The 57,671-nt window shown below is 49.6% G+C and carries 47 protein-coding genes (1 of these 47 running past the window's edge); 32 read left to right on the top strand and 15 right to left on the bottom strand.

What is annotated here, in order from left to right:
- From metG to panC, 4 genes are all read left to right on the top strand, one after another.
- A protein-coding gene (gene metG, locus QN379_RS14905; protein WP_323506983.1) for a methionine--tRNA ligase crosses the window boundary here: on the top strand, positions 1-1,041 show its 3' portion. The gene continues 1,071 nt to the left of window position 1, outside the view; 1,041 of the gene's 2,112 nt are visible here — the last part of the coding sequence; the start codon falls outside the window, past its left edge; the stop codon is at positions 1,039-1,041.
- 209 nt (positions 1,042-1,250) lie between these two features.
- Positions 1,251-1,460, top strand: coding sequence for a DUF3460 family protein (locus tag QN379_RS14900; protein ID WP_322236618.1), 210 nt, complete (start codon positions 1,251-1,253; stop codon positions 1,458-1,460).
- A gap of 60 nt (positions 1,461-1,520) precedes the next feature.
- Positions 1,521-2,372, top strand: coding sequence for a ScpA family protein (locus tag QN379_RS14895; RefSeq protein WP_322236616.1), 852 nt, complete (start codon positions 1,521-1,523; stop codon positions 2,370-2,372).
- Between the two features lie 155 nt (positions 2,373-2,527).
- Positions 2,528-3,367 (top strand): pantoate--beta-alanine ligase, encoded by an 840-nt coding sequence (gene panC / locus QN379_RS14890; protein ID WP_322236614.1) that lies wholly within the window; start codon positions 2,528-2,530, stop codon positions 3,365-3,367.
- Positions 3,368-3,546: 179 nt separating this feature from the next.
- Here the strand turns inward: panC and QN379_RS14885 are convergent, their stop codons facing one another.
- The gene (locus QN379_RS14885) at positions 3,547-4,725 is read right to left on the bottom strand and encodes an ABC transporter substrate-binding protein (protein ID WP_322236613.1); all 1,179 of its coding nucleotides are present in this window, start codon (positions 4,723-4,725) and stop codon (positions 3,547-3,549) included.
- A 370-nt stretch (positions 4,726-5,095) separates the two neighbouring features.
- Here QN379_RS14885 and QN379_RS14880 point away from each other — a divergent pair, with 370 nt between their 5' ends.
- A complete protein-coding gene (locus tag QN379_RS14880; RefSeq protein WP_323506982.1) occupies positions 5,096-7,342 on the top strand; it encodes a mechanosensitive ion channel family protein in 2,247 nt (748 codons plus the stop codon).
- Positions 7,343-7,372: 30 nt separating this feature from the next.
- Here the strand turns inward: QN379_RS14880 and QN379_RS14875 are convergent, their stop codons facing one another.
- Positions 7,373-8,029, bottom strand: coding sequence for a class I SAM-dependent methyltransferase (locus QN379_RS14875; protein WP_322236609.1), 657 nt, complete (start codon positions 8,027-8,029; stop codon positions 7,373-7,375).
- A complete protein-coding gene (locus tag QN379_RS14870) occupies positions 8,022-9,365 on the bottom strand; it encodes a chloride channel protein (protein WP_323506981.1) in 1,344 nt (447 codons plus the stop codon). The genes QN379_RS14875 and QN379_RS14870 overlap by 8 nt, the downstream gene beginning before the upstream one ends.
- Positions 9,366-9,655: 290 nt before the next feature.
- Here QN379_RS14870 and QN379_RS14865 point away from each other — a divergent pair, with 290 nt between their 5' ends.
- The 3 genes from QN379_RS14865 to QN379_RS14855 all read left to right on the top strand — a co-directional run bounded on the left by QN379_RS14865 (position 9,656) and on the right by QN379_RS14855 (position 12,150).
- Positions 9,656-11,251 carry an MFS transporter gene (locus tag QN379_RS14865; RefSeq protein ID WP_323506980.1) on the top strand — a complete coding sequence of 532 codons (1,596 nt, stop codon included), beginning with the start codon at positions 9,656-9,658 and terminating at the stop codon, positions 11,249-11,251.
- A 239-nt stretch (positions 11,252-11,490) separates the two neighbouring features.
- The gene (locus QN379_RS14860) at positions 11,491-11,613 is read left to right on the top strand and encodes a hypothetical protein (protein ID WP_323506979.1); all 123 of its coding nucleotides are present in this window, start codon (positions 11,491-11,493) and stop codon (positions 11,611-11,613) included.
- Positions 11,614-11,691: 78 nt separating this feature from the next.
- Positions 11,692-12,150, top strand: a complete 459-nt coding sequence (locus QN379_RS14855; RefSeq protein WP_323506978.1) for a hypothetical protein — start codon at positions 11,692-11,694, stop codon at positions 12,148-12,150.
- Between the two features lie 255 nt (positions 12,151-12,405).
- Here QN379_RS14855 and QN379_RS14850 read toward each other — a convergent pair whose 3' ends face one another.
- Positions 12,406-13,347 carry a CysB family HTH-type transcriptional regulator gene (locus QN379_RS14850; RefSeq protein WP_322236599.1) on the bottom strand — a complete coding sequence of 314 codons (942 nt, stop codon included), beginning with the start codon at positions 13,345-13,347 and terminating at the stop codon, positions 12,406-12,408.
- A gap of 278 nt (positions 13,348-13,625) precedes the next feature.
- On the opposite strand from QN379_RS14850, the gene QN379_RS14845 reads away from it, so the two are divergent.
- The 7 genes from QN379_RS14845 to cobA all read left to right on the top strand — a co-directional run bounded on the left by QN379_RS14845 (position 13,626) and on the right by cobA (position 20,609).
- Positions 13,626-14,399, top strand: a complete 774-nt coding sequence (locus QN379_RS14845) for a sulfite exporter TauE/SafE family protein (RefSeq protein ID WP_322236597.1) — start codon at positions 13,626-13,628, stop codon at positions 14,397-14,399.
- A 64-nt stretch (positions 14,400-14,463) separates the two neighbouring features.
- Positions 14,464-16,158, top strand: coding sequence for a nitrite/sulfite reductase (locus tag QN379_RS14840; protein WP_322236596.1), 1,695 nt, complete (start codon positions 14,464-14,466; stop codon positions 16,156-16,158).
- Positions 16,151-16,687 carry a DUF934 domain-containing protein gene (locus tag QN379_RS14835; RefSeq protein WP_322236594.1) on the top strand — a complete coding sequence of 179 codons (537 nt, stop codon included), beginning with the start codon at positions 16,151-16,153 and terminating at the stop codon, positions 16,685-16,687. The genes QN379_RS14840 and QN379_RS14835 overlap by 8 nt, the downstream gene beginning before the upstream one ends.
- Positions 16,688-16,692: 5 nt before the next feature.
- The gene (locus QN379_RS14830; protein ID WP_323506977.1) at positions 16,693-17,424 is read left to right on the top strand and encodes a phosphoadenylyl-sulfate reductase; all 732 of its coding nucleotides are present in this window, start codon (positions 16,693-16,695) and stop codon (positions 17,422-17,424) included.
- A gap of 85 nt (positions 17,425-17,509) precedes the next feature.
- Entirely contained in the window at positions 17,510-18,445 is a 936-nt protein-coding gene (gene cysD / locus QN379_RS14825; protein ID WP_322236590.1) for a sulfate adenylyltransferase subunit CysD, read from the top strand.
- Positions 18,445-19,776, top strand: coding sequence for a sulfate adenylyltransferase subunit 1 (locus tag QN379_RS14820; protein ID WP_323506976.1), 1,332 nt, complete (start codon positions 18,445-18,447; stop codon positions 19,774-19,776). The genes cysD and QN379_RS14820 overlap by 1 nt, the downstream gene beginning before the upstream one ends.
- Before the next feature lie 26 nt (positions 19,777-19,802).
- Positions 19,803-20,609 (top strand): uroporphyrinogen-III C-methyltransferase, encoded by an 807-nt coding sequence (gene cobA / locus QN379_RS14815; RefSeq protein ID WP_323506975.1) that lies wholly within the window; start codon positions 19,803-19,805, stop codon positions 20,607-20,609.
- 132 nt (positions 20,610-20,741) lie between these two features.
- Here the strand turns inward: cobA and QN379_RS14810 are convergent, their stop codons facing one another.
- The 3 genes from QN379_RS14810 to lptF form a co-directional block, all read right to left on the bottom strand.
- Complete coding sequence (locus QN379_RS14810; RefSeq protein WP_322236584.1) at positions 20,742-21,110, bottom strand: CbiX/SirB N-terminal domain-containing protein; 369 nt, start codon at positions 21,108-21,110, stop codon at positions 20,742-20,744.
- A gap of 141 nt (positions 21,111-21,251) precedes the next feature.
- Positions 21,252-22,391: an LPS export ABC transporter permease LptG gene (gene lptG, locus QN379_RS14805; protein ID WP_322236582.1), complete on the bottom strand. Its 1,140-nt coding sequence runs from the start codon at positions 22,389-22,391 to the stop codon at positions 21,252-21,254.
- A complete protein-coding gene (gene lptF / locus QN379_RS14800; protein ID WP_323506995.1) occupies positions 22,388-23,521 on the bottom strand; it encodes an LPS export ABC transporter permease LptF in 1,134 nt (377 codons plus the stop codon). Before lptF ends, lptG begins: the two co-directional genes overlap by 4 nt.
- A 37-nt stretch (positions 23,522-23,558) precedes the next feature.
- Between lptF and QN379_RS14795 the strand changes: the two genes are divergently transcribed.
- Complete coding sequence (locus QN379_RS14795; RefSeq protein ID WP_323506974.1) at positions 23,559-25,070, top strand: leucyl aminopeptidase; 1,512 nt, start codon at positions 23,559-23,561, stop codon at positions 25,068-25,070.
- 835 nt (positions 25,071-25,905) lie between these two features.
- Positions 25,906-34,752, top strand: a complete 8,847-nt coding sequence (locus tag QN379_RS14790) for a GH36-type glycosyl hydrolase domain-containing protein (RefSeq protein ID WP_416348552.1) — start codon at positions 25,906-25,908, stop codon at positions 34,750-34,752.
- A 117-nt stretch (positions 34,753-34,869) separates the two neighbouring features.
- On the opposite strand, the gene QN379_RS14785 is transcribed toward QN379_RS14790, so the two are convergent.
- Both QN379_RS14785 and QN379_RS14780 read right to left on the bottom strand, forming a co-directional pair.
- Positions 34,870-35,652, bottom strand: coding sequence for an SDR family oxidoreductase (locus QN379_RS14785; protein WP_323506972.1), 783 nt, complete (start codon positions 35,650-35,652; stop codon positions 34,870-34,872).
- Positions 35,653-35,873: 221 nt separating this feature from the next.
- A complete protein-coding gene (locus QN379_RS14780; protein ID WP_322236574.1) occupies positions 35,874-36,311 on the bottom strand; it encodes a carboxymuconolactone decarboxylase family protein in 438 nt (145 codons plus the stop codon).
- 241 nt (positions 36,312-36,552) lie between these two features.
- Here QN379_RS14780 and QN379_RS14775 point away from each other — a divergent pair, with 241 nt between their 5' ends.
- Positions 36,553-37,992: a PLP-dependent aminotransferase family protein gene (locus QN379_RS14775; protein ID WP_323506971.1), complete on the top strand. Its 1,440-nt coding sequence runs from the start codon at positions 36,553-36,555 to the stop codon at positions 37,990-37,992.
- Between the two features lie 107 nt (positions 37,993-38,099).
- On the opposite strand, the gene QN379_RS14770 is transcribed toward QN379_RS14775, so the two are convergent.
- The 3 genes from QN379_RS14770 to QN379_RS14760 form a co-directional block, all read right to left on the bottom strand.
- A complete protein-coding gene (locus QN379_RS14770; protein ID WP_323506994.1) occupies positions 38,100-38,729 on the bottom strand; it encodes an NAD(P)H-dependent oxidoreductase in 630 nt (209 codons plus the stop codon).
- A complete protein-coding gene (locus QN379_RS14765; RefSeq protein ID WP_323506970.1) occupies positions 38,729-39,181 on the bottom strand; it encodes a GNAT family N-acetyltransferase in 453 nt (150 codons plus the stop codon). The genes QN379_RS14770 and QN379_RS14765 overlap by 1 nt, the downstream gene beginning before the upstream one ends.
- Before the next feature lie 125 nt (positions 39,182-39,306).
- Positions 39,307-40,548, bottom strand: a complete 1,242-nt coding sequence (locus tag QN379_RS14760) for an MFS transporter (protein ID WP_323506969.1) — start codon at positions 40,546-40,548, stop codon at positions 39,307-39,309.
- 123 nt (positions 40,549-40,671) lie between these two features.
- Between QN379_RS14760 and QN379_RS14755 the strand changes: the two genes are divergently transcribed.
- The 13 genes from QN379_RS14755 (at position 40,672) to QN379_RS14695 (ending at position 53,473) form a co-directional block, all read left to right on the top strand.
- The gene (locus QN379_RS14755; protein WP_322236567.1) at positions 40,672-41,580 is read left to right on the top strand and encodes a LysR family transcriptional regulator; all 909 of its coding nucleotides are present in this window, start codon (positions 40,672-40,674) and stop codon (positions 41,578-41,580) included.
- A gap of 259 nt (positions 41,581-41,839) precedes the next feature.
- Positions 41,840-42,172 (top strand): metalloregulator ArsR/SmtB family transcription factor, encoded by a 333-nt coding sequence (locus tag QN379_RS14750; RefSeq protein WP_323506968.1) that lies wholly within the window; start codon positions 41,840-41,842, stop codon positions 42,170-42,172.
- A 120-nt stretch (positions 42,173-42,292) separates the two neighbouring features.
- Complete coding sequence (arsB, locus tag QN379_RS14745; RefSeq protein ID WP_323506967.1) at positions 42,293-43,360, top strand: ACR3 family arsenite efflux transporter; 1,068 nt, start codon at positions 42,293-42,295, stop codon at positions 43,358-43,360.
- A 79-nt stretch (positions 43,361-43,439) separates the two neighbouring features.
- The gene (gene arsC / locus QN379_RS14740; RefSeq protein WP_322236561.1) at positions 43,440-43,865 is read left to right on the top strand and encodes an arsenate reductase (glutaredoxin); all 426 of its coding nucleotides are present in this window, start codon (positions 43,440-43,442) and stop codon (positions 43,863-43,865) included.
- Positions 43,866-43,878: 13 nt separating this feature from the next.
- Positions 43,879-44,610 (top strand): arsenical resistance protein ArsH, encoded by a 732-nt coding sequence (arsH, locus tag QN379_RS14735; protein ID WP_416348551.1) that lies wholly within the window; start codon positions 43,879-43,881, stop codon positions 44,608-44,610.
- A gap of 250 nt (positions 44,611-44,860) precedes the next feature.
- Positions 44,861-46,261 carry an MATE family efflux transporter gene (locus QN379_RS14730; protein ID WP_323506966.1) on the top strand — a complete coding sequence of 467 codons (1,401 nt, stop codon included), beginning with the start codon at positions 44,861-44,863 and terminating at the stop codon, positions 46,259-46,261.
- A gap of 64 nt (positions 46,262-46,325) precedes the next feature.
- A complete protein-coding gene (locus QN379_RS14725; protein ID WP_322236557.1) occupies positions 46,326-46,481 on the top strand; it encodes a hypothetical protein in 156 nt (51 codons plus the stop codon).
- A 263-nt stretch (positions 46,482-46,744) separates the two neighbouring features.
- Entirely contained in the window at positions 46,745-47,272 is a 528-nt protein-coding gene (locus QN379_RS14720) for a GspH/FimT family pseudopilin (protein WP_322236555.1), read from the top strand.
- Positions 47,273-47,288: 16 nt separating this feature from the next.
- Positions 47,289-47,870 carry a type IV pilus modification protein PilV gene (gene pilV / locus QN379_RS14715; protein ID WP_322236553.1) on the top strand — a complete coding sequence of 194 codons (582 nt, stop codon included), beginning with the start codon at positions 47,289-47,291 and terminating at the stop codon, positions 47,868-47,870.
- Complete coding sequence (locus QN379_RS14710; protein WP_323506965.1) at positions 47,867-48,766, top strand: PilW family protein; 900 nt, start codon at positions 47,867-47,869, stop codon at positions 48,764-48,766. Before pilV ends, QN379_RS14710 begins: the two co-directional genes overlap by 4 nt.
- Positions 48,767-49,405: a pilus assembly PilX family protein gene (locus QN379_RS14705; RefSeq protein WP_322236549.1), complete on the top strand. Its 639-nt coding sequence runs from the start codon at positions 48,767-48,769 to the stop codon at positions 49,403-49,405.
- A complete protein-coding gene (locus tag QN379_RS14700) occupies positions 49,402-52,908 on the top strand; it encodes a pilus assembly protein (protein WP_323506964.1) in 3,507 nt (1,168 codons plus the stop codon). The genes QN379_RS14705 and QN379_RS14700 overlap by 4 nt, the downstream gene beginning before the upstream one ends.
- 43 nt (positions 52,909-52,951) lie before the next feature.
- Complete coding sequence (locus tag QN379_RS14695; protein ID WP_322236545.1) at positions 52,952-53,473, top strand: type IV pilin protein; 522 nt, start codon at positions 52,952-52,954, stop codon at positions 53,471-53,473.
- A 288-nt stretch (positions 53,474-53,761) separates the two neighbouring features.
- On the opposite strand, the gene QN379_RS14690 is transcribed toward QN379_RS14695, so the two are convergent.
- Positions 53,762-55,060 (bottom strand): solute carrier family 23 protein, encoded by a 1,299-nt coding sequence (locus tag QN379_RS14690; RefSeq protein WP_323506963.1) that lies wholly within the window; start codon positions 55,058-55,060, stop codon positions 53,762-53,764.
- A gap of 534 nt (positions 55,061-55,594) precedes the next feature.
- Between QN379_RS14690 and QN379_RS14685 the strand changes: the two genes are divergently transcribed.
- Complete coding sequence (locus QN379_RS14685) at positions 55,595-55,816, top strand: catalase (RefSeq protein WP_323506992.1); 222 nt, start codon at positions 55,595-55,597, stop codon at positions 55,814-55,816.
- Between the two features lie 121 nt (positions 55,817-55,937).
- On the opposite strand, the gene QN379_RS14680 is transcribed toward QN379_RS14685, so the two are convergent.
- Entirely contained in the window at positions 55,938-57,059 is a 1,122-nt protein-coding gene (locus tag QN379_RS14680) for a hypothetical protein (protein ID WP_416348550.1), read from the bottom strand.
- 128 nt (positions 57,060-57,187) lie between these two features.
- The coding region (locus QN379_RS14675; protein ID WP_323506961.1) for a DUF535 family protein at positions 57,188-57,671 on the bottom strand (484 nt) is incomplete at its 5' end.

Below are 57,671 nucleotides of genomic sequence, written 5' to 3'. Positions count from 1 at the left end.
TATCTCGACATCGGCATGAACCCAGAGTGGTTGCGTTATTACATCGCTGCCAAATTGAGCGCCAAAGTCGAAGACGTTGATTTTAATCCAGATGATTTTGTTGCCCGGGTGAACTCTGATTTGATTGGCAAATACATCAATATCGCCAGTCGTGCAGCTGGTTTCATTGCCAAAAAATTCGATGGTAAGGTCAGCACGCTTTGGGCCACCGATGGCGATCCGTTTCTGGCAAATCTCCGCGCCGTTTCCGCCGATATCAAAAACCTGTATGAAGGACGCGAATACGGCAAAGCACTCCGCGCCATCATGGATCAGGCCGATATCATCAACGCCTACGTCGACGTTAATAAGCCTTGGGAACTAGCCAAAGACCCGAGCAAGTCAGCCGCCTTGCATGAAGTCTGCAGCCGCCTTCTCGAAGCGTTCCGAATATTGACGATCTATTTAAAGCCCGTCTTGCCGGTACTAGCGAAGCAAGTCGAAGCCTTCTTGCAGATCGCGCCGTTGCAGTGGGGTGATATTAATTTGCCGATTGGTAATGGTCACCAAATTAATGCCTACACGCATTTGATGACTCGGGTTGAGCCTAAAATGCTGGAAGCTTTGTTCGAACCGCCAGAAGGCAAAGAGGATGGACTCGCCATTGAAGCGGCTCCAGTTACTGGCGCGGAAGATAACGTGGCTATCGAAGAACTGGCACCGGAAATCAAAATTGATGACTTCACTAAAATCGATTTACGAATTGCTAAAATAGTTAACTGTGAGCACGTTGAAGGATCCGACAAACTGTTGCGACTAACACTTGACGTCGGTGAAGGTCGCTTACGGAATGTATTCTCTGGCATCAAGTCCGTTTATAAGCCAGAGGAATTGGTTGGCAAGATGACCGTCATGGTTGCCAATCTTGCACCGCGCAAAATGAAATTCGGCATATCCGAAGGCATGGTATTAGCGGCTTCAGCGGCGGATGAAAAAGCCAATCCAGGTATTTATATTCTCACTCCGTGGCCAGGCGCTGCGCCGGGAATGCGGATTCGCTAATAACCTATAAATAGCAGTAAATGTGACGGCCAGCCTATTCGTAAAGAGTCGCTGGTCGACATTGGTTTTTTTGATTCTACTTCCGTAACAAATAATAGAACAATAGAAAAGTTATCCATAAAGCAACTATCGATTCATCACTGCAAGAAATGACATAAAATAGCGCTTAACTTTTATGTGCTTCTAAATAAGTAAAACAGGTAAATATAATGAAATTTTCCAAGCAATTTTCTGGATACCAGTCCGAAATCACCCAGTTCATCAGCGAACTGAAGGTAAAGAACCCTGCATTGGAACAAGAACAACTGGCCGGTCGGGCACTTTTATGGGACAAAACACCTATCGATCTTGATAGTCAACTGCGCTCAAATGACTCCCGCGTTCCACAACAGCCCTACGTTTATCAAAACGAGCACTAATATTGCGACGGCTTTCTCCCGCAAACATAAGACGATTAACAGCGGTGTCAAAAGATCACTATGACGCAGAATTCGTCAGACGCCGCTGAAATCACCGTTGAGGGACAGCCAGACTCGACACCGAACGTAGTCGACGGTGTCGCGTTTGCACGTCTGTATGGCGAACCGCTATTTCGCATGCCGAGCGATTTATACATTCCACCGGATGCGCTGGAAGTCTTTCTCGAAGCATTCGAAGGGCCGCTTGATCTGTTGCTCTACTTAATCCGCAAGCAAAACTTCAATATTCTTGATATTCCGATGGCGCAAGTTACATTGCAATATCTGGAATACGTTGATCAGATTCGTATTACTAACCTTGAACTAGCCGCTGAATATCTGCTCATGGCGGCGATGCTGATTGAAATTAAATCGCGGATGTTGTTGCCTTCCAGAAAAACCGACAGCGAAGAGGCAGAAGATCCTCGGGCAGAGTTAGTGCGTCGCTTGCTGGAATACGAGCAAATGAAATTAGCGGCACGTGAAATCAACGAGCTGCCGCAATTGGGGCGTGATTTTGTCCGCACCCAAATTTATATTGAACAAAGCATCGTCACACGCTGGCCAGAAGTCGCTGTCATCGACCTGCAATCCGCCTGGGCCGATGTCATCAAACGCGCCAAACTTACACAACATCACATCATTAGTCGCGAAGAACTATCAGTCCGCGAACACATGACGGGTATTTTACGACGTTTGCAGTCCGCCAGATTCGTCGAATTTGCCGAGTTGTTCGATCCCGCACGCGGCGTCCCCGTACTAGTCGTGAATTTCATCGCCCTGCTGGAACTTGCCAAAGAAACATTGATCGAAATCACGCAAGCCGAACCCTTTGCACCGATCTACGTGCGTCTGGCTTATTCCCCGTCCTGATGATGACTCTTTTACTTCGGCCGATTCTTAAAGCGTGATTCCGCAGCGCGATCGGCGACGAAAAACTCCCAAATAAATTAACCAAACATTTTTTATACCGTGTTATACCGCTGCAGTCCGTTGCTGTATTCGACTTTTATCACCTGATCAATTTCATGAAAATTATTTCCTCTATCGAAGAATTGCGTGACCACATGCGCGGCCAGCTACGTACAGCCTTCGTGCCAACTATGGGCAACTTGCATGATGGCCATCTATCACTGATGCGGCTGGCCAAACGTCACGGCGATCCTATTGTGGCGTCGATTTTTGTCAACCGTCTGCAATTTGGGCCCAATGAAGACTTCGATAAATATCCGCGTACTTTTGCCGCAGACGTGGCAAAACTGGAGAAGGAAGGCGTATACGTCCTGTTTGCACCAACGGAAAAAGATCTTTATCCAGAACCACAGGAATTTCGCATTAGTCCACCGGACGATCTCGGCAATACACTAGAGGGCGAATTCCGTCCCGGCTTTTTTGCCGGCGTCACCACCGTAGTAATGAAGCTATTTTCATGCGTTCAACCGCGCGTGGCGGTCTTCGGCAAGAAAGATTATCAGCAATTAATGATCATTCGGAACATGGCAAAACAGTTTGCGCTACCTACCGACATCATCGCTGCAGAAACCTTTCGGGCTGACGATGGCTTGGCGCTCTCTTCCCGCAATATGTATTTATCTGCGGAGGACCGTGCTGAAGCGCCGAATTTGTTCAAGATGCTGACGCAAGTGGCGGAAGGTGTCCGTAGCGGTCAGAAAACGATCGACGCGCTGGAACAAGATGCAATCGCTCAACTCCGTGAAGCTGGCTGGCAGCCCGATTACATTTCAGTTCGTAAGCGGAGCAACCTGCAACCAGCATCGGCCAGCGAAGTAGCAAAGGGCGAACCACTGGTTGTTTTGGCCGCAGCAAAAATAGGCATCACGCGGCTGATCGACAATCTGGAAATTTAATTGGCGTGAGGGATAGACCAATCCGGTGCAATAGTTCTGACATTGCACCGATTTTACAAAGAAAACATCAGGCAACGTCCACTAAGTAAATAATCCTGCATTTAATGTTGTGCTACATTGCTCGATCATTAAGTTAATATTTTAATAAAAATTGGATCATCGGCTCCACAACACATCCCTCATCCTCCGTAAGCATAAGTGAATTTATTTCCCACAATACGCCCCATCACTCGGGAGCGCTGATCAAGACCAACGTGATCGATAGGGCTCATGTTGATCACACCTTGCGGAACGGTCAGATTGTGCGTTTGCTCCAACGCATCACGGAGCGCAGCTCGAAATTGTTTAGTACCGGGTTTGGCTTTGGTCAATGCTTGCGGTATCGCGTTCGCAATTAACATATACGCGCCCCAAGCATCGGCGGCAAACTGGGTCATGGTATCTGGACCATACGCCGCTTCATAGCGAGTCGTAAAGTCTAATGCTGTCTTCTTGACGGGATTGCTATTCGGCAATTGTCTGGCGACCACCGCGGGTCCGGTTGGGAAAAAAGTCCCCTCAACATCCTTGCCACCGACTCTTAGAAAATCAAGCGTAGCAATACCGTGAGTCTGATAGATGCGTCCTTTATAGCCACGATCGACCAACGTTCTTTGTGGCAACACTGCAGGCGTGGCCGCTGCCGCAATCAACACTGCATCAGGCTGGGCCGACATAATTTTAAGTGTCTGTCCAACGACACTCGTATCAGTCCGATTGTAACGCTCACTGGCAACAATCTTTATCTTCCGCAGCTCTGCCAGCCTTGAAAATTCACGCCACCAACTATCGCCGTAAGCATCCGCAAATCCGATAAAAGCGACTGTCTTAATGTGATTGTCGGCCATGTGCTGTGTCAGTATCGTCGCCATATGCGAGTCATTTTGTGGCATTTTGAACGCCCACGCCCGCTTGGCATCCAGAGGCGAAACTATTGACGCGGACGCCGCCAATGCAATCATCGGCGTTTCGCCCTCAGCGATGACATCCAGCAAAGCTAACGCATTCGGCGTGGTATTCGGGCCAACGATCAAATCAACTTTATCTTCGCTAATGAGTTTATGCGCATTACGTACCGCGTTACTCGGATCGGAACCATCATCGAGAATAATGTACTCGACGCGTTGCCCGCCAATCTGCTTTGGCCACAATAGGACGGTGTTTTTAGTGGGCGCACCTATCGCAGCCGCTGGGCCCGTCAAGGCGAGATCGACGCCGATTTTTATCTGCGCGAAGGCAATCTGAGTGAATAAAGAAAAACACAGAAAAACAATACCGGTGCAACCATGTTGCAACCCAAGTGTGTCGATTTTTTTCATATAGCCATTAACCAAAAGAAAACGAAAGGAAACCATCCAAAACCCGTACAAAGCCCATATCAATCGACCACAGTGCAGTTTGCCTGAAGTTTCCATATTGCTCAGCTTATTGCGTGATGCAATCTACTTGACATATGACGATCCCAATATAATTAATTGTTAAACAATAATTTTAGATTGGAAGTGCACTGAAATTCGCCATAATATTTTTATAAGAAATAGTTGAAAGAGCCATCATAGGAACCAGAACCAAGTCAAACGGTAACGCAAAAACACAACGACGACGTTAAACGGCATAACGCATGCGTTGCGTTGCCGTCGCTGCGGTAAGATCACTTCTTTATGTTTTTTTTACGTCATTATGCCTACTATGAGCTCCACTCGACTTGGCGCGCTGGCGCTGTCCTCTGCGCAGTTGCTGCTCATCATTTGCTTGTTATTGCATATCGTCCCAGCCTGGTCGGCTTCAGATAGCAAGGTAGTACCTGCCACTTCGACGACGACAACAACCACAACAACGACCACGCCAGCATCGAATGCAGCGGCTGCCACATCATCGTCCACACTCAATGCATTAGCTAAAACATTACAAGCAAATCCCGCTGCTACTGCTTTAGTGGCTGCACTTCAGCAAGCGGAACAGCAAACCAAAGCACCGATACCGGCTGAAAAGGGATTGATCGGATTAATTTCTGACAGCCTTGATGCCGTCCAGACAAACTACGGCAATGTTGCCGCACCACAAAAATATTGGAAGCTGCAGTTTGCCCGCGCAGCCGATGAACTCTCGACCCTCTTTTCACGACAAAAGGGCGAAACACCGCTTTACGTATTGGTGCATTTCGTCGAAATGCTGGCTTTGTTTGGTTTTGTTGTTTTCACTCTTCAGTACTTAGGCAAGCGCGTGCGTGAGCACTTCGACATGCAGGAAACACTCTCCACCGATCCTGGAATCAAAGAATTACTGATCTATATCTTGCGTCATATCATGCCGTTGGTACTGGCTCTTCTGGTAGAGATCGCTGTCGTCTTGAGCTTACCGGCGGCGCTTGGTCGCGCACTTGCCACACTTTTGCTGTACACCATGATTGGCGCAAGCGTATTCAGAGCAGTGTGCGCGATCATTTTTTCACTTTCCTACAGCGGTCATCGCAATGTCGCCATCCACATTTTGTATCGACGCGCCTGGAGATTGTTGTACTTCATTGGCTTCGCTGGCTGGTTTGGCGACGCGATCAACAATCCCAAACTGTACTCAATTATCGGTGGTGCACTATCCAGTTTGGTAGCGACGTCAGCCAACCTGATTGCTGCTATTTTATGTGTGGTTTTTGCGCTGCGCTTTCGACGCCCAATCGCCCACTTGATCCGTAACCGATCCTTAGAAGTGCGTAGCACCCACCGCGCACGTATGGAAACATTGGAAATTGTGGCGTCCTTGTGGCACTACCCAATCTTGCTTTTAGCAGGCGGCGTGAGTCTCGCTACAGTATTCGGTCCCGCCAGCAGCGGCGCGGCGCTAGATCACGCGCTCAGCAGTGCCGCGTTATTGGTTGGTATGTTTTTTATCGGCACTCTGCTAAAGCGAATTGGCCGCGGAAAAAAACGGACATCACTGCGTCGGCAATCTCCTTACATTCTGCGTTTAAAAGCAGCCATTTTCAGTTTGCTGCAAATTGTAATGTGGATTGGTTTTATAGAATTACTCACCAGAATTTGGGATCGTTCGTTGCTAGACTATGCCAACACGACCCAAATTGGCCATTTGATTCTCGCCGCAGTGGGCAAGATCGGGCTGACGTTAGCCATGGCATGGCTTGCGTGGATATTATTGGACACGGCAATTCAGGAAGCAATTACACCAAGCCGCAGCGGGCGCTACGGCCGCAACCCAAGTATACGTATGCGCACCATCTTGCCGCTCCTACGCAATGCTTCGCTGCTGATCATCTTGACCGCGACGGTCATCACCACACTGGCAAATCTGGGCCTGAATGTCACCCCGCTTTTGGCGTCGGCAGGCGTGGTCGGCCTTGCCATCGGATTTGGCTCCCAATCACTGGTAAAAGATGTCATTACCGGGATTTTTATTCTGATCGAAGACTCGATGTCGGTCGGTGATTGGGTTGACGTAGGAAACGGCCATATCGGAACGGTGGAGCATTTATCCATTCGCACCGTACGTTTACGCGACGGCAGCGGATCGGTGCATAGCGTGCCATTTTCACAAATTCTTGCCGTAAAAAACGATTCGAGAGAATACGCTTATGCAGCGCTAAAATTACACGTAACCCTGGAGTCAAGCATCGTAGATGCGCTTAACCTGATGCAGGAAACCGGCAACGAGATGATGAACGACCTGCATTTGCGCCGTTTGCTACTGGCCCCCATCGACATCTATGGCCTGAACGGTTTTGACCTGCATGGTGCCATTTTGACGGGTGCCTTCCGCACCAGACCTCAAGCGCAATGGGAGGTTGGTCGCGCTTTTAACCTGCGCATCAAAGCAAAAATTGACGCGACAACCACAGTCACATTTGCCAATGAATGGGCAAATTTTCCAGCCCCCGCAGCTCCGCCCGAAAATCAAGAAGCGTTAATTCAACCTATTGCTTGATGAGAGTAGTTGCCGACGATCTAAAAAAGTTTATTTCAACCGGCAATTCAACAACCAATAATGCTCTAACCTCAAAATACGCAAATCCCGCGTATCAGACGCCAACCGCTTGCGCAAATTACTGTCACTAGGAAAATTCTTCAAAATCTCATAGCGGTCGCCATGTGGTGCGCCCGGCAAGCGGCGATGCTGAAAAGTATTTCCCAGCAAGTCGGTACGCGCAATCGTCGTACTACTACCTTCCACATAGCTATTGTCCAACATCACCATCAACGTGTTCGATCCAATCTTTTCGCGCAAATGCAGCAAAAACCTGTTTTGATCTTCACGCGCAATATGCGACCACAGAAACCCAAAAAACACCGCCGTGTACGTGCGATCCAGCTGAAGGTCAAAGGCATCGGCTATCGCAAAGCGAACCTTATCTGCGGGAAACTCTTTGGCCTGCGCCAGCTTCATGACTTCCGGATTGATATCGGTAGCAGTAACCGATTTTGCCGAAGCAGCAAGCTCTTTAGTCCAAAAGCCGGTTCCGCAGCCTAATTCCAATACATCGTGACCTTCCAGCAATTCTTGCACGCGCACTTGCAGCGTTAACAGTTCATCCTCGCGCTCTGGACGGGTATAAATTTCTTCGTAAGTTTCGGCACGTTTGGCGTAATACTCCGCCATATCTTTTTTAAGCATTTTCTGACTTTCTTAAATCCGGTGAAACAATCTGCGACGCACATGACAGCCGGTATCGCTCTGACAGTGCATCATAAAGTGGAGGCGCAAAAAACCGTGATATCCGGCTGGCGATCAGTGCCGTTGCCATCAATGAAATCACTAAAGCGTGGCCGTTAATCATTTCCATCACGATCACGAAAGCAGTAATCGGCGACTGCGTCACTGCCGCCAGATATCCCACCATCGCCAAAGCGATCAACATCTGCAACGACGTATTATCGAATAACAGATGCAATAAATTACCGAAACCGGCACCGATAGACAACGATGGCGCAAAAATGCCGCCCGGGATGCCTGGTAAATAAGAACCAACCATCGATGCCATCTTCAAAAAGGGATATAACACGGGCAAATGACCGCCGGCCAGCAAACTTTGCGCTTCCACATAACCGCTTCCAAAGGTTGCGCCAGCGGCAACGACACCAATGAGCGCTACTATCAATCCGCATAAAGCGCCGAAAACAACGGGGCGATCACGACGTAAAACTTGCACTTTTTTCGGTATCCAACGCTCAGTGTTGAGTAACAACCAACAAAAAATACCACCAGCAATACCCGTCACAATGCCTGTTACAACGACCGCCAACGCAAGCATATTAGTCAGACCGCCAGCAATCTGGATCGTACCGAAATAAGTGTAGTTCCCATTTAAACCGAGTGCCACGACACCGGCAAAAATAATCACAGTAATCACCACGCCACTGGCGCGATGCTCAAAACTGCGCGTCAATTCTTCAATCGCAAACACGATTCCTGCCAAGGGCGTGTTAAATGCAGCAGACAGACCGGCAGCCGCACCCGCCAATATCAGACGTCGCTCAAGCGCGGCACTGGCGCGTGGATAAAGGCGTCGCAAATTGAACATGAGCGCCGCACCAACTTGCACCGTCGGGCCTTCCCGACCAATAGTAAAACCGCCCAGGATCGCTAAAAATGAAATACCGATTTTGCCAAACAACAGTTTGATCGACAGTAACGACAGTCCACGCTGCGTGGTGTCTTCTTCCAACGTCGCGATTACCTGGGGAATCCCGCTTCCCTCCGCGCCGGGAAAAAACCGCCGTGTCAGCCACACACAAAGTGCACCGGCCAATGGCGTAATAATGATCGGGAGCAAAAAATGGGCTTGCTGGAGCGTGCGAAAAATGCCAAACCCGGCATCTATCAGGCGCGCATACAATACCGCGACCAACCCTACCAATACCGCTCCAAGCCATAAAATGCCGTATTTACGCCAAACTCGTCGTAAATGGCGCTGCGTTTGACCAGATATATTCGATGGAAGCAGGTTCATTTAATTGGGTGCAAAGGCGGCATTATAAATTAATGTAGTGCGGGTATCGTCATATGGACGTTATTCCATGCAGTTTGATCGATTAACGAGGCATTTTTTGTTACTTTGACATCAAAAATGCTGGAGTGAATGGTTTTTAGCGGAAACTCGAGAACCGGCGTATCATGATGAATATACAAATAAATCCCGCTGTTGCCACTAACTAAGTGATTTACCTGCATTAACGTGGCTTTTTTCCGCAACGTGAATGCAGTGAATAACATTCAGTAGCCTCATCAAACTCTACTTCAATGGCCCTTCATTCTGCCGCCGCTCACTCAAGCGACCAAATACTTCCTTTTCGTGAATCACTGTTGGCGATGCTAGGTATTGCATTTGTCATCATGCTGGTCGGGTTAGACTCTACCATCGTCGGCACAGCCCTTCCGACTATCGTCGCTGAACTAAAAGGTTTTGATTTATACGCTTGGGTTGCGACCTCTTACTTGCTCACTTCTGTCATCACAGTTCCTATTTTCGGACGCCTGGGTGACTATTATGGACGCAAGCCTTTTGTGATTGTCTCCATCATATTATTCACGGGTGCCTCAATTTTATGTGGCCTCGCCGACAGTATGCTCTGGCTGGTAATCGGACGTGGCGTCCAGGGAATCGGCGGCGGCATGCTGGTTGGTACCGCTTTTGCCTGTATTCCCGACTTATTCCCCGGCGCTCACACCCGCTTGCGCTGGCAAGTCATGATGAGTACCGCGTTCGGTATTTCGACAGCGGTTGGACCATCATTAGGTGGTTTTTTGACCCAATACTGGGGCTGGCGCTGGGTATTCTTTGTGAATTTCCCGGTCGGATTACTGTCACTATTTTTCGTCTGGAAATACCTTCCGCACTTGCGGCACTCTGATCCTGACGCCAAAATTCGACTTGACTGGCCCGGCGCACTTCTTATCACAGCCGCGCTAGGCTGCTTGCAACTATTTGTGGAAATGCTACCGAAGCAAGGTCTGTCGCTCGGCATGTTGACGTTGTTAGTCGCAAGCATTGCGTCCTTTTACGCGCTATGGAAATGGGAGCATCATGCGCCGCAGCCTATACTGCCCTTTGATCTGCTATTCCACCCAAAACTTGCGACTTTATTTCTACTCTCACTGCTGAGCGGCTTTTCCATGTTTTCGTTAATGTTTTTTGCACCGCTGTTATACCAAGGCGGTTTCGGCCTACCTCCGCAAGAGGCTGGTCTTCTGATCACTCCCTTAGTGGCCTTCATAATGGTTGGCAGTATTGCTAACGGCCGTATTATTACGCGGATCAAAAATCCGATCGTTATGCTGTATATCGGCTTTATCTTGTTAGCACTGTCCTGTTTCGGCGTCGTCATATCGAACCGCTGGACCTCACACAATGTTATCGCAAGCTTCATGCTGATGGGCGGTCTCGGTCTCGGCTTTATTTTGCCTAATCTGACTGTTTTTATTCAACAAGAGGCAGGCCGTGAGCATCTTGGAATCGCTACCGCGCTGATGCAATCGCTCCGTATGATCGGCAGCATGATCGGAACTGCGATTATTGGCACCTTGATTAATCACATGTACGCCAGCAGTGTTCAGCAAGCGTTAGAGAGTGATAATGCAGGGAAATGGCTTCCGAGTTTTGCCGATCCCCAAATTCTGATCAGCCATGAAACGCAAACATTGGTGTTAAAGCAATTGGCTGACGCAGGGCATAACGGACAACTTCTGTTAGAAGCCGCGCGCGATGGCCTGATTGGCTCCATTCACATGGGCGTCGGTCTCGCTGTGATTGTGACGGTCATCGGTGTCGGCCTCGTACGTCGGGTGCCAAAGGTATCGTTAAATGCACAGTCACCAGCGACTATTGTAAGTGAATAACAACTTGTCGCTACGCACTCACTTAACATGAATTACCAGGAGATGACTTCCAGGGTCGGTCTCCTCCTTCGCTTCTGCACTGCACCTTCGTAATTCTTCGTTTTTTACGCAAAACTTCCTCCACCTCCCATCAAATCCGCGCCTAACATGCGCTTACAAATCACACACCTTGGTTGCACCTTCACAGGTTAACGAGTGGCATCCTGATTATCTGGAAATTTAATTAGGAAGGATGGAAAATGAAAAAGCTCATTCAACTCGTGGTACTAGGCACAATTCTCAGCTCAGTGTTATCTGGCTGCATCATCGTTCCAGCCCATCGCGGCTATTACGATCGCCCATATGCTGCGTACCGCTATTAATCCCCCTTATCTTTTACAGCGCGTCCAACCGATGCGCTGCTTTACCACCACCCTACTTCAACTAACCGGACAAACCCTATGAAACTTAGCCATAAACTCGTTCTCTCCATGATTGCCATGTCTGGGGTGATGGCGACCCTCGCCCATGCTGACGAGCCAGGGCGGCATGCTTCTTACATCCATGCACTGCAAGACCTCGATACCGCCAATTGGTTAATCGCCCATCGCGGCGGCGACAATTGGGTAATGGGTCACAACGAGCAAGTTGCCCTAACTGAAATCAACGCCGCCAAAAATCTGGTCGTTCAATCAGGGCGAGATGTTGGAAAAGATTTTCAGAGCGCGCAACGCCCCGACATCCATAGAGACCATAACGGTCGCCTGCATGATGCAGTTGAAGCCTTAAGCAAGGCGCGTCAGGACGTGAGCCAAGAAGAGGACGATCCGCGCATTCGCGGTATGCAGCACGAAGCGGTAAGACATATTGACATTGCCTTGCATGCGACTAAAGATGCAATCAGGGATGCAGGCTATTGACTATTAATGCTGGATTAACGCCAGATACTCTTTAAAACGACAACCTTAGACGCAGCCGCAAACGCGGTTTGCCGTAATTCACATAGCTGGATTTTGTGCAGTGTCTCTTCGATAAGGCGTGTGCCGGGTATTTATCCTGCCGACCTTGGTCAGCGCACAACGCCGCATCGAAGGAGGCCGTTTTAACAACTGCCTATCGAACTCGCCGCAAAGCAGACTCGCTCGGACTTTTTGTTCAATCCCAAACGGGCAAGGCTACAACTCGTACATGTCTTTTTCACCACTCATTACTTGCTCGATGAGTTTTCTGTTCATCGTCGGTGCCAGCAATTCAATGAACGTGTAGACGTAACTACGCAGGTAAGCACCTTGCTTGACGGCTGCACGCGATACATTCGTACCAAACAGATGACCAACTTTGATCGCGCGAAGGCCGGTATCTCGCTCCGAATCAAATGCCATTCCGGCAATAATTCCCACACCCATTCCCAGCTCAACATAAGTTTTAATGACATCGGCATCAATCGCCTCCAGCAAAACGTCTGGCTTCAGATTCCGTAGCGAAAACGCATGATCGATTTTGCTGCGGCCTGCGAATGCGCTGTCATAGGTAATCAAAGGATAGGCGGCGATTTCTTCGAGCGTAAGCGACTTTGACTGCAACAAAGGATGATCGGGCGGCACCACAACCATATGTTCCCATTGATAACATGGCAAGGTAATTAATCCCTCCGCGTTAGCGATGGCCTCAGTTGCCAAGGCCAGATCAGCCTGATCATTGCGTACCATGTCGGCAACTTGCTTTGGATTTCCTTGCAACAAAGACAATCTCACCTTCGGAAATTTTAGCGTAAATGCTTGTACTACTTTAGGCAGCGAGTAACGCGCCTGGGTATGCGTGGTGGCAATCGTAAAACTGCCGCTATCATGGGCGGCATACTCTTGACCGATGCGTTTTAGCCCTTCGATCTCCTGCATGATGGCCTCGACCGACTTCAAGACCTGGCGCCCAGGCTCGGTCAGACCACGTATGCGCTTGCCGTGGCGGGTAAAAATATCGACGCCAAGCTCTTCCTCTAATTCAATGATTGCCTTCGACACGCCGGGCTGAGACGTATATAAAGCCTTCGCAGCTTCGGTCAGGTTAAAGTTTTGTCGGACCGCCTCGCGCACAAAGCGAAACTGATGGAGATTCATAGGCCTGCCCTTTTTTTTTCTAGCGCTGTGATTAAAACGTGATGTCGTATTGTCTATTAAGACTTTCGCAAAATTTCCCAGCAACAGGCTTGCCAACTCTCCCGATATAGACAGACGCCTATATAGTTAAGAGAATAACAAGCTGGCTACCTAGGCGACCTCGCATAATCCCACATCATTTTTCTATATACCAAATACGCATATAAGCAAATAAATACTCTGTAGTTGGTAATAAAGAAGAAGTTTATTACGATTCAGACTGTTTCGTACGAGGCTTTATGACTCTTTCTTATGTAGTAAGCGGCTTTGCCGTCGGATTATTGGTTGGATTGACCGGAGTCGGAGGTGGTTCTCTGATGACGCCACTCCTCACGCTGCTTTTCGGCATCCACCCAAGCGTGGCCGTGGGGACCGATCTGGCGTTCGCTTCTGCCACCAAGGTCGCTGGCACATTTGCCCATCGCTACAGTGGCAATGTCCGTTGGGATATTGTCCGCCATTTATGTTTAGGCGCACTGCCGGCGGCAGTTATTACTGCCCTCGCCTTAAAATATTTCGGCACGGTCAGCCCTGAAATGGGCCAAATTATTCGTTATTCAATTGCCGGATCGGTGTTTCTAACTGTCATCGCCTTGCTATTTAAAGGTAAACTGCAAAACTGGTTAAATGCGCATCCTGAAAAACAACTTCAGGGCGCAAAGTTGACGGCTGCCACGATTGTTGCGGGATTAGTACTTGGTACGTTAGTCACAATATCATCAATTGGCGCTGGTGCCGTTGGCGCTACCTTACTAGTTTTGTTGTATCCTCGCCTGACGCCCGCTGAAGTCGCCGGTACCGATATCGCCTACGCGGTGCCACTCACTGCGATTGCCGCGGCCGGACATTGGTGGTTAGGGTCGATTGACTGGGCATTATTAAGCGCCCTGTTACTCGGTTCTCTTCCAGGTATTACACTGGGGTCGTTGGCCGCACGCAAAGTACCAGAGAAAATTTTACGTGCTTTATTAGCAGTGACGCTTACTAGCGTAGCAATTAAATTGGTTTTTTAGAAACCGTTTTTTAGAAATCTTAAATACGAGACGTGGTCACGGCCACACAGATTAGGAATAAAAGATGTATCGCTACGACGAATACGATCACCAGATTGTCAAAGAACGCATTGCCCAATATCGCGGTCAGGTAGAACGCCGCCTGTCCGATGAATTGGCCGAAGATGAGTTCCGCATCTTGCGTCTCCAAAACGGTTTGTACATGCAACGCCACGCCTACATGCTGCGGGTTGCCGTTCCTTATGGTCTGCTGGCTTCAGCGCAAGTGCGTAAGTTTGCTTATATCGCCCGCAAGTATGATCGCGGTTATGGCCATTTCACAACGCGTCAAAACATTCAGTACAACTGGATCAAGCTGGAAGAATCCCCAGACATTCTGGCGGACCTGGCAACGGTAGAAATGCACGCTATCCAGACTTCCGGTAACTGTATCCGTAATATTACGTCGGATGAATTAGCTGGCGTAGCCGCCGATGAAGTGATTGATCCACGTCCTTACGCAGAAATTCTGCGTGAGTGGAGCACGTTCCATCCAGAATTTGCGTATCTGCCGCGTAAGTTTAAATTTGCGATCAATGGCTCGGAAGAAGACCGTGCAGCAACTGCCGTGCATGACATCGGATTGACCATGGTCAAAGATGCGTCCGGCGAAGTCGGCTTTAAAGTCATGGTCGGCGGCGGCATGGGTCGTACACCGATTATCGGCAGCGTGATCCGCGAATACTTACCTTGGCAACATGCTTTGACCTACATGGAAGCAATCCTGCGCGTCTATAACCAACACGGTCGTCGCGACAATATTTACAAAGCCCGTATCAAAATTTTAGTCAAGGCCATTGGACCGCAAGAGTTTGCGCGTCAGGTCGAAGCTGAATGGCTGGACATCAAAGATGGTCCGGGTACGCTGACGGTCGAAGAATTGCAACGCGTCGCACAATATTTCACGGCACCGGCCTACGAAACATTGCCAGCCACCGATGCAGAATTTGAAGCATTGAAAGCTAGCGACAAAGCTTTTGGTAACTGGCTAAAACGCAACGTCAAAGCGCACAAAGTGAGCGGCTACGCTGCGGTCATTCTGTCATTGAAGAAAACTGGCGTACCACCCGGCGACATCACCGCAGACCAGCTTGACTTTGTTGCCGATCTGTCTGACCGCTACAGTTTCGGCGAAGTGCGCGTGACGCACGAACAAAATCTGGTGCTGGCGGACGTCAAGATTTCAGAGTTATTCACATTCTGGCAAGCCGTGAAGGCGCAAGGGCTGGCAACGCCAAATATTGGCTTGCTGACCGATATCATTTGCTGCCCTGGCGGTGATTTTTGCTCGCTGGCGAACGCGAAATCGATTCCGATTGCACAAGCGATTGCTGAGAAATTCGACAATATCGACTTTCAACATGACATCGGTGAGATTGAATTAAACATCTCAGGTTGCATTAACGCCTGCGGTCATCATCACGTCGGCAATATCGGTATTTTAGGTGTCGATAAAGATGGCGCAGAATGGTACCAAGTCTCGATCGGTGGTGCGCAAGGTAACAGCACCAGCATTGGTAAAATCATCGGCCCTTCGTTCTCGGCACATCAAATGCCGACCGTGATTGAGCGTCTGCTCAGCGTGTATGTCAAACAGCGCACCGAAGATGAACGCTTTATTGACACGGTACAACGCCTTGGCGTCGCACCGTTCAAAGAATACGTCTATGCCACACCGATCAAAGCCGCACAACCGACTGGGGAGGACGCTTGTGTCTGAGTCTGCTATCAACATTATTAAGAACCGTAGCGTCGTCGCCGATGACTGGACCGTCCTCCGTTTAGCGGTCGACGATACTGCAGAGACGGTTGAAATACCATCTGGCAAAGTCATCGTTCCTTTGACTGTATGGCAAGCACAACGTGCAACGCTGGAAGGCCGCTCGCAATTAGGCGTCTGGCTTAGCAGCAATGCGCGTCCTGAAGCATTGAAAGACGACCTCGCACATTTTGAATTGATCGCCGTTGACTTCCCAATCTTTACAGATGGTCGCGGTTACTCAATCGCCTTCAATCTGCGTACCCGTTATGGTTACGAAGGTGAGCTACGCGCTATCGGTGACGTCTTGCGTGACCAACTATTTTATATGTCACGCGTTGGCTTCGATGCATATGCAGTGCGGCCCGACAAGAACATCAATGATGCGCTAAAAGGCCTGACCGATTTTTCGGAAAAATATCAAGCCTCGTGGGACGAAAAAACCCCTTTGTTCCGTCGTGTAAAACGCCAGCCAGTGGTGCAAGGATAACCATCATGCCGACTACCGCACCAACTATCTCTTTGCCTGATCTGATTGCCGCTACTAAAGCGACGTTGGAAAAAATCGCCAGCGAATATACGCCGGCAGTATTTGCCTCGAGCCTCGCAGCGGAAGACATGGTGCTGACCGATCTGATCTTGCGCAGCAAACTGGACATCGGCATTTTTACGCTTGAAACAGGGCGACTACATGCCGAAACTTTAGGCATGCTGGACCGGATCAAGGAAACCTACGACTACACAGTCACGCCGTTTCGTCCACAAACTGAAGTGGTTGCCGCCTACGTTGAACAAAACGGTTTGAATGCGTTTTATGATAGCGTAGACATGCGTAAGGAATGCTGCCGCATACGCAAGATTGAACCGTTGAATCGGGCACTGTCGGGCAATAAATCCTGGGTGACCGGACAACGTCGCGCACAGTCACAAACCCGCGCCGAACTGCACGTCCAAGAGCAGGACGACGCCCATGCGATGACCAAGTTCAATCCGTTGGCAGACTGGTCCGAGGAAGATGTCTGGGAATATATTCGCAGCAACAATGTGCCGTATAACCCGCTGCACGACAAGGGTTACCCGTCGATTGGCTGTGAGCCATGTACACGCGCCATCCAGCCCGGTGAAGATGTTCGCGCCGGTCGTTGGTGGTGGGAAAATCCAGACTCCAAAGAATGTGGTTTGCATGTAGTCGATGGAAAGCTGATCCGGATTAAATCCATAGCTTAAGTCCAAAGAACTTGCAAAGACCTTATTTAAGCCTCAGTTAATACCCAAGCTAATACCTAAGTTAATACCTAAGAGATAACACACCATGAACACTGCAGTAGAAAAACTTTTTCTCGATAACGCCAGTGACCGCCATCTCGACTGGCTGGAATCTGAAGCGATTCACATCATGCGCGAAGTGGCGGCGGAGTGCAGTAATCCGGCGCTGCTTTTTTCTGGTGGCAAAGACTCAGTAGTCATGTTGCGGATCGCCGAGAAAGCCTTCCGTCCAGGCAAATTTCCGTTCCCTTTGGTGCATATCGACACCGGCCATAACTTTGCAGAAGTTATCACTTTCCGCGATAAAAAAGTTGCGGAACTGGGTGAGCGCCTGATCGTTGGTTCGGTCGAAGATTCGATTCAACGTGGCACCGTACGTCTGCGTAATCCACTCACTGACTCACGTAATGCTGCCCAAGCAGTGACTTTGCTCGAAACGATTGCCAAATATAAGTTCGATGCTTGTATCGGTGGTGCGCGCCGCGATGAAGAAAAAGCGCGCGCCAAGGAACGTATCTTTTCGTTCCGTGATGAATTCGGTCAATGGAATCCAAAAGCGCAGCGTCCTGAACTGTGGGATCTGTATAACACCCGCGTGCATCCAGGTGAAAACATGCGCGTGTTCCCTATTTCCAACTGGACTGAACTCGATGTCTGGCAATACATTGCGCGCGAAAAGCTTGAATTGCCGCCGATTTATTTCGCGCATCAACGTCAGGTCATTCCACGCAACGGCCTGTTAGTGCCGTTGACCGATCTGACACCGGCCAAAGAAGGCGAAGTAGTCGAAATGCGCGAAGTGCGATTCCGCACGGTGGGTGACATTTCATGCACCTGCCCGGTTGCCTCCGACGCGACCACGGTTGAGGCCATCATTGCCGAAACCGCGATCACACAAATTACTGAACGTGGCGCTACGCGCATGGACGATCAGACATCGGAAGCATCGATGGAAAAACGCAAAAAAGAAGGATATTTCTAATGAACGCCGCAGTGTCTGAAAAAAATCTAGTGAATATTCAACCATCAAAGCAAGAACGCGGTCTGTTGCGCTTTATCACAGCTGGCTCAGTGGATGATGGCAAAAGCACGTTAATTGGCCGACTATTGTTCGACAGCAAAGGCATTTTTGCCGATCAGCTGGATGCGATGTCACGCGCCAAACACAAGCGCACAGTTGGCGACACCATCGATCTGTCCTTATTGACGGACGGACTGGAAGCCGAACGGGAACAAGGGATCACAATTGATGTTGCGTACCGCTACTTCGCCACACCAAAACGCAAGTTCATCATTGCCGACACACCTGGACACGAGCAATACACTCGCAACATGGTTACCGGCGCATCGACGGCTGACGCGGTCATCATTCTGGTAGACGTCTCAAAAGTAAAACTTGGCGATGATGGCAGCGTTGAATTGCTGACGCAAACCAAACGCCACTCGACCATTGCGCATCTGCTACAGATCGAACACGTGATTGTCGCCGTGAATAAAATGGATTTGGTCAACTACGATCAAGCCGTGTATGACCGCATCGTTGCTGCCTATATGGACTTTGCCAAACAGCTTGGTTTGAAGGATATCCATGCAATACCACTGTCGGCACTGGCTGGCGACAACGTGGTGGTGGCTGGCGACAAGATGCCGTGGAACAAAGGGCCGACTTTGATTACCTTGTTGGAGTCGCTGAGCGTCTACGACGAATGTCACGATGAGCCGTTTCGTTTCCCTGTGCAACTGGTGGCACGTCACAACGGCCACGAAGCCAATGACTTCCGCGGTTACATGGGTCGAATCGAAGCTGGTAAAGTCAGCAAGGGCGACAAACTGACCATCCAGCCAAGCGGACAAAGCGCGACGGTTAAAGATATTCTGGTATTTGAAGGATCGCTGGAGTCAGCTGCAGTCGGTCAGTCAGTGACGCTATTACTAGAAGAACATCTGGACATATCACGTGGTGACATGCTGGCCTCCGTTGACCGCGCACCGGCATTGCTGAAAACACTCAGCGCCGATCTGTGCTGGTTGTCAGAGGACGCACTCGACCTGCGCCGTAAATACTGGATTAAGCATACGACCAAGCAAACTGGTGCACGCATCACTAAAATTGATACGCTGCTGGATATCAATACGCAAGAACGTCGTACAGCCGACACACTGAAGCTGAACGATATTGCGCGGGTTTCTTTGACAGTACAGCAACCGATTGCAGCGGACTCATACGATGCAGTAAGAGCGACTGGTGCGTTTATTTTGATTGACGAAGTGACGCATCAAACCGTCGCGGCTGGCATGATTCGTTTCGACTGACGTAGACCACAGACGCAAACTTGATCATGCAATTCACTTCTACCTCCACTACGAATGCCTCCAATGTTGAATCTGCCGCAAGCAGCTTCGGCAAGGTGGTGTTAATCGGTGCCGGACCCGGCGCTGCTGACCTCATCACCGTGCGTGGCGCCCGTGTTCTGGCGCAAGCAGACGTGGTATTGCATGATGCTTTGGTCACGCATGACATGCTGGCGTTATGTCCACAAGCAATCAAAATTCTGGTCGGTAAACGTTGCGGCCAGCTATCAACGGCGCAGCAGTTCATCAACAAGCAATTGGTTGATAACGCTAAAAAATATTCACTGGTTGTACGCTTAAAGGGTGGCGACCCGATGTTATTTGGTCGCGCAGACGAAGAGTTGCGGGCATTGGAAGCGCATGGAATTGAAGTGGAAGTCGTGCCGGGAATTACCGCAGCTTTGGCTGCTGCGGCGTCTGCACAACAGCCATTAACCAAGCGTGGCGTATCTCGTAGCGTTGCCTTTTTTACATCGAGCACGGCACCAGATGAGGCTGATCAAACCACCATTCCGAATTGCGATACGTTAGTGCAATACATGGGTGGCCGTGAAGCCACCGCTACCGCGCAACGTTTGCTGGCGCAGGGACGCCCTCCATCAACACCTGTCGTTGTCGTTGAAAATTGTAGCAGGGATAACGAGCGTATTTTTAGGTTGGAACTGAACCAGTTAGAAGTTGGATTGACGCAGTGTGAAGGACCTGTTTTGGTAATGATTGGCGAGGCTTTGGCGGAGCGGGTTGGAAAGGTAATCCCGACTGACGATGCGCTCTGCAATCAAAACGTGGCTTAGTTTTTTGAATCCTCTTTGGTGCGGCATCCGGTCAAAATAAAATAAAATCTCACACCAGATGATTCTGTACAAAGTTATTTGGACTTTTACTTAGCACCGTAAAGTAGCTTCCAACAAACTCATCCTAAAAATCTACAAGCTCCCCACACAATAGCGCGCAATCGCATCCAACACTTCTGGCTGCTCACCAACGGCTTCCGCCACCGTGATCATCGTCCCCGGATATTGGGCCTGAGCCTCAACAACCAACAACGGCAAGTCACGCTTTACATGGCCGCCCTGCCCCAAAAACACCGGCACAATACTAATTTCAGTTATGCCATCCGCAGCACATTCTGCCAATACCTCGGGCAAGCGTGGTGTCATCAACTCCAGAAAAGCCAACACGACTCTTACATCCGGTAATTGTTGCTGCGTGATTTTTTGCAGACGTTCAAACGGCTCCACCCAACTTGCCGCGCGCGCGCCGTGCGCGAACAAAATTAATGCTTGTTTTTTCATATATATGTCGCCTCCCGGCCAATATTTGTGTGACTAGTGTTGCGAAAGAATGTTGTGAATACTTGCCATTAAGGCAAATATTTAAGTTCAAAAAACAGCCAAATAACTAAAATAATTGATTAAGGCAATCAATTCATAAAGCTAATGTCGCTCAACCCGCGACAAGGCCCCTATCGCCGCCATCAAGAACAATATGCTTGGCACGGCCGCGGTAATCAACGGCGGCCAGGTATTGAGCAAACCCAGATGCGAGAACAAACTGTTCACCAGCTGGAAGCTGAGACCAATCATAATACCGGTAAAAATCTTCAGACTAACGCCACCCGCACGGAAATGCAGATAAGCAAACGGCAACGCGAGCGCCATCATGACAAATATCGATAACGGATAGATGACCTTCTTCCAGAATGCAATTTCATAGCGCTCAGTATGCTGATTGTTTTCAGCCAGATGCTTGATATAGGCATGCAAATCAAAAGCAGACATCCGGTCCGGGTCGGCAAAGAGCACCGCCAGAATTTCGGGAGTGATTTCGGATATCATTTCTTTCGATGCGACTTTCTTCGTCGCAATCGCTGTGTTGATCGTATCGGCCAATGTCCCTGCACCGTTCGCAAAATCGGTCTGCACAACATCACTCAACCGCCATAGGTGCGAACCGGCGTACACGCTATGATCCGCCAGGATAATCGAAGTGAGGTGGAAATTATGGTCAAATTCATAGACTTTAACGCCTCGTAGCTCACCATTTGGCAGGATGTCGTGAATATTAATAAAACGCGATCCGATAATCTCACCGGTGAGTCCACCTGACTTAATCACGTCCTTACTCCACAACCCCGACTTAAACTCTTGCGAAACCGATGCGCCTTTGGCGCCTAGCTTCAGCTTTTCGGCAAATTCAGCACTTTTCGGCGCAACGAACTCACCAATCAATACCGTTGCGACCACAAACAGAATGCCAATTTTAAATAACATCCACGCGGTCATCTTGGTCGACATGCTGGAAACCCGCATGATCGTGAATTCAGAATGAGCGGCGAATTGCGAAAGTGTATAAATCGTGCCGATCAAAACAGCAATCGGCATTAATTCGTAGGCGTAGCTCGGCAATCCCAGCAAAACAAAACCGAACGCGTGTTGTAACTTATATCCACCGCGACCGACCGATTGCAGTTCACCCATCAAATCGAAAAAGGCAAACAGCGCCAGAAACGCGGCCAGTGCAAACAATACCGAGCGCACAATCTCTGTGGTGAAATAGCGTTGTAAGACTTTCATGACGCCGCCGATTTCTTAAGGATACGAGCGTGCTTGATCGCCGACCAGACAACTAAAGGATGGTAGCGACTATTCACCTTGAGGCGCCACGAGAACAGGAACAAAATCAGCCCTAAAACCACCACATGCACCGGCCATAAGGCCGTCAGGAACGATAATCGCCCTTGTACTACGGTGGCCTGGAAAAAACTTACCATATTGCTGTACGTTACAAATAGTAAGAGTGCGATGATCAGGCTGGCAGAACGGCCGACGCGGGGATTCACAAAACTCAATGGAATCGCTAGTAACATCAAGCACAAAGCCATCATCGGCAACGACATCCGCCAAAGCAATTCACCCATATTAAAATTATTCGGGGTTTTCAGTAGCGCTATGGTCGGCAAAGCGCGTGACGACTTATCACCACTTAATGCCTGCGATTCACTGGCGACCAGCGTCCCGTAGCGCTCAAACTCCATAATACGGAAATCGCTCTGCGTACTGACGCTGTCATACCGACGACCCTGAGACAAAATCAGAAATTTATCGCCCTTTTTATCTTGCTCAATCGTGCCCTCTTTAGCAATGACGATACTGTTCTTGCCCTCAGTCTGGGTGTTAATAAAAACGTTTTTAACTTTATTACTATCTCCGGAAAATCCCTCAACGAAGAAAATACGATTGCCGGTCGATGACTCCTGAAACTTGCCGGGAGAGACTTTCGATAAGTCCTCGCGTTTCTCGAAGCGCTCCCGATACTCTGCGCTTTGCGTGTTAGCCCACGGTGTCGCGACGAAACTGAGAAGAGCCGTCAAGACGACAATCGGCAAGCCAAACAGCAATACCGGCTTAATCCAGCGCGTTAAACTGAGGCCAGATGCAAACCAGACCACCATTTCTGAGTCCTGATAACTGCGGGTAACCACGAGAAGCACAGAAATATAGCCAGTTAAAATCAATATGATCGGCAAATAATTTAGCGCCTGAAAGCCGATCAGAGCAATGACATCTGCGGATGCGATTTGGCCACCAGCCGCTTGTCCAAGAATCTTGATCAACATGACGGTGATGGTTATTGTGAAGAGCGTGGTGAACACGGCGCCTGCCGTACTCAACAATTCGCGTCGAAGAGCGCGCTGAAAAATCATGGGGGGACTATAATTGAGGATCGATAAGGAGTAACTGATGGACTTTAGCATAAAAACACACGACGCAAAAACCTCAATTGCCACACTCAAATCCGGCTGTATCGTAGTCGGGGTCTTCGAAAACAAAAAACTAACACCACAAGCACAAGCACTTGACAAAAGTGGAGAAATTACTGCTGCGCTAAAGTCTGGCGATATTTCCGGCAAACCCGGCTCAACGTTACTTTTACGTAAAATCAATGGCACCGCTACCGAGCGCGTTTTACTCATCGGATTAGGACCTGAAGGCGATATCTCCGACAAAGTTATTTCCATGGTTGCGCTATGCGTTGCACGGGTAGCATCAACTCTCGGTGCGAACGATGCGGTCATTGCGTTGCCTTACACAAGTATTAAAGAGCGTAATCAAGCGTGGGGTATTCGCACCACGGTTCAAGCGCTACGCGACAACGACTATCGTTGTGACGGATTGAAAAGTAAGAAAGAGTCCACCCCAACGGGCGTGAAGAAATTCGCGTTTCTTGCGACCGCTGTCCAACTAACAGCCGCTAAAGAGGCGCTAGCCCAAGCTGTCGCGCTTGCTAACGGCACTGATCTGACCAAAGACCTGGGCAACCTGCCCGGCAACTTTTGCACACCGACCTATCTCGCTAACACTGCCAAGAAATTGGCAAAAGAGTTCAAGCTTGAAGTCGAAGTACTCGACCGTAAACAGCTGGAAGCCCTCAAAATGGGTAGTTTTCTGTCAGTCGCACGCGGGAGTGATCAGCCACCCAAGTTCATTGTGCTGAAACATCTCGGCGGCAAGGTTAAAGATGCACCAGTCGTTTTGGTTGGTAAAGGCGTGACATTTGACTCTGGCGGGATTTCACTCAAAGCTGGTTTGAGCATGGATGAAATGAAATACGACATGTGCGGTGCAGCCACGGTATTGGGCACATTGCGCGCCATTTCTGAGATGGAGCTCAAATTAAACGTGATCGGGGTCATTGCCGCGACCGAAAACATGCCTTCTGGCAGTGCGACCAAACCGGGCGACGTCGTCACGTCAATGTCCGGCCAAACCATCGAAGTACTCAATACCGATGCTGAAGGCCGTCTGGTCTTATGCGATGCGTTGACCTACGTCGAACGTTTCAAACCAGCCGCGGTAGTCGATATTGCCACCTTGACAGGCGCTTGCGTGACTGCACTTGGTCATCATAACTCCGGCTTGTTCACGCGCCACGACGATGCACATGACATATTGGCAAATGAATTGTTAAGCGCAGGTAAAGCGACCGGCGACACGGCGTGGCGTATGCCGATTGAAGACAGTTACCAAGAGCAATTAAAGTCGAACTTTGCCGATATGGCAAATATCGGCGGCTCAGCTGGTGGCAGTATCACGGCGGCTTGCTTTTTGGAGCGCTATACCAAAAAGTACACTTGGGCGCATTTGGATATCGCTGGAACTGCATGGAAAGGTGGCGCTGCTAAGGGCGCAACCGGCCGTCCGGTGCCTCTGCTGACCAACTTCCTGATAAATCGGGCAGCGTTAGCCAAATAAAGTTAATTACCGAAAGGAATTAATTCAGGCAACATTGAAAAATGTTGCCAAGAAAAAATAGGCGCTCAACATCAGGTTGAGCGCCTATTTTCATATTACACTGCCACTAAAGCCTCATCGGGCATTGGTCGTGGATCGTCGGTAATTCAGGCAATCCTTCAAAACATTTCCGCACGAGGCAACTAGCGTATCAGCGTTGACCAGTCACTCAACGTGTTATATCCCGAACTTCTCGCGTCAAGTCTAGCCATTCTTCATCCTGTTGAGCAAAATTGTCATCTTGCTTTACTTTTTAATACCTGTAGGATTATGGTCATTAAGACCACTTTTAAAGGTCTTTTTGTAACCACAATAAGCCGACAATTTTGATCGTGCATCTCATCATGTCCCGAGTTCTTGGGATTGTTTGCTATATACGCAATATATTATTCGCCATACTTATTAGTGCAATTTAAGCAATTACTTTCATTAACTGCTAAAAAAATCACATTACTGGCATCTACTACTTCAGACAACAAAATCCGTTAAACCACGTACAAGATCAGGCAACAGCGATGATAAAATTCCTTCATTTTAGTTGCTTTTAAAATAACAAAGTACCATAACTACTCTGCACAATCTAGCGCTGTGGCCGCAACAGCAGAGGCAAAAGAGTCCCTTGTAGCATCCAGAATATTCAGAAAGGATCACTGAATTGAAAGCATATTTCAACAACTTGCTAGATAGACTGGAGCAGCATGTCCGTCATTTTACGGATCGCTTCGGCACCAACGCCACCCTATCCAAAACCGCCGACGAACGACCTTTACGTGCGGAATTATTCAGTGCGTTACAAATGGAACAGCATGGCAAACTACTCGCCACTGATCATCAGATCAATCTTCAGATGACTCCCGATCAACTGCTGCCGCGTCTGGCCGACAACGAGCGCGTTTTAATGTACGCCTGCAATCTGCTGATTGAATCCGTTAAGAGCAAACGCCAGATCACGCCAGCAGCAGAATGGCTACTGGATAATTTTTATTTAATCGAAGAACAAATACGCACCGCCAAACGCCATCTCCCCAAAAACTACAGTATGGAATTGCCGCGCCTGTTAAAAGGATCATCGGCAGGATTTCCGCGCGTCTATGATATTGCCTTAGAAACAATTTCTCACGGTGATGCCCGCGTCGATCCTGAAAATTTAAGTCGCTTTGTCGCCGCCTATCAAAAAATCATGCCGCTTAAAATGGGCGAATTGTGGGCGATTCCCATCATGCTTCGATTGGCGCTCATTGATAATCTGCGGCGCGTCGCGGCGCGCCTCGCCATCGGAAGCCAGCACCGTAATCTGGCTGATTCGTGGGCCGACCAAATGACAGAAGTAGTCGAGACCGATCCTAGTAGCCTGATTCTGGTGATCGCCGACATGGCCCGCTCAGATCCCCCGATGGTGGGATCGTTCGTGGCGGAACTAGCGCGCCGCCTGCAAGGTCAGGGACCGGCGCTGGCATTGCCGCTAACGTGGATAGAACAACGTCTTTTGCAATCCGGCGATACCGTCGAACAACTGGTGCTAACCGAAATACAGCAACAAGCCGCCGATCAGGTATCGATTAGTAACAGCATCGGCAGCCTACGCTTTCTGGCTACGATGAACTGGCGTGAATTTTTCGAGACCATGAGTATCGTGGAACAGACCCTGCAAACTGATCCACTAGAAGTGTATGGAAAAATGGATTTCGGCACCCGGGATCAATACCGCCATAGCGTTGAACATATTGCCAAACACTCACATCTGACCGAGTTCGAAGTGGCGCAACAAGCGGTGGCACTGGCTCAGGAAGCGGCCGCCCGCTTGTCCAGTAGCGAAGATAGTCCAGAAAGCTCAAATCGAACAGAGAATAACAATTACGTTGGTAATATCGACCCACGTAAAGCGCACATCGGCTATTACCTGATTGATGAAGGTCTGCTGCAAATCGAAAAAATCGCTGCCGTCCGCAGCCATGGCCTTGATCGCTTTCGTAAATCGGCCAGTCGCATGCCGTTGCGCATGTATCTTGGCGGAATTGCCATCCTCACGACGCTCCTGACCGCCGGTTTGTTGTACCACGTCTATATTTATGCTTACCCGCTTCACGCCAGAAAGTGGGAGCTGCCAATCATCGCCGTACTGGCGCTCATCGCCACCAGCCATCTTGCGTTGGCTTTAGTGAACTGGCTGGCGACCTTACTCGCCAAGCCACAAAGGCTTCCTCGCATGGATTTTTCGGAGGGAATTCCGGGAGAAGCCAGAACCTTAGTCGCCGTGCCCAGCATGTTAATGCATGCTGAGGGTGTCGACGATTTATGTGAAGCATTAGAAGTACGTTTTTTGGCAAATCGTGATCCACATTTGCATTTTTGCCTGCTGACTGATTTCCGTGATGCATCTACTGAAAGCCAGCCAGAAGATACGTTACTGCTGCAAATTGCCGAACAACGCATCAATGAACTCAACGAGAAATATAACCCGCAAACCCACAATACTTTCTTCCTCTTTCATCGTCCAAGGCGTTGGAATCCACAAGAAAATATCTGGATGGGCTACGAACGCAAGCGCGGCAAGCTGGCGCAGTTAAACGCTTATCTGCGCGGCGCTGAACGCTCTTCCTTTATGCGCATTGTCGGCAAGCCCGAAGTACTATCCAACATCAAATACGTCATCACGCTGGATACCGATACACTGTTACCGCGTGATGTTGCATGGCAACTTTCCGGCGCAATGGCGCATCCGCTCAACACGCCGTTTTATGATCCGGCGCTGCATCGGGTTACCGCGGGATATGCTATTTTACAACCGCGTATCGCCAATAGTTTACCTGGCAGCAATACCTCTTATTACGCGCGTTTGTACGGAGGCGAATCCGGCATCGATCCTTATACCCGCGCCGTCTCCGATGTGTACCAGGATTTATTTAAAGAAGGATCGTTCATCGGCAAAGGCATTTACGATGTCGATGCGTTTGAACATGCGCTGACTGACCGCCTTCCCGAGAATCAGATTCTTAGTCATGACTTGCTGGAAGGCTGTTATGCGCGCTCGGGCTTACTGTCGGATATTCAACTATATGAGGAATATCCCAACCGCTATGGCACCGACGTTAGCCGTCGCCATCGATGGATCCGTGGCGATTGGCAAATTGCTGGCTGGTTACGGCCACGCGTGCCAGCGTCGGACAAGTCGACACCACGCCAACCCAACTTTTTATCGACTTTGTCGCACTGGAAAATATTCGATAATCTGCGCCGCAGCCTAATTCCGAGTGCACTATTTCTGTTGCTTATTTTAGGTTGGACGATCTTCAATGCGCCACTTTTCTGGACTGTCACGGTCATCGGGATTATCGTTTTACCGTACATCATTGGTTCGATTCTCGATCTCTTGCGCAAACCCAAAGACGTATTATTACGGCAACACTTAAAAGCTGTCTTTGATAGCGTGGTGAATTACCTGATCCAGGCCTTACTGACACTTGCATTTCTTCCCTATGAAGCGTGCTATAGCATTGATGCCATTCTCCGCACTATTTGGCGCATGCTGATATCGCACCGCCGCATGCTGGAATGGAATCCTTCCAGCGAAATCAGCCGCCACAGCGCCAACGACATCTTCAGTAGTTTCAGGGCTATGTGGATGGCACCGCTGCTGGCCGTGGCGATTGCGGTCATCGTGATCGTGACCTATCCGCGCGCATTATTTACCGCAGCGCCTTTGCTGGTGCTGTGGATCATCGGACCGGCAATCGCGTGGCGCATCAGCCTGCCGCAACAACCTACAAAATCACAACTGACGAGAGAGCAATACCGGTTTTTGCGTAACCTGACGCGCAAAACATGGGCTTTTTTTGAAACCTATGTCGGCCCTGAGGACAACTGGCTTCCGCCCGACAACGTTCAGGAGCAGCCGGTGGCAGTGGTTGCGCACAGAACCTCGCCGACCAATATCGGGATGGCATTACTGGCTAATCTTGCGGCCCATGATTTTGGCTACATCCTGATCGCGCAATTGCTGGAACGCACCGATAACACCGTGCGCACACTTCTCACATTAGAACGCTATCGGGGCCATTTCTATAACTGGTATGACACACAATATCTCAAACCACTTCAACCGATGTATGTCTCCACGGTCGATAGCGGCAATCTGGCTGGCCATCTACTGACATTGCAAGCCGGGCTGAATGCATTGAACGATCAACCGATCATCGGCCATCAATGGCTGCTGGGACTGTGGGATACGCTCTCTATTTTGGGCGAAGCAATCGATGCTGCGGAAGATTCAAAAGACAAAGCAGCGAACGAACGCATTGCGTTTCATCTGGAGTTAGCGAGCGCATGCGCATCGCCACCGATCAGCCTCAATTCATTACAGCGCATGCTTGAACGATTAACTGATGGGGCATTGGCAATCGAGAGTGCACTCCACGCTGGCCAAAGTTCCGAAATCAGTTGGTGGTCACGGACGCTGGTGCATCATTGCCGCGAAGCCAGCGCAACGCTGGCATGGCTAACGCCGTGGATGATGTTGCCGCAACATGCACACAGGATGACTGAGTTGCCGCACCTCAATCACATTCCAACTCTGCGCGATCTGCTATCCCTTGAAACGCGATTACAGGAAGCCGAGCATAAAGTATCTGCTGCACTGACTGAAAACGACGATGTTTTAATGACCTTAACCAACGCATCAGGGATACGTACTGCAGAGAAAAATGCGCAGTTAACGGATATTTATGCCAGCGTAGCGGTCGCTGCACAACGTGCCTCCAAGTACATTAAAACGATTGAACGGCTGACGCTCGAACTGCGGGAAATGGCCCAGATGGAATACGAGTTTCTATACGATCGCGCCAGTCACTTACTCGCAATTGGTTACAACGTCAGTGAACGTCGCCGCGATGCAAGCTATTATGATTTGCTGGCGTCGGAGGCGCGTCTTTGCAGTTTTGTCGCTATTGCGCAGGGTCAGCTTCCACAGGAAAACTGGTTCTCGCTAGGGCGCCAACTCACGACCGCTGGCGGCGCACCGATCCTGCTGTCATGGAGCGGCTCAATGTTCGAATATTTGATGCCACTGTTAGTAATGCCGACGTTTGCCAACACGCTACTCGACCAAACTTATCGCTCTGCCGTTAAACGCCAGATCGACTATGGCGCACAGATTGGCATGCCTTGGGGAATTTCGGAATCCGGTTACAACGCTTTCGACGCCAACCTGAACTACCAATACCGTGCGTTTGGTGTGCCCGGATTAGGCCTTAAACGTGGATTAGCGGACGATCAGGTTATTGCCCCTTACGCATCCGTATTGGCATTGATGGTCGCACCTGAACAGGCTTGCGTGAACCTGCAACGACTGACAGCGGACGGCTTCCAGGGAAAATATGGCATGTACGAAGCCGTCGACTATACACGCTCACGACTTCCCCGCGGTCAGTCGCATGCACTGATTCGGTCGTTCATGGCGCATCACCAAGGGATGAGTTTACTGGCCCTAACCTATCTGTTGCTGGATCAGCCCATGCAGCAGCGCTTTGGTTCAGACCCGTTATTTCAAGCCACCATGTTATTGCTGCACGAGCGCGTACCAAAGGCCAGTGCGTTCTACTCAAACAGTCATGAATTAGCGGAAATTCGCACTGTTGCGGCTAGCACGCAAGAGATGCCGGTTCGTATACTCGGCAGTGCGAATACACTGATTCCAGAAGTCCAGTTGCTATCAAATGGTCGATATCACGTGATGGTCAGTAATGCCGGTGGCGGCGCCAGCCGTTGGCGCGATCTAGCCGTTTCACGCTGGCATGAAGATACTACCTGCGACAATTGGGGAACCTTCTGTTATGTCCGTGACCTGATAAGTGGTACTTATTGGTCTAGCACTTTCCAACCAACCCGCAAACTGGCACAGGATTATGAAGTCATCTTCTCCGAAGGTCGTGCTGAATTCCGTCGTCGCGATTCGGGCGAGGGCTATGATATCGAGATGCATACCGAAATCGTCGTTTCTCCGGAAGACGATATAGAACTCCGGCGCACCCGCATCACCAATCGCTCGCGTAATCGCCGCTCAATCGATATCACCAGCTATTCTGAAGTCGTATTAGCACCAGCCGCCGCCGACAGCGCCCATCCGGCCTTTAGCAATCTGTTCGTCCAGACCGAAATTCTGCCTGATCAGCGTGCCATTCTATGCACCCGGCGGCCCCGTTCCATTGATGAAAAAATGCCATGGATGTTTCATCTAATGGCAGCGCACGGTGCCAAAATCGATATCATTTCCTACGAAACAGATCGTATGCAATTTATCGGTCGCGGCCGTTCCATTAATGCCCCTCAAGCCATGCTCAACCAGGATCCGCTGTCAGGCAGTCAAGGTTCAGTACTCGATCCTGTGGTGGCGATCCGCTATCGGATTACGCTGGCGGCAGAACAAACCGTCACCATCGATATGGTCACCGGTGCCAGTGAAACAAGAGACGTTTGTCTCACGCTGATCGATAAATATCAGGACCGACATCTTGCCGACCGGGTGTTTGATTTGTCATGGACCCACAGCCAAGTCATATTACGCCAGATTAATGCAACAGAAACAGATGCCCAGCTTTATGGCCGATTGGCAAACTCAATTATCTATGCCAATAGCGCGCTGCGCGCTGATGCCAGCATATTGATCAAAAATACGCGTGGTCAGTCAGGACTGTGGAGTTATGCCATTTCCGGGGATTTACCGATCGTCCTGCTACAAATTAAAGATGTCGCCAACATCGAACTGGTAAGACAACTGGTACAAGCCCACTCTTACTGGCGACTGAAAGGGCTAGCGGTCGATCTGGTGATCTGGAATGAAGACCACGCTGGTTATCGACAATTGCTACAAGACCAAATTATGGGCTTGATTGCCGCCGGTATCGAAGGCCATGTGATAGATCGGCCTGGCGGTATTTTTGTCCGGCCCGGCGATCAAATTGCTAATGAAGATCGCATCTTGCTGCATTCAGTGGCGCGTATTGTGCTGACCGATAGCGGCGGTACGCTAGCCGAACAGATCAACCGTCGCAGCGTTATAGAAAGCCGGGTTCCGCGCTTGACTGCGAGCAGAAGTCCAGCTGCACAATCAGTTAGTCGAAGCGACAACACCAATCAGTCAGTCAGTCCGCTGATTCAACGTAGCGATCTTATTTTGACCAATCCGTATGGTGGCTTCACGCCGGATGGCCGGGAATATATGATCACCACCGGCGAAAAACAACAAACCCCAGCGCCATGGGTTAACGTGCTGGCGAATGCTGAATTCGGTACCATCGTTTCCGAAAATGGGATCGCTTATACATGGGGCGAGAACGCCCACGAATTCCGCCTGACGCCGTGGCATAACGATCCCGTCAGCGCATCAAGCGGTGAAGCATTTTTTCTTCGGGATGAGGAGACAACCGAATATTGGTCGCCGACGCCGCTCCTATCAACTAATTCATCCTCGCATGGTGCAGCCAACCAACTTTCTACACCTTACGTGACCCGCCACGGTTTTGGATATAGCGTATTTGAGCACATAGAAAATGGCATCGCATCCGCGCTCTGGGTGTACGTTGCAACAGACGATTCGGTCAAATTTTCGGTACTCAAATTACGTAACGATTCCGGTCGCACGCGTAAATTATCGGCAACCGGTTACGTTGAATGGGTGTTAGGTGATTTGCGTGAAAAGTCGATGATGCATGTCGTCACCGAAGTAGACCCTAACAGTGGCGCTATTTTTGCACAGAATGCCTACAACACTGAGTTCAACCAGCGTGTCGCCTTCTTCGATGTCGATGATCCTAATCGCACACTCACTGGTGATCGGACTGAGTTCTTAGGACGCAACGGTTCTCTACAACAACCACAGGCGCTGGAACGGACGCATTTATCGGGAAAAGTAGGCGCGGGACTGGATCCGTGTGCTGCCTTACAAGTGCCCTTTACGCTCGCCGATGGCGAGAACCGGCAACTGGTCTTCATGCTTGGATTATCCAAAAACGGCAGCGCCGACGCCAGCGCTCTGGTGCGCAAACTGCGCGGAACAGCGGCGGCCCAAAGCGTTCTGGATGCCGTGCATCGTTATTGGGATCAAACGTTGGGTGCGGTACAAATTGACACGCCAGATCCTGCACTCAATGTACTGACTAACGGCTGGCTCATATATCAAACCATCGCCTGCCGACTCTGGGCACGCAGCGGCTACTATCAGTCCGGTGGCGCTTTTGGGTTCCGCGACCAATTACAGGACGTTATGGCATTGGTCCATACGCAGCCCCATTTATTACGTGCCCATCTATTACTTTGCGCAGCCCATCAATTTGTCGAAGGCGACGTTTTACACTGGTGGCATCCACCGTCTGATCGCGGCGTACGCACCAAATGCTCCGATGACTTTTTATGGCTGCCGCTCGCAACGTGTCGCTACATCATTGCGACCGGCGATACCAATATTCTGGACGAAGTAGTACCTTTTATCGAAGGCCGTCTGGTCGGCGACAACGAGGATTCGTATTACGATCTTCCTACGCGCTCTTCCAAGTCAGCCAGTTTGTACCAGCATTGCACGCGCGCGATCACCCACGGTTTGCGCTTTGGTAGCCACGGACTGCCTTTGATCGGATCATGCGACTGGAACGATGGAATGGACAAAGTGGGCGAACATGGGCGCGGCGAAAGCGTTTGGCTAGGATGGTTTCTATACGACGTATTAACTGTTTTTTCCGGCATCGCCATGCAACATGGTGACACAGCTTTTTCTGATCTCTGCACATCGGAAGCCCAAAAACTGCAAACCAATATTGAAACCAACGCCTGGGATGGCAACTGGTATCGCCGCGCTTATTTCGATGATGGCACGCCGCTCGGCTCCGTCAGCAATCCCGAATGTCAAATCGATGCCATCTCCCAAAGCTGGGCCGTGATATCCGGCGCGGGCAATCCTGAACGTTCCCAAAAAGCCATGGACGCGGTCGATCAGCGTTTGGTGCGGCGCGATGCCGGCCTCATTCAGTTGCTTGATCCTCCATTCGACAAATCACCACTCAATCCAGGCTACATTCGTGGATATGCTCCTGGCGTACGTGAAAACGGCGGCCAATACACACACGCTGCGATCTGGACCGTCATGGCCTTTGCTACGCTCGGCGACCACCGCCGTGCATGGGAACTGCTCGCCCTGATCAATCCAATTAACCACGGACAGAGTGCAGAAAAAATCGCGATTTATAAAGTCGAACCGTATGTTATTTCCGCCGATGTATATGGCGTGGCACCGCATATCGGGCGCGGTGGATGGAGTTGGTACACTGGTTCGTCAGGCTGGATGTATCGCCTCATCACGGAGTCGCTACTCGGCCTGAAATTAGAAAAGGATCAACTCTCATTCAATCCATGCATGCCCGCAGAATGGTCAACCTTTTCGATGCGTTATCGTTACGGCAGCACGCCTTACCAAATCAGTATTACCCAACACCAAGATGGAGAAGCCGCTGTCAGCATTGACGGCATGCTGCATCAGGGCTCCGCGTTTACGTTAGCCGACGATCAGAAAGAGCATGTGGTCGACATCAGGATTGTCAGAGCTGCTGCGGCTCTCAGCAACAACGATGGCAATACTACGGATGATGTCGCCACCTAGTAACGTAGACATAACGCTACGTTGCGCATCTCAAAGATGGCAAGGAAAAGCTGTCGCTTTAAAATAAGCTTAAGCGACAAGCTTCCTGAAGATTGAGGTTTGAGGACTATTGCTCTTTTAATAGACACCCGACGTGCCGCCACCATCTACCGCGATAGCCGTTCCCTGAATGTGGCGCGCACGCTCGGAACATAAAAACAACGCAAGTCCTGCGACGTCTTCAGGCTGCCCGATTCTGGCGATGCCGTCCTTGGCGATCTGTGCTGCGCGCACTTCTTCTACCGACAAGCCGCTTGCTGCTGCCCGCTGACTAAACAGTTGTTCGACACGAGGGGTTTCTATCAAACCCGGCAGGATTGCGTTGACGTTAACGCCGTCAATTTTACCCAAGCCAGAAAGTCCCTTGGTAAAGTTGTGCATGGCGGCATTGACTGAACCACCGACCAAAAATCCGAAATCTGGCGTACGCGCAGCACCGCCGATAATATTGACCACGTGTCCATTCGCTGCTTTTAGCAAAGGCCAGAATAAGCGGCAAAGGTTGACGCAACCAAAGAACTTGAGCGCGAACCCATCCTGCCAGTCTTCCGAGGACTGCGAAAGAAAAGCACCAGCGCGCGTGGCGCCAGCTGCATTGACCAAAATATCGCAACGCCCATAACGCTGGGAGACAAAATCAAACACCGACTTGCATCCCTCCTCTTGGCGCAGGTCAGCAACATAAACGTCGGGACGCAACGCAACGTCGCCCACGCCAAGGTCTGACGCCGCCGCCTGATTTGCGTGCGCGGTGAGAACCGTTTGCGCGCCCTCGGCTGCGAACGCGGCGGCAATTGCGCGCCCAATCCCACCACTGCCACCGGCGACAACGACAATTTTTCCTGAAAATTCGTTTTCCATGATGCGTGTATTCCTCGCTGCGTTGCGTTAATTTACATTGAGTTCAGTTCGGGGTTGATTTCCCTTCATCGCTCTTTCTCGCTTACAGGTTAATAATACAATCATTACACAGTGTGCCACAGCCGCCGTCGAATGTTCGGTAGCGGGCTATGGGCAACTATTAGCTAAAAATGGCCGATCATCTGCTTTCGACTGCCCCGATCCTTATGCCAGAATTACGCTCAAACCGGCATTTTTCGGAACGCGACCGCAAAGCGGTTCCAACTATTAATAGATGTCACCAACAAGGTTAAATCCATCAACTCGGCATCATCAAAGAACGGCCTGACTGCATGCCACACCGCATCCGGCACGTGATCGTGTGATACCAGTGTCAGCGCCTCCGTCCATTCCAGTGCCGCGCGTTCGCGGGCGGTAAAAAATAGCGACTCGCGCCATGCCACAACAGTCGCCATCCGGCGCTCGGTTTCGCCTGCCTTACGCGCTTCCGTGACGTGCATATCGACGCAAAAAGCGCAGCCGTTGATTTGCGAAGCGCGCAGACGCACTAACTCTTTTAGGGTGATATCCAGCGTTCCTTTGCTGACCTGATTTTCAACCGCCATTAAGGCTTTGATGACGTCGGGATTGTTTTTGTAAAAGTCGAGGCGGGATTCCATTTTGATGTCTTTGCTAAGTTGAGTGATAAGGGATAAAAAATATTTTAGGTAATTCAATACATTTAGTATTAGGACTCACGCAAAACCGTCCCAACAGGGCTTGCCGAAGACAGTGCCTGAGTATCGGGCCTCGTAGCCGACTAGGAGAGCACAACGCAGTTGGGGCGATTTGCGTCAGTCCTCAGTATGCGAATATCATGGCAGTATCGAAAGAGCCAAGAAACATCAAAATGACTAGTCCATGAAAAAACTTCATCCTGTCCCGCTCACACTGGAACTGCAAGTTGATCGCACGCTGCAACTGCCTATCTATTTGCAAATTTGCCAACGCTTCAAGACAGCCATTGCACAAGGCCACTTACGCGCAGGCGATCGTGTACCCGCCGTGCGGGCGCTCGCGACCGCGCTCAATTTAGCCAGAGGGACGGTGGAAATGGCCTACCGGATTTTGACGGATGAGGGGTATTTACAAGTCCGGGGCGCAGCCGGCACTGTGGTATCACCCTCACTGCCCGTTCCAGTGGCACACAAGCCACTGCGCCTTGCGGCTGGACCATTGGCACCGGCAATGACCGATTGCGATGGACTGGTACCTAAGCCGATGCAACTTGGTCTGCCTGCACTTGACGCTTTTCCTCGCAAGGTCTGGAATCGTCTTGCCGCGCATCGCCTGCGAGATTCTGAATCGATTGGATTAGCGTATCCTGATCCCTTAGGCTATCGCCCGTTGCGCGAACGCATTGCGACTTATCTGGGGCTGTCGCGCGGTGTTAGTTGCATGCCTGAGCAGATCTTCGTCACCGCGGGTTACCGCGCTACGTTAGAACTCGTTTTGCGCAGTCTCGCCGCACCTGGTGATGCCTTCTGGTTTGAGGATCCCGGCTATATATTGGCGCAACTGTTTCTGCGCAACGCTGCCGCCACGTTGGTTCCTATCCCTGTAGATGAGCATGGCTTAATGGTTGAGGAAGGATTGCGCCTGCGTCCGGACGCGCGGTTTGCCGTGGTGACGCCTTCGCATCAAAGTCCGCTGGGCGTCACGCTGTCGCTGGAACGCCGAATGGCCTTGCTCGAATGGGCCAGTTCGGCGCATAGCTGGATCATCGAAGACGATTACGATAGTGAGTTCCGCTATCAGGGACGCCCTCTACCCGCACTAAAAAGCCTTGATCGCGACGACCGGGTCATTTACAGCGGCACCTTCAGTAAAGTAATGTTTCCCGGTCTGCGCCTATCTTATGTGGTGGCACCACTTAGCGCCACCGCACGATTTCAGACTGTGTGCGCCGATCTGAATGCAGGCTGTCCGTCTCTATTTCAGGCCAGTGTGGCCGACTTCATCGCTGATGGTCATTTCTCACGTCATCTCAAAAAGATGCGCCTGTTGTATGCCGAACGGCGCATGATCACCGCACAAGCGTTGCAGCAAGTGTTCGGAAACTGGTTACGTATTGATCTCCAACCGGGCGGTCTACACATCGTGGCAAAGTTGCCAGAAGGTACGGATGACGTCGTGTTAGTCGAACGCGCCCGCACCGCTGGCTTTGGATTGCACGCGCTGTCGCGTTGGTACATTGACGCCCGGCCACAACCCGGGCTGGTCATCGGTTTTGCAAATATCCCCGATTCAGATACCGCCATCAGTCTTGCTTTAAGACTAAAACAAGCACTGAATGCCTAACAAAATGCCACTACAAATATAACGATTTTTTTAAATGTATTCCAAATGACGTAAGCGGCAAGCATGCTGTCACCCATTGTCGTTTATAACCTGAATTTTCTACGGCACTATGTGACTACTTGCAACGCACAGAACGGTATGTCGACCATCATCTCGCGCCGCGCCGCAGCAACCGCCTCTTCCACCGCCGCATCACCAAATACCAAACCTTCCAGAAGGATGAACTTGACGTTTTTAATCCCAATAGAGCCCAGCGCATAGCGCATATAAGGCGTCAAAAAATCTGGTTGACGCGCCCGCTCACCCGCATGGAAGCCGCCTGAACCAACGATCACGAACGTTGGACGATCTTGCATCAATCCAATCTTTCCTTCTGGCGTGGGACTAAAAGTACGGTGAATCCGCAGCACATGATCAATCCACAGCTTGAGTGAAGCCGGGACAGTAAAATTATGCATCGGCGTAGTGATCACTAGCATATCGGTTTGCTCAATCTCGCCGATCAAGCGCTCTGACCAATCGAATGCATCTGCTATTGGCGTTTTTGATGTGATTGCGGCAGCATATTTCTGATCGATTATCGGCAAAGGTTCTGCTACCAAATCGCGCTCAATGAGCTTTACATCTTGCATGTTCGCTTCGGGTGATTGCTTGAGGGCGGCGAACATCTCTTTGGCTAAACGATAGCCGTGACTCGCTGTGCCATGGGGGCTACAGTTCAACAGGAGTGCACGCATCATGCTACCCCTCTTGGCATCAAAGCTTCGACAAAATGCATTCCTCTTGCCAACAGACCATGGCGGAAATAAAACCGCTGAGCCAGTGCCATATGCAGCCCGGTATCCAATACAAAATGCGCGCACCCTGATCCTATCGCCTCTTGCCGAACCGCCTCTAACAACTCGCCACCCACGCCAGAGCGTTGCAAGCGAGCGGTCACTACCAAGTCATCAACATAGATAAACTCGCCATAAATCAGATTTTCTTGAAGGCGATATCCCGCTAAGCCGAGTATTTCATTGTGCTTGTATGCGGCAAGCAGACGATAGCCTTGCGTACGCTGTCGTTCTATCTGCGCCGTGAATAACTGCGCATCCTGCAAATGCGGGCGCAGCTCTTGCATGATTGGGAAGGCAGTCAGGATAGTTGCCGGATCGTCCAACTGCCTGAATTCGGTGGGTCTGTTCATGAGATTCCTCTTCGCTTGAGCCTCTACTATAGCGTCGCAATGGCACATCTTATAGTGCCAAGAAATAGTAAGCCGACTAGGACATCAAGCAAAACATATCAAGATTCTAACGCTGCAATCCATCCTTATTTATGCAATTTGTTGCGCGTTTCCCCCCCCTTTTTTTGCATCATTAGTCCCATCACAATCGCCACAACCGCGATGCCGCTTGCGACATAACCGATACTTCCGATCCCAAAGCGTTCAATACCAAAGCCGCCAATCATTGCACCAACGCCGATGCCCGCATTTGCTGCCGACACGTTGATCGTACCGGCCAGGGCTTGTGCGTTGGATGCCGCTTTCATGACACGTACCTGACATATCGGAAATAAAGCCGTATAAGCAATCCCCCATATCAACAGGTCCAATCCCAGCCAGCCATACGACCCTGCCAATGGCACGCTACCCGCCATCCCAATCGCCAGCAAAAGTGTAAATACAAGCGTCGCGCCGAGGGGACTGCGATCAACAACATAACCACCGATCCAATTACCCATCATGCCCATTGCACCAAACCCCATTAACCACCATCCGACTTGCGAAGTTGGGACGCCCGCGACACGTTCGAGCGTATCGGCCAGATAAGTATAGGAAGTGAACATCGCTGTAAACACCACAATGGATAAAGCAACGTTAGCAAGAAAGTGGGGATCCTTCAGAATCTGCGTCTGCTCGGCAATTTTGACGCGCTGCGGACGCGCGACGGTCGGCATAAACATGACCAACAACCCCGCCATCAACAAACACAATACCGCCAAACCCCAAAACGTCCCACGCCAGCCAACGGCATCCGCCGCCAGCGTTCCCAAGGGAATACCGAACAGCAGCGCCGCAGATATCCCAAAGTAGACTTGCGACACGGCGCGGCCCGCGCGTTCAGGCCCGACAATTTGTCCGGCAGTTTCACTCGCCGTGCCCCAGAAAACCGGCAATGCCAATGCAGCAATAAAGCGTGCCAATGCAAGTATCCATATATTCGTCCCCAAAGCGGCTAATGCATTTGATACGGCAAAAACCAGCATGATGACGATGAACAGGCGCTTGCGTTCAAAATGCGACAAAAAAACGGTCAGCACGGGGCCGAATAGCATGACAGTGAACGCAAAAAGTGTGACCAACAGACCGGCAGTAGAAATCGATATACCGAGGTCACGCGCCAAAGCGGGCAACAAACCGACGATCAGGAATTCGGTGGTAACGATGACAAATGCCGCAAACGCGAGAATCGCAATGGACAGACCTTGTTGACCTGGGTGCGAGGCGATGTCAATGGCTGGAGATAAAATTGGCGGCGAGGCTGGTGATGCGGGGACAGCGGACGACATAATAAGAAAACTTTCTTAATTGAAATGTATGGCAAGGATATGCGAGAATGGAATTCTCATATAAGGTGATTTTTCTCAACTTCGAAGAATTAAATTCCTTAATGACCTATTCAATGGCTAAATATGCATCCGACCGAACAGTTTAAGGGTATCGAAACCTTTGTTTATACGGCAGACGCAGGAAGCTTTGCCGCGGCGGCCATTCGCTTGAATCTGACCAGTTCCGCCGTCAGCAAAAGCGTGGCAAGACTTGAGTCCCGGCTTGGCGTGCGCCTGTTCGAACGTACTACGCGGCGCTTGAGGTTAACCGATGCTGGTCAGACCTATTACCGCACTTGCACTGCCGTACTGGAAGAACTCAAGGCGGCAGAAACTATTCTGGCCGCCCAAACCATCGCACCATCTGGGCGACTGCGGGTCGATTTACCTTCATCGTATGGTCGCTCCCAAGTCATGCCGGTGCTGCTGGCGTTTGCCCAGCTCCATACCAAAGTACGTCTGCACGTCTCTTTTACCGACCGCTTCGTCGACCTTATCGAAGAAGGAATTGATGTCGGTGTGCGTATTGGCGGCCCCGATAGTTGGCCGGCATCATTGGGCCACCGCTACCTCGGCAGCGAACGGTTGATTTTCTGTGCAGCGCCTTCCTATATCAAGCGACGCGGAATGCCAAAGACTGAAGCAGATATGGACGCCCACGATGCCGTCCTCTACCACAAGGCAGATGGCACCAGCAGTCCCTGGAGGATCAGTCACGGCAACGGACATATCGAGCACCGGGCGATAGAAGGTGGAATCGTGCTCGGCTTGGGTGAAGCCCAAGTCAGCGCGGTATGCGCGGGGGCCGGGATCGCACAATTAGCAACCTGGCTTATCAAAGACGAATTGGCGAGCACAAAGCTGGTTGAAATACTGCCGCAGTTAGCAACAGAAGGACTTCCGCTGTCGCTGGTATGGCCACGCAGTCGACAGTTACTACCAAAGGTCAGTGCCCTCCTTGATCAGTTGACAGTATCTTTATCCGTTAGCTAAATTGCACGGAACCTAGCTGACGAGGACAATGTAAGTGCGCGTCGCGCACGCCGTTCTCATTGATGAGAAACAATCAGGCATTTACATTGCCCAAGATAAACCACAACCGATGAAGACCCATTTCACCTAGACGAACAATCAGGCTTGCCAATCATATTGGCATAAATAAGGCCATCTAAGAATGGCAATGTACGTTATCCTTGCAACTATTCTACAATTCCAATATTATAGAAATATAGAATTAACTCGGACTACAATAATGAATACTCAAACTGCTATCGCCGCTCTAGCCGCACTGGCACAAGATTCACGCCTTGCCGTGTATCGCTTATTAGTACAAATCGGACCATCCGGCATGCCGCCCAGCAAAATTGGTGAGCAGCTTGGCATTCCGCCATCGTCGCTATCATTCCACCTAAAAGAACTGACCCATGCGAATCTGGTCACCTCAAAACAAGAGGGACGCTTCGTTATTTATGCAGCCAATTTCACCACGATGAATGGCCTGATCGGATTCCTTACTGAAAATTGTTGCGGCGGCAATCCATGCATATCCAACACTACCTGTAACGCAGAAACCATCCAAACTTAAACCCGACAATGCATCGACACAAAAATAAATACAACTAAAACCCAACCAACCATCATCCGGATTACGCAACGACAAGTAAGACCGCCTACTTGAATTACCTCCGTCTTATCGAGAAATACTATGACGATCCAATGCGAAACTCGCGCAGAATCAAGCACTGCTGCGCCCATGAATTTATTTGAACGTTACCTCACGGTTTGGGTGGGGTTATGTATCATTATCGGGATTGTTCTGGGCCAGGGATTTCCCCATGCAGTACAGACTATCGGCGCACTGGAAGTCGCTAACGTTAACCTGCCGGTTGGCTTGTTGATCTGGGTGATGATTATTCCCATGCTGCTGAAGATCGACTTTTCTGCGTGGAATCAGGTTAAAGGACATGTACGCGGTATCGGCGTTACCTTATTTATTAACTGGGCAGTCAAACCTTTCTCGATGGCCTTACTCGCCTGGATATTTATCCGCCATTGGTTTGCACCGTATTTGCCGGCTGACCAGTTGGATTCTTACGTGGCAGGATTGATCCTGCTGGCCGCCGCCCCTTGCACCGCGATGGTATTTGTCTGGAGCCGTCTGACCGGCGGCGATCCGTACTTTACGCTGTCACAAGTTGCCATGAACGACTTGATCATGGTGTTTGCGTTTGCGCCCTTGGTCGCCCTGCTTCTTGGCGTATCGAGTATCACCGTCCCTTGGGCGACATTACTGACCTCAGTGGGTTTGTACATCGTTGTGCCGGTGATCATCGCCCAGCTATGGCGCAAATTGTTGCTGCGACGCGGGCAATCCAGCTTCGATAAAGTAATGGATCGGATCCAACCTTGGTCGATTTCGGCGTTATTACTCACGCTGGTATTGCTCTTCGCATTTCAAGGCAATGCGATCATTGAACAACCGTTGGTCATAGCATTGCTGGCTATTCCGATCCTGATACAAGTCTTTTTTAATTCCGCAATGGCTTATTGGCTTAACAAAATTGTTGGCGAAAAGCATTCGATTGCCTGTCCATCCGCATTAATCGGGGCGTCCAACTTCTTTGAATTGGCGGTTGCAGCCGCGATCAGCCTGTTTGGCTTTAAATCCGGCGCGGCGCTTGCAACGGTGGTCGGTGTGCTCATTGAAGTACCGGCCATGTTAGTCGTTGTCAGCGTCGTTAATCGGACGCAAGGCTGGTACGAAAGACGTTGAGTTGGGCTGGGCAATGGGCCAGATTACCAGTCCCATTTCTATAAACAGAAAATTTACACGCTTTTAAGAAAGTTATTCCATGAATATCACGATTTATCATAATCCTGCTTGCGGAACATCGCGCAACACATTGGCTTTAATACGCAATGCCGGAATTGAACCCGAAGTGATCGAATACCTGAAGCAGCCGCCGTCACTTGCAACACTGACAAAGATGATCTCCGATGCTGGCCTGACGGTACGGGAGGCTATCCGACAGAAAGAAAAGTTGTATTCGGAGCTCAGCCTGGACAATGACGAGTTAACAAATACACAATTACTTGAAGCCATGATAGCGCATCCGATACTGATCAACCGGCCATTTGTGATCACGCCAAATGGCACGCGCTTGTGCCGTCCGTCCGAGTTGCTACTCGACATTCTACCTATCCCACAACGGGCATCGTTCAGTAAAGAGGACGGTGAAGTTGTCATCAATGCGGAGGGGCAACGTGTCTCAAAATAAAACTGAGCGCATGATGGAAAGCCTTCTACCATGCGATCCTGCAATGCCGAACATTCAAGCCGACCTGTTTCACACGCCATTGATATCGGATTTTACTGGCATCGCACGTTCGTCCCACGCGCCCCGTTTCCTGTTGTTGTATGGATCATTACGTGAGAAATCTTATAGCCGCCTTCTTACCGAAGAAGCTGCCAGACTTCTCAATGCAATGGGTGGTGAAGTCAAAATATTTGATCCGCGTGACTTACCGTTGCCTGATGGCGAGCCCGATAGTCATCCAAAAGTGCAAGAGCTGCGCGCACTTGCCCAGTGGGCCGAAGGTATGGTCTGGTGTTCACCGGAGCGCCACGGCGCGATGACAGGCATCATGAAGGCGCAGATCGACTGGATTCCGTTATCGATCGGTGCGGTGCGTCCAACACAAGGGAAAACCTTGGCGGTGATGGAGGTATCCGGTGGATCACAGTCATTCAACGCGCTCAATCAGATGCGTATTCTGGGGCGCTGGATGCGGATGATCACCATTCCGAATCAATCTTCCGTTGCAAAAGCCTTTATGGAGTTCGACGACGCAGGCCGCATGAAACCTTCCGCCTACTACGACCGCGTTGTCGACGTTATGGAAGAGCTGTTTAAATTCACCTTGCTCACCCGTGATGTTTCCGACTTTCTGGTGGACCGTTATAGCGAACGCAAAGAAAGTGCCGAAGAATTAAGCAAGCGGGTGAATCAAGCCACGATCTGATGGTTATTTTTATTAAAAAAAAATTCTGCGATCCGATCCCTGTGCATTTTTTTGCTCCGGGATCATCAAGGGCAACGTCGGCGGAGAAAGCGAAAGATACTTTTGAGCAAAGATAATCCCTAACGTTACCGCTATCAAAAAATACCGCAACACCTTCAGCTTAAAGCCAATTCAAACCATGCTTTAATCTACACAAATCAACGGAATACTTGGTAAGCTAGTGCGATATTTTACGCATAATCGACCTCCAATGAAGCCAGCCTCCTCTCACTCGCACGCCGCCCTAATTGAAGGCCCGATAGCAAAAACCTTGTTCTTTTTTACATTACCGATTTTATTCGGCAACGTATTGCAATCGTTAAACGGATCGGTCAATGCGGTATGGGTGGGCCATTATCTGGGCGAATCTGCATTGACCGCGACCGCCAATTCAAACGCTATTCTATTTTTTCTCATCACCAGCGTTTTAGGACTTGGGATGGCGGCCACGATACTGGTCGGGCAAAGCCTTGGTGCAAGAAATACCGATCAGGCCAAACGCGTAGTCGGCACCAGCATCACCTTTTTTCTCTGCTTGTCTTTGCTAGTTGCCATGTGCGGATTTCTATTCTCCCGACGGTTGATGGAGTGGATGCATACGCCGCATGATGCCCTGCCCTTGGCTGTTGCTTATTTGCGCATCATCTTCCTGGCGTTGCCGTTTCAGTTTTCAACCATCTTCATCACGATGATTTTGCGCGGCGCTGGCGATACCAAGACGCCGTTAAAATTTCAGATGCTATCGGTCGGACTCGATATTGCGTTAAATCCATTATTTATTTTCGGTTGGGGTCTCATTCCACCACTTGGTATCGCGGGCTCGGCGGTCGCCACGCTAGTCGCACAAAGTATCAGCCTGACCGCCCTCGTTAGCTTCTTATATTATAAAAAACACTTCCTTTGCCTGCATGCTGGCGAAGGACATTATCTGCGCCCCGACCGCGCGATTTTGAAAGCCATGATCCTTAAAGGCATTCCGATGGGATTGCAAATGGTGGTGATCTCTCTATCCATGATCATGATGATTTCGCTAGTTAATCATTTTGGAACTCAAACCTCCGCTGCCTATGGCGCCTGCCTGCAACTTTGGAATTATGTACAAATGCCAGCGCTCGCCGTCGGCATGGCCGTATCTTCCATGGCAGCGCAAAATATTGGTGCACGCCGACTGGACCGGGTCCAGCGCATTGCGATGGTCGGGATTATGTTTAACTTTCTCATGACGGGTGGTCTGGTCACCCTGATTTACCTTTTTAACCAGACGGCGCTTTCGCTCTTTTTGCCGGCGCATGTAGATGCCCTACCTATCGCACAACACATCAACGCCATGGTCGCATGGTCTTTCGTGGCCTTAGGCGTGACCTTTGTATTATCGAGTGTGATGCGTGCTTCGGGTGCCGTAGTGGCACCGCTGGTGATTCTATTCCTGGCGTTATGGTGCATACGTCTACCATTTGCCAGCGTGCTGATGGAAAGTTGGGGAGCAGACGCACTCTGGTGGAGTTTTGGCGTTGGCTCGTTATCGGCGATGCTGATGTCTATGGGCTATTACCGTTTTGGTCCATGGCGCAATGCGCATATGCTTCCTGTTTCTCCTGCAAGCGCTACTTAAAAAAAATCAGGACAGAATAAAATTCTCCACGCATCACCTCCATCTATCAAAGTGGAGGCGATGCATGTCTATTTTTCGCACGGATAATACAACCCCAAACCACAAAGCACCTGGTGCACGGTCAAGTCCGACCAACAATTCTCCTCCTCCCGCCACCGCCTCCGCCGCCATGCCGACCTTACGCTACAAACGAGACTTCAGCTCCATCTTCTTCATATAGTGGCGAATAGAAAAATCCGTTCATTCACACAGATTACTCTGCCATCAAAGACTTTTATTTATAGACCAATCTCGTAAATTTTCAGATTTTTCTCGACGCTATTTAGTTGAAAATGGTCCTTCGCTTTTTAAATAATAGTCCAATGTTTATTTGGGAAAAACGTTAGCGCGTCTTTCGCTGCATTTCGCATTGCGCCCTTTTATGGCTCTCGTACGGATTTGCCTTCATCTTTGTCTTCTTACACTTGTAAAGAACCCGACATCATGGCTGCTGCAAACAAAGGTTTTACGTTGGTTGAGCTAATGATGACCATCGTTGTATTTGGCATTCTGGTGGCAATTGCTTTGCCATCAATGCGTGACTTTGTAGATGAACAACGCGTCTCTACCAGCGTAAAAGAGTTTATTGCCGCCAATCGCCTAGCCAGATCCGAAGCGGTCAAGCGCGGTAAGCGTGTCACCGTTTGCAGTAGCGTCAACGGAGATATCGGATCGAATGTCTGCGCTTTGAAGACCAATTGGTCCAGTGGCTGGTTGACGATGACCAATGACAGCGGTGGAAGCGGCGGAGAAATAACCGCCCGGCGCGGCGCGTACCCTAAACAATTGCTGGTTGAGGCGACCGTGACTGCATTGCACTATCAGGATACTGGAAGAATCGAAACAAAAACCGGGGTAAGTCCATTTTTCTTATTTAGTGTCGATCATAAATTTGTTCACAAAGTATGTATCTCAATCAACGGACATGTGCAAATACATCGACAAAATGGCGAGTTTATTCCGGCTTGTTGAACATAAGAGATATCCTATGATGAGCTTCATCAACAATCAGAAATGGCAAAAAAAGAAACGCCTGAAAATTGCGGCCCAGCGGTCCCGACAAAGCGGAGTCGGCATGATTGAGGTTTTGGTCGCACTCCTGATTTCGGCGTTCGCTTTACTCGGTCTGGCAGGATTACAGGTCATCTCATTAAAATATCAAAAGGTGGCACAATTTCGTTCATTGGCTAGCCAGACCAGTGCAGATATGGCCGACCGCATACGAGCCAATGCCAGGTCCTCCGCAGCGGGCGACTACGTGACGCACGACGACTATCTCACCAACAGAACTCCCTCAAGCCATTGTAAATTCACTTCGTGCACACCCCGACAAATCGCGGCAGTGGATCTTTTCAACTGGCGCACCGATTTGAGGCGATCAATCGCCGGCGGCTGGGGAAACGTTACTGGCGACGCGACCAACGGCCTTACTCTGACTGTATATTTTTCTGAACCCAATAGAGCCAAAGCTGCTAATGGCGACAAGCCCGATCCGAATTGTGCCGCCAACTTTCCTAGCGGTACGGATATCAACACAATCCGGTGTTTTAAAACGGTATTTGTGCCATGACGACCATCCTGCTAGCGATTCCTAAAAAGAAGCATCGTGGATTCTCCCTGATTGAATTGATGATCTCATTAGCGATTGGTTTAGTGCTGATGGTATTCGTTACCAGTCTTTTTTTTAGTAGCCACTTTAGCGCTCGCTTAAACGACGACAACGCGCGCATTCAGGAAGATGGCTACATTGCCATGAACATGATAGGCCGCAATTTGATGCAAGCCGGATACGGCAATATGCGCACAACCACCGCCACAGACTTTAGCGGGATCGGATTCAAAGCCTGTCAGCGAGGTTTTAAGTTACCGTTGACCGATGACTTTCAATGTAATACGACGGCCAAACAGCCCGAATTCATTGTGAGTTATATGGTAAATACGGAGATAGGCCGTTGGAATTCCTCAAACTATTGGGATCAAACTAGCGCTGATTGTAACGGCGCACTACCGGGCTATACCGATCTTCCTGAGCCTACGTCAGTCGCGGTGATCAATCGCTATTTTACAAAAACGGTACATGGCGAGACTTCGTTATTTTGCGAGGGTAACGGAAAAATTGTTAACGCTCAAGAACCGGCTCAGTCAATGTTAAGTAATGTCGACAAAATGATATTGACCTATGGCGTGGATACCAAAGGTGTCTATTCTCCCTCGACTTTTTTCAGCAATGCCGATGACGTAGAAGCCCTTCCTATTTCAGGGTCCAACAAGACTAATTGGGATCAGGTCATCAGTGTAAAGGTGTGCATTGCGCTGCATAGCGACAACGAGGTGACTTCGACCCCGCAATCTTATCGCGATTGCGATAACACGACCAGAATTGCACCTAATAAAAAATTGCATACTACGTTAACACGCACTTTTGCCTTACGTAATCACGTACAACCTACGTTGCTGGATCAATAAATGCACGCAAAATATTCTATATATTCAGATAGTCGTCATGACCCAGCGAACGTTTCCCACCACGCACCACGAAGCAGTGATCGGTGTGTCCAATCGGATCATCACTTTTTCCACCATTCATTAGATGAAAACGCAAGTTTTTCCAAGATTAAGCCGGCTAGAAAACTAAAAATAAATCTGCGAAATAAGACGATATCAAAGACGATAACAAGGCAAGCCGGGATTGCCTTGCCTTTGGTACTCATTTTTTTTGTCGTCATGACGCTACTGGGAGTGACCGAAATTCGCAATGCTACCTCGGGCGAAAGCTTGGCGGGCAATGCGCGTAATCAGCAAATGGCGTTTCAAGCCGCGGAGCAGGCACTCCGTCATTGTGAAATCGATCTGCAAAAAAGTATAAGAAACGGCGCAAGAAGCGACTACGAGGGTCTCACATTAAAATCGATTTATCCCAAGCCTTACGGCGTAAAAAGCTCACCAAAATGTCGGGCCACCGACATTTCAGACACTTTGCAATTAGGTCCAACGGAAGTCAGCAGAGATGAAAGCATCTTCGTCTACCAGATCACAGCGCGCGGCACTGGTCCCTCCGACAATGCGGTTGTAATGCTGCAGAGCTCTTTAAGGTTTAAAAAATGAGAGATACGCAAATCATGTTACCAACAACACTATTCGTCAGATTAGCCTCATCCCGATTATTCGTGCGCAGAATACATGGTCGCGGACTCAAGTTAATACGCGATACAGCAGTCAGCATCACTGGCTTAACCATGATGGGATTATGCAGCAGCGCGTTGGCTGAAATTGCGCAGTCTCCCTTATTTTTGGCGGAGCCACCACCGCCCAATCTCATGTTTATCTACGATAATTCGGGCAGCATGAACTTCGAGACTCTAACGGGGGACGATGTAACCAATGCGTATACATCCCCCCAATATAATCATGACAAATACGGATGGATTTGCAAGAATTTTTGCTTTCAGCAACCAGACAAAAATCAGGCCGCTTTTTTCTCAAGCGATTGGAATCCAATTTATTACAACTCAGCACTCACCTATACCCCGGGACTGTTGGCTAGCGGTCGATTTATGGCGAACGCAAATGCCACCTCGACATTATTGGATGGGTACGCTAAGACCGGTCAAAAAATTCCCCTCACGGCAATTTGCCACGTCACTAAAACATTTAAACTTCCCCTCTTCCACCCACAGACATTTGCTACAAATAAAACTTGTACGAAGTCCGGCCCCATTATCAAGGCGCAATATGCGTACTATTACACATGGCACGGTCAAGGAAAAACAAATGGATCGCAGTACCAAGATCAATTCTACGTACGAACAGACATTCTGCCCTCCACCGCTTTTTATCCACGCGCATCGACGCGTAGCGATTGCACAAAAAATGCCACCAAATGTACATATAACGAAGAAATTCAAAATTTTGCCAACTGGTTTTCCTATCATCGCTCCCGCCATCTGGCGATGAAAACTATGCTTGGTATCGCCTTCTCGGGGTTGAGCGATCGCTTCCGCATTGGCTTTTCAACGATTAATCAAAATAAGACACGGTTTGTTCCAATTGCCAGTTTTACTAGCGCACAAAAATCACTATGGTACGAAAAGTTATACACCAGCGAGTCGAATGGAGGCACGCCGCTTGCGATAGCACTTGATAATGTCGGAAAGTACTACCAAGGACTTGGCATGCCTGGCATCTCACCCGCACCGCCTGATCCGATTCAATTAAAATGTCAGTCAAACTACGCCATTTTATCGACCGATGGCTTTTGGAATCTGTCGAATTCAAAAGTTGATAATTTCGATAAAAGCGTGCCGTACGATTTACCTGCTCCGGTGCCGCTTGACCCGGTGTCCGGAAAGCCTTTCATCCCAGGCCAACCTTTTCCTCCACCTTTCTATGAAGGTGCTACCCCGACATCCGGCACCCTGGCCGATACGGCGATGAAGTATTGGTTGACGGATATAGGATCCCGACCAGGACAAGGTGGAACAGTCGGACATATCACTGCCAATAACAAAGATCCGGCAACCTGGCAACATATGGTGACGTATACCGTCAGCCTCGGTGCAAGTGGCGTATTAAAATATCAGCCGGATTACCAAACCTCACTATCAGGTGATTACGCCGGAATTAAAGGCGGCTATCGAAGCTGGCCAGTGCCCGTAAGTGATAAATCAAATACCATCGACGACCTTTGGCATGCTGCGGTAAACGGTCGTGGTAGTTATCTCAATGCACAAAATCCCACGATCTTAAAAAATGGTTTGATTGAGATGCTGAAATCCCTCAGCGACATACAGGGTGCGGGGTCGAGTATTGCCTATGCCGGCGCTACGGTCGGTGCGGCTGGATTCTCTTATGCTCCAAGCTTTCAATCCACAAAATGGACTGGACATTTAAAGGCTTACAGCATAAAAAATGGGGTACAAAAAGAGCTGCAATGGGACGCCGCAACACTATTTCCGCCCTGGGACTCGCGAAATATTGTGACCTGGAATACAGGCACAGGCGGAATAAAATTTTCATGGAGTAACTTAGACCCCTTTCAAAAAATTGATCTGGGATCGGAATCGATATCGGAATATTTGCGCGGTAATAAAGCATCCGAGCAGACGGTAAACAGTAGCGGTGGCACTTTTCGATATCGTGAAAACTTGCTCGGCGACATCATCAACTCATCACCGTTACATGTCGGAAAGGCCAATTTCGGTTATGCAACATCAGCCTCTGATGGAAACGGCGGCGAAACGTATGCCGCGTTTCTCAAGAAAAAAGAAAGCAATCGCGCCGCGATGGTTTATGTCGGTGCGAACGATGGAATGCTACATGGTTTCGACGCTCAAACCGGGATTGAAAAATTCGCATTTATACCGAATTCCGTTTATCCCCATTTGAAATCATTGAGCGATCCGGCTTATAAACATCATTATTTCGTCGATGGACAATTGGCACAAGGAGATGCCTATCTTGGTGGGCAATGGAAAAATATTTTATTAGGCAGTACTGGTGCGGGTTCACACGGCGTATTTGCGATTGATGTTACTAGTCCCGCGAGCCTCGGCGCACGCAGTATTTTATGGGAACTTGGCGCCAGCGGTGACTTTAAAGATCTGGGCAATGTATTAGGAACGCTGGCGGCCGTACGTTTGACAAATGGAAGGTGGGCGGCGATCTTCGGAAACGGATATAACAGTGCGAGCGGTAGAGCGATTTTATATGTAGTCGATCTTGCCAGCGGTAAGCTGATTCATCAAATAGACACAAGGATTGGCGATACATTGACGCCAAACGGATTATCCACACCGGGCTTGCTGTTCAATCATAAGCGTGAATTGATCGCTGCGTACGCGGGTGATTTAAAAGGAAATTTGTGGAAATTCGATATGTCATCCACCTCTCCTTATAATTGGGTATCAAAAAAAATGTTCACGGCCACCACCGCCAATGGAAGCATTGCGCCGATTGTTCAACAACCGCTATTGACACCGCACCCAACGGCCGGCTTTATGGTGACCTTTGGCACCGGAAAATATTATGAAACGGCCGACAAAACCAATACGGATAAGCAAGCCTTATATGGCGTATGGGATAAACCTGGGCTATTCACAACAAAAGACCGCGGAGATTTACAACAACAAGGACTCACGCCAATGGTGCAAAACGGCGTGACGGTAGGACGTATATTAACCAATAGAGCTGTCGACTGGTCCTCTAAGCGAGGGTGGTATATCGATATGCTAGATCCCGGCGAACGATTTGTTGGGCGCCTACAAGTCATAGAAAATGTTGTGCTGCTGTCGACAACGCTTGGCCCCACCGTAAATCCCTGTGACGGGGGCGGTACATCGTACACGATGGCAACCGATATCCTGAACGGGAGCGTCGCTAAAGATTTTGTTTTTGTCGATAAGGATGGCAAACCAATACAGGATGCCCAAGGTAACAACGCTAGCGCAATTGGAACTGGCGGCACTTCTTCCGAAGGCGTAAGTATTCCCGGTACATCAAACGACTGCATTACCATCAATCAACTGGATGGCAAAACTACATGCATACCTTATGTCACGTCGTCGGAGGTCATACGGCGATGGCGCCAGATAGTTGTGTCAGACCAATAAAGAAATCTAAGCGGCGCTGATTGGGATACGCCATGAAGCGTTAATGCCTATTATTTGTACGCTGCGTGAAGAGAAACACATGTTGAAGAGTGACTCAATAAACAGCGATGACACCATTCAGGAAGCCACAGTGAGCAGAAAAAAAATACAAAAACAAGTCGGATTTACTTTGATGGAGCTGATGATCGTGGTCGCGATCGTTGGGATTTTAGCTGCTATTTCCGTACCTAGTTATGCCGAATATATAAGGCGCAGTGACAGGACACAAGCGATGACGGCATTGCTACGAGCCAGCAACTGGCTTGAGCAACAATTTACGGTGAATAACACCTACCTGGTCAATGGAACACGTCCGATTTTGCCGCCGGAATTGGCCCGCTCACCAGAATCAGGAAATATCAGATACAGTTTAAAGGTTACTGCGAGTTCTGACAGTGCGTTTACGCTTCAGGCTGCTCCTAGATTAGGGGATAGATGCGGTACGTATGTTCTGGATCAATCGGGGCAGCGAGGTCTGATTGGTGCCAACGTCAATCTGGTGGCGACATGTTGGGGCGGTGGCTAATTCGCTCTTCGCTCTGTATTACATTCGCTAGTTAGTTATTTGCATCGTTAGTTTTTACGTTGGCTGGTTATTGCATCGGCCGACCAATGTTAGTTCGGCCAGCTACTTTATCGCCCATCTGACTTTTAATAAATCGGTCATACGCAACGTTTACACACATTGTTTTTTCAGGACGTTTACTGTCGCAGAGACTGAAGCGACATCATGGGGCCTCAAGAAAGAAACTATTCCTAAGGCCCATTGAAAGTATCTGCGCAATCAACACATTGCCGCTTTAATGTCTTTACTTTACGTCTTCTTCAAACCCAGCAACGCGTATAAAATAATTGCACCAAAAGTCGCGGTACCAATTCCACCGAGCGAAAATTGACCCAACTTCAACGTAAAATCACCAGCGCCCAATACCAGCGTCACTGCAGCGACGATAAGGTTACGGTTATTAGAAAAATCGACTTTATTCTCAACCCAGATACGCGCACCAGAAACCGCAATCAATCCAAAGACGACGATTGATACACCACCCAATACCGCCGCCGGAATAGTCTGAATCACGGCCCCGAACTTCGGTGAAAAACCTAATACCAGCGCAATTAGCGCGGCAACCACAAATACCAACGTAGAGTAAATTTTTGTCACGGCCATCACGCCGATATTTTCAGCGTAGGTTGTAACGCCCGTTCCCCCAACACTACCGGAGAGTATGGTTGCCAAACCATCACCTACGAATGCACGTCCCATATATTTATCGAGATTTTGTCCGGTCATGGCACTTACTGCCTTAATGTGACCGAGATTTTCAGCGACCAGAATCACCGCAATCGGAGCGAGCAACGCCATCGCATTGAGCTGGAATACGGGCGCGGAAAAATGGGGAATACCAAACCAGGCCGCATGAGCGACGATTGAGAAATCGATTGCTTTTCCCATTCCTGCACCGTTGGTCAGCACCGCATAAATCACATAAGCGAGCATCAATCCGACCAAAATCAGCAAACGCTGCAACATACCGCGTGCGAACACCGCAACCCCGCCGACGCAAAGTACCGTGCCAAGCGCCATCCAGGCATCGAAATTGTTACCGATCACCCCTTTAACGGCAATGGGTGCCAAATTCAAACCGATCACAGCGACCACCGCGCCGGTCACTACGGGCGGCATCAGCTTTTCGATCCAGCGCGTGCCGACCAGCATCACCACGAAACCGATCACCGTATAGACCACGCCGCAAGCGATAATGCCACCGAGCGCGACCCCAAGATTGGCATTGACACCGCTGCCGCTATAACCGCTGACGGCAATCACTAGCCCGATGAACGAAAAGCTGGAACCCAAATAACTTGGAATACGCCCACCTACCAAGACGAAAAACAATAGCGTTCCTATGCCGGACATAAAAATCGCCAAATTTGGATCGAATCCCATCAGCAATGGCGCTAAAACCGTCGAACCAAACATCGCGACCACGTGCTGCACACCCATTGCAAAAGTCTGTGGCCAAGGCAGGCGCTCATCGGTTGAGATGATTTGTGCCTGCCCGCCTGCCACAGCGGCGCGCAAGCGCCACTTCGGAAAATAAGAACTCGCCATAGTTTTCTTCCTGAAAGCCCGACTGGCGATTGCTGTTTTTAGTCTATCGACGCAAAACAACCACCGCCAGTCGGATGATTTATTTGAATTTTGATTGGGGAGTAGTGTACGAAGACCAAGCCAAAATGACAATCGACATTCAGCAATTGCACGGAGAAATACCTGTTTAAGGTGTTTGTGTGACGATGACGGCGAAGTTATATATTTGATACTTTTTCAGTGCATGGTTAAAGCGCTAAAGGTCATGATGGAACTCAAGGGACTACATAAATATTATCAATTTCATCATTATCGGACTTAACTTGGCATCATTTCGTACTCGAAACCACAATAAATAAGCACGCAGACCAGTTAATCAAACAATGACAATTCATTGCCTTAATTACCACTAACACGCATCATTTCCGGAGATTTTTTGAAACAATTCACTGTCCGTCCTCTCGCAATCTCATTCGTTCTGCATAATCTGTTCAGCGCAATTGTTTTGACACTCGCTTCGCAAGCCATGGCCGCGGACCAAGCGCCCCACCCCGTATCAACGATGGCACGGTGGTCTGGCCGAATGATCGGCCTCAAATCGCGTTAGGTATTTTGTCGCTGACCACGATGGCCCCTGATAGCGCCGCAATCGAAAAAACGCTGACGTTCAATTCATTACTGTTGGTAGATGGCATTGCGCCTTCGGCAGATCTAATCCTGTTGGCGCGCCAGATCGCTTATAGTTTTAGCGTGAGACGGCGCTTTTCGGGACAATAAAACGATAGACTTCACCCTGCTCTGCTAAGTAGAACGATAATCCCGTGTGCGAGACGTTAAAATCTCGCACCCTTTCGACCCACATTACGGGCTTCCCGCTTTCCATTCTCCAACGCAGGGATCACACGGTGAAGTCGGTCAATTTCGTGTCTGCAAACGTATCGGGCGCCAGTAACCGCTCCATCACTTCAGACCAACGCAAAGGCGTTCTTTTCGGCGCTATACGCGGTGCCACCAGTGCTGCACGAATAGCCTGCCCGATCGAGTCGGCATCGCTCGGAATATACCCAAAGCGCGATGGATAGTCACCAGCAATCCCCACCGGGCATACCGCTGGCAACCGAAAAAAATCATATTGCATTAGCTTCATGGACGTATCGGAAAGATAGCGTGGCACCTCGCTCGAACGATAAGGTGCGATGCCCATCGTCGCGTGCTTGATATAGGGTAACGTAGCCTGATGTGGCATTTCTTCATGGACCACTACATTCTTTCCGTACCCCGGCTCGGCTCCCGTGCCCGACCCAATAATATGAAATGTGACTTCCGGGAACATTGCCGATGCGATGACAAAAAAACTGGGATCGAATAGCATAGACCCAACCGATACCGCATGCAGACCCGGCCCATACGGCGAGGGATCGGCATGATCTTCCACCGAATAATCGAAACCGTGCGGGATCACATAACAGTTTTCCAGACTTGGCATCCGATCAGCCAGCATGCGCGACGTTAGGCAAAGCGCATCCATTTTCGGCCCGACTCGGGCGAACGTATCTTTTACATAAGATGCGACGTTAATGGTATCGAGATCATCCGAGGCGAGATAAATAGTTTTTGCCTGCGGATTGAGGCGTCGCACTAAATCAAAGAAAATTGGTGCTATGCCACTTTCAAATACCACTACATCGGCATTTTGTATCCACTCCACCAGCACCGGACTGGGATGGTCGATGTAACGTTTAAATAGAAATTTTTCGATAGGATAAAAAGCACCCTTGCGCAAGTTGATTGGATGGATAATTGTTTTCCAAAGGTAGCAATTAACACCTTCGTACATCTCCACTTTATTGGCGAGACTATCCAAAGAACTCCGAGGATCCGATTTTAATTGGGAAAGAAAACTGTATTGGCATGAAAAAAAACTGGTCGGGCCATATTTCGCCAATTCTGCAGCGATGAAATGCATGTTCACCTTCCGCCGCGATCTGTAATCATGTGCGGTAATCACTAATGATCTCATCGTGTTAGCTCCTGTTGAGGCACACCTGCAAAACAGAGATTCGATTTACTATTGAAAACGTACGTCTGATCGTAGGGTCGTAAAAAAATGTAAGACACAAAATTGTTATATTGAACGAAAGCGATGTTTTACGACGTCACGACATCTTTTCTGGAGTCAATACTCCTCCTGACTTCTTGTGCTTCTTTCACAAAAAAATGTTCCATTGCGCGTGCCACGTGATCGCTAATTTCATTTTTGAAAGCGCGCTTTTTTTGCGTCCGTTTCCGATGTTTCATTTCAATCAGTTCAAGGGGTTTTTCAACGAATGGAACAGGAATTTCATAAAAATTTGTGTCTGACACCAGAGCACCATATTTTTCAAAAAAATTGTTATATGAAAAATAAAATTTCTTACCTTGCGATATCTGATTTTTATTGCCAATCCCTACCAGCGTCTTAAAACCAAGTGCAGTCGTTACGCCGCTCATCGCCGCCATCAATAATTGCGCGGGTTGAATATCATGACAAAGTTTAGTCGCCAACTTCACATTTTCAAAATCATGCATTCCCTGAACACTAGAAATAAATAACACATTTTTGTCTCCAAGTCCAAAGGGAGCTCCATCGGAG

Source organism: Glaciimonas sp. Gout2 (genome assembly GCF_035018905.1).
Classification (GTDB): domain Bacteria; phylum Pseudomonadota; class Gammaproteobacteria; order Burkholderiales; family Burkholderiaceae_D; genus Glaciimonas.
The sequence above is the reverse complement of the archived record's forward strand: the minus strand, read 5'-3'. Positions and strand labels throughout refer to the sequence as shown.

Excerpts from the sequence above, each read along its gene's own strand:
- QN379_RS14900 (WP_322236618.1), top strand. The coding sequence starts at position 1,251 with ATGAAATTTTCCAAGCAATTTTCTGGATACCAGTCCGAAATCACCCAG.
- QN379_RS14895 (WP_322236616.1), top strand. The coding sequence starts at position 1,521 with ATGACGCAGAATTCGTCAGACGCCGCTGAAATCACCGTTGAGGGACAG.
- panC (WP_322236614.1), top strand. The coding sequence starts at position 2,528 with ATGAAAATTATTTCCTCTATCGAAGAATTGCGTGACCACATGCGCGGC.
- QN379_RS14885 (WP_322236613.1), bottom strand. The coding sequence starts at position 4,725 with ATGAAAAAAATCGACACACTTGGGTTGCAACATGGTTGCACCGGTATT.
- QN379_RS14880 (WP_323506982.1), top strand. The coding sequence starts at position 5,096 with ATGAGCTCCACTCGACTTGGCGCGCTGGCGCTGTCCTCTGCGCAGTTG.
- QN379_RS14875 (WP_322236609.1), bottom strand. The coding sequence starts at position 8,029 with ATGCTTAAAAAAGATATGGCGGAGTATTACGCCAAACGTGCCGAAACT.
- QN379_RS14870 (WP_323506981.1), bottom strand. The coding sequence starts at position 9,365 with ATGAACCTGCTTCCATCGAATATATCTGGTCAAACGCAGCGCCATTTA.
- QN379_RS14865 (WP_323506980.1), top strand. The coding sequence starts at position 9,656 with ATGGCCCTTCATTCTGCCGCCGCTCACTCAAGCGACCAAATACTTCCT.
- QN379_RS14860 (WP_323506979.1), top strand. The coding sequence starts at position 11,491 with ATGAAAAAGCTCATTCAACTCGTGGTACTAGGCACAATTCTCAGCTCA.
- QN379_RS14855 (WP_323506978.1), top strand. The coding sequence starts at position 11,692 with ATGAAACTTAGCCATAAACTCGTTCTCTCCATGATTGCCATGTCTGGG.
- QN379_RS14850 (WP_322236599.1), bottom strand. The coding sequence starts at position 13,347 with ATGAATCTCCATCAGTTTCGCTTTGTGCGCGAGGCGGTCCGACAAAAC.
- QN379_RS14845 (WP_322236597.1), top strand. The coding sequence starts at position 13,626 with ATGACTCTTTCTTATGTAGTAAGCGGCTTTGCCGTCGGATTATTGGTT.
- QN379_RS14840 (WP_322236596.1), top strand. The coding sequence starts at position 14,464 with ATGTATCGCTACGACGAATACGATCACCAGATTGTCAAAGAACGCATT.
- QN379_RS14830 (WP_323506977.1), top strand. The coding sequence starts at position 16,693 with ATGCCGACTACCGCACCAACTATCTCTTTGCCTGATCTGATTGCCGCT.
- cysD (WP_322236590.1), top strand. The coding sequence starts at position 17,510 with ATGAACACTGCAGTAGAAAAACTTTTTCTCGATAACGCCAGTGACCGC.
- QN379_RS14820 (WP_323506976.1), top strand. The coding sequence starts at position 18,445 with ATGAACGCCGCAGTGTCTGAAAAAAATCTAGTGAATATTCAACCATCA.
- cobA (WP_323506975.1), top strand. The coding sequence starts at position 19,803 with ATGCAATTCACTTCTACCTCCACTACGAATGCCTCCAATGTTGAATCT.
- QN379_RS14810 (WP_322236584.1), bottom strand. The coding sequence starts at position 21,110 with ATGAAAAAACAAGCATTAATTTTGTTCGCGCACGGCGCGCGCGCGGCA.
- lptG (WP_322236582.1), bottom strand. The coding sequence starts at position 22,391 with ATGAAAGTCTTACAACGCTATTTCACCACAGAGATTGTGCGCTCGGTA.
- lptF (WP_323506995.1), bottom strand. The coding sequence starts at position 23,521 with ATGATTTTTCAGCGCGCTCTTCGACGCGAATTGTTGAGTACGGCAGGC.
- QN379_RS14795 (WP_323506974.1), top strand. The coding sequence starts at position 23,559 with ATGGACTTTAGCATAAAAACACACGACGCAAAAACCTCAATTGCCACA.
- QN379_RS14790 (WP_416348552.1), top strand. The coding sequence starts at position 25,906 with ATGGAACAGCATGGCAAACTACTCGCCACTGATCATCAGATCAATCTT.
- QN379_RS14785 (WP_323506972.1), bottom strand. The coding sequence starts at position 35,652 with ATGGAAAACGAATTTTCAGGAAAAATTGTCGTTGTCGCCGGTGGCAGT.
- QN379_RS14780 (WP_322236574.1), bottom strand. The coding sequence starts at position 36,311 with ATGGAATCCCGCCTCGACTTTTACAAAAACAATCCCGACGTCATCAAA.
- QN379_RS14775 (WP_323506971.1), top strand. The coding sequence starts at position 36,553 with ATGAAAAAACTTCATCCTGTCCCGCTCACACTGGAACTGCAAGTTGAT.
- QN379_RS14770 (WP_323506994.1), bottom strand. The coding sequence starts at position 38,729 with ATGCGTGCACTCCTGTTGAACTGTAGCCCCCATGGCACAGCGAGTCAC.
- QN379_RS14765 (WP_323506970.1), bottom strand. The coding sequence starts at position 39,181 with ATGAACAGACCCACCGAATTCAGGCAGTTGGACGATCCGGCAACTATC.
- QN379_RS14760 (WP_323506969.1), bottom strand. The coding sequence starts at position 40,548 with ATGTCGTCCGCTGTCCCCGCATCACCAGCCTCGCCGCCAATTTTATCT.
- QN379_RS14755 (WP_322236567.1), top strand. The coding sequence starts at position 40,672 with ATGCATCCGACCGAACAGTTTAAGGGTATCGAAACCTTTGTTTATACG.
- QN379_RS14750 (WP_323506968.1), top strand. The coding sequence starts at position 41,840 with ATGAATACTCAAACTGCTATCGCCGCTCTAGCCGCACTGGCACAAGAT.
- arsB (WP_323506967.1), top strand. The coding sequence starts at position 42,293 with ATGACGATCCAATGCGAAACTCGCGCAGAATCAAGCACTGCTGCGCCC.
- arsC (WP_322236561.1), top strand. The coding sequence starts at position 43,440 with ATGAATATCACGATTTATCATAATCCTGCTTGCGGAACATCGCGCAAC.
- arsH (WP_416348551.1), top strand. The coding sequence starts at position 43,879 with ATGGAAAGCCTTCTACCATGCGATCCTGCAATGCCGAACATTCAAGCC.
- QN379_RS14730 (WP_323506966.1), top strand. The coding sequence starts at position 44,861 with ATGAAGCCAGCCTCCTCTCACTCGCACGCCGCCCTAATTGAAGGCCCG.
- QN379_RS14725 (WP_322236557.1), top strand. The coding sequence starts at position 46,326 with ATGTCTATTTTTCGCACGGATAATACAACCCCAAACCACAAAGCACCT.
- QN379_RS14720 (WP_322236555.1), top strand. The coding sequence starts at position 46,745 with ATGGCTGCTGCAAACAAAGGTTTTACGTTGGTTGAGCTAATGATGACC.
- pilV (WP_322236553.1), top strand. The coding sequence starts at position 47,289 with ATGATGAGCTTCATCAACAATCAGAAATGGCAAAAAAAGAAACGCCTG.
- QN379_RS14710 (WP_323506965.1), top strand. The coding sequence starts at position 47,867 with ATGACGACCATCCTGCTAGCGATTCCTAAAAAGAAGCATCGTGGATTC.
- QN379_RS14705 (WP_322236549.1), top strand. The coding sequence starts at position 48,767 with ATGCACGCAAAATATTCTATATATTCAGATAGTCGTCATGACCCAGCG.
- QN379_RS14700 (WP_323506964.1), top strand. The coding sequence starts at position 49,402 with ATGAGAGATACGCAAATCATGTTACCAACAACACTATTCGTCAGATTA.
- QN379_RS14695 (WP_322236545.1), top strand. The coding sequence starts at position 52,952 with ATGCCTATTATTTGTACGCTGCGTGAAGAGAAACACATGTTGAAGAGT.
- QN379_RS14690 (WP_323506963.1), bottom strand. The coding sequence starts at position 55,060 with ATGGCGAGTTCTTATTTTCCGAAGTGGCGCTTGCGCGCCGCTGTGGCA.
- QN379_RS14680 (WP_416348550.1), bottom strand. The coding sequence starts at position 57,059 with ATGAGATCATTAGTGATTACCGCACATGATTACAGATCGCGGCGGAAG.